Source organism: Sphingomonas sp. Root241 (assembly GCF_001428865.1).
Taxonomy (GTDB): Bacteria; Pseudomonadota; Alphaproteobacteria; order Sphingomonadales; family Sphingomonadaceae; genus Sphingomonas.
On sequence record NZ_LMIV01000003.1, the window covers coordinates 1 to 57,671 of the forward strand.

Consider the following 57,671-nt stretch of genomic DNA (forward strand, 5'->3'; position numbering starts at 1 on the left):
CAGCCGGGTATGGCGGATGGGCCGGTAGCTCAGGTGGTTAGAGCGCACGCCTGATAAGCGTGAGGTCGTAGGTTCAACTCCTACTCGGCCCACCAATCCGCAGCCGGGAAGACGAATTAGCGTAGCTATTCGCATCTCCGGCAAGGACGGCCAGCGCTGCGAAGCGCGCCACAAGGCGCAGCTTTGCTGCGACTGACGGCGCAGCGGACGGTCCGCAAAAGGTGCGCGGCAGTGTGACCTTGGTGTGACCTTTGCTTGGGGTACGGGGCCTTAGCTCAGCTGGGAGAGCGGTTGCTTTGCAAGCATCAGGTCATCGGTTCGATCCCGATAGGCTCCACCAACGCGACGCATTGAAGACGATTTAGCCTAAGCTAAATCGCATCAATGCTAGCGCGGCCAGCGCTGCTAAGCAGCGCCACAAGGCGCAGCTTTGCTGCGACTGACGGCGCAGCGTGCGCAACCAACCTAGCCAAATATCCAGATGATGAAGCACCGAGATCTGCGGCCAGTCCGCAGTATAGCGGTCCTTACGGACCGTGCTTTTTTGACATTGTGAATGGGTTTTTCAAATCGATGCCGTGACGGCATGGGTTTTCGGCGGCAACGCTGGGAACCGATGCCGGAACATGGGTGTCGTCACCAAGTTTGACCGCTCTGGTGGCGCGCCCGAATACAGCTGAGATTTAAATCATCCGCATCAAGAGGGCGCAATCGTTCGCGATTGCGCCTGGTAAAACCACGCTACACTGCTCTGCCGAGTTTCGTGTGGGCCGCAAGGTCCATCCAGTGTTGTCGTTGGTGGTGTGGACTNATCGTTCGCGATTGCGCCTGGTAAAACCACGCTACACTGCTCTGCCGAGTTTCGTGTGGGCCGCAAGGTCCATCCAGTGTTGTCGTTGGTGGTGTGGACTCTCAAGCGTGAGGTAAGGGCAATTCGTGGATGCCTTGGCATGTACAGGCGATGAAGGACGTGGCACGCTGCGATAAGCGTCGGGGAGCTGTGAGCAAGCAYTGATCCGACGATTTCCGAATGGGGAAACCCACCTTATCCGATTACTTCGAGTGTGAGTGATCACARTCGGAGTAATGGGAGAAAGGTATCACTTAGCTGAATAAAATAGGCTTCGTGAAGCGAACCCGGCGAACTGAAACATCTCAGTACCCGGAGGAAAAGACATCAACCGAGATTCCGTTAGTAGTGGCGAGCGAACGCGGACCAGGCCAGTGCCCTCAATTCAACTAGCAGAAGCTTCTGGAAAGGAGCGCCATAGCGGGTGACAGCCCCGTATGCGAAAGTGATGTTGAGGGACTCGAGTAGGGCGGGACACGTGTAATCCTGTCTGAACATAGGGGGACCACCCTCTAAGCCTAAATACTCGTACATGACCGATAGCGAACTAGTACCGTGAGGGAAAGGTGAAAAGCACCCCGATGAGGGGAGTGAAACAGTACCTGAAACGGATTGCCTACAAGCAGTTGGAGCCTCTTTAAGGGGTGACAGCGTACCTCTTGCATAATGGGTCTGTGACTTAATGTACCAAGCAAGCTTAAGCCGATAGGTGTAGGCGCAGCGAAAGCGAGTCTGAATAGGGCGACTTAGTTTGGTGTATTAGACCCGAAACCCGGCGATCTAGGCATGACCAGGATGAAGGTGAGGTAACACTCACTGGAGGTCCGAACCGATTAACGTTGAAAAGTTACCGGATGAGTTGTGTTTAGGGGTGAAAGGCCAATCAAGCCGGGAAATAGCTGGTTCTCCGCGAAAACTATTGAGGTAGTGCCTCGCACGAATACCATAGGGGGTAGAGCACTGGATGGGCTAGGGGGTCGCGAGATCTACCAAACCTAACCAAACTCCGAATACCTATGAGTACTATGCGGGAGACAGACGGCGGGTGCTAAGGTCCGTCGTCAAAAGGGAAACAGCCCTGACCTACAGCTAAGGTCCCCAAGTCGTGTCTAAGTGGGAAAGCATGTGGGAATCCCAAAACAACCAGGAGGTTGGCTTAGAAGCAGCCATCCTTTAAAGAAAGCGTAACAGCTCACTGGTCTAAACAAGGGTTCCTGCGGCGAAGATGTAACGGGGCTCAAGACACGCACCGAAGCTTAGGGTGTGATCGTTTACGATCACGCGGTAGCGGAGCGTTCCGTAAGCCGTTGAAGCGATCTGGTAATGGGTCGTGGAGGTATCGGAAGTGCGAATGCAGACATGAGTAGCGATAAAGAGGGTGAGATGCCCTCTCGCCGAAAGACCAAGGGTTCCTGCGCAAGGCTAATCCGCGCAGGGTGAGCCGGCCCCTAAGACGAGCCCGAAGGGGGTAGTCGATGGGAACCACGTTAATATTCGTGGGCCTGGTGGTGTGTGACGGATCCCGTATATTGTACGTCCTTATCGGATTGGACGTGCTTTGAAGGGGTCCCGGGAAATAGCCCCACCGTATAGACCGTACCCGAAACCGACACAGGTGGTCAGGTAGAGTATACCAAGGCGCTTGAGAGAAGTGTCCTGAAGGAACTCGGCAAATTGCCTCCGTACCTTCGGAAGAAGGAGGCCCTCACTGAGCGCAAGCTTTTTGAGGGGGCACAGGCCAGGGGGTAGCGACTGTTTAGCAAAAACACAGGGCTCTGCTAAGTCGGCTTCAAGACGACGTATAGGGTCTGACGCCTGCCCGGTGCCTGAAGGTTAAGTGGAGGGGTGCAAGCTCCGAAATGAAGCCCAGGTAAACGGCGGCCGTAACTATAACGGTCCTAAGGTAGCGAAATTCCTTGTCGGGTAAGTTCCGACCTGCACGAATGGCGTAACGACTTCCCCACTGTCTCCAGGACATGCTCAGCGAAATTGAATTCTCCGTGAAGATGCGGAGTACCCGCGGTTAGACGGAAAGACCCCGTGCACCTTTACTGCAGCTTCAGAGTGGCATTAGGAAAGAACTGTGTAGAATAGGTGGGAGGCTTTGAAGCATGGGCGCCAGCCCGTGTGGAGCCACAATGTGAAATACCACCCTGTTGTTTTCTGATGTCTAACCACGCACCGTCATCCGGTGCTGGGACCCTCTGTGGCGGGTAGTTTGACTGGGGCGGTCGCCTCCTAAAGAGTAACGGAGGCGCGCGAAGGTTGGCTCAGGACGGTTGGAAACCGTCTGTTAGAGTGCAATGGCATAAGCCAGCCTGACTGCGAGACTGACAAGTCGAGCAGAGACGAAAGTCGGTCATAGTGATCCGGTGGTCCCTCGTGGAAGGGCCATCGCTCAACGGATAAAAGGTACGCCGGGGATAACAGGCTGATAACCCCCAAGAGCTCATATCGACGGGGTTGTTTGGCACCTCGATGTCGGCTCATCACATCCTGGGGCTGGAGCAGGTCCCAAGGGTTTGGCTGTTCGCCAATTAAAGTGGTACGTGAGCTGGGTTCAGAACGTCGCGAGACAGTTTGGTCCCTATCTGCCGTGGGCGTCGAAATTTGAGAGGAGTTGACCCTAGTACGAGAGGACCGGGTTGAACATACCTCTGGTGTACCAGTCGTTCTGCCAAGAGCGCAGCTGGGTAGCTATGTATGGACGGGATAACCGCTGAAAGCATCTAAGCGGGAAGCCTCCCTCGAGATAAGATTTCTTAGGACGGTCGGAGACCACGACCTTGATAGACTGGATGTGGAAGTGCGGTAACGCATGGAGCTAACCAGTACTAATTGTCCTATTCGCGCTTGAGAGTTCCACCATCAATGACAATCCTGGGTAACANAGACTGGATGTGGAAGTGCGGTAACGCATGGAGCTAACCAGTACTAATTGTCCTATTCGCGCTTGAGAGTTCCACCATCAATGACAATCCTGGGTAACATGCCCGGCGTTGCAAATGGTCGGATGATCCAGTCGCAGCTTTATTCTACCCCATGTGCACGGTATCGATTTGAACCCCAAGATTTGCGCCCAAAGGATAGTCTCCGGCTATCCGTCGCACGGGCTCCATTGCCTGGTGGCTATGGCGTCTGTGAACCACCCGATCCCATCCCGAACTCGGCCGTGAAACCAGACAGCGCCGATGGTAGCGCCGATGGTACTATCGCTCAAGCGATGGAAGAGTAGGTCGTCGCCAGGCATTGCAGCCCGTGCGAAACGCAAATCACAAAGGTCCCCACAGGAAAAACCCATTCACTTTACTTTGTTGGCCTCAGGCGCCGGCAGCCGCATCCGCGGCTTTGGCTATCGCGCCAATAAGGCGCGGCGGCCGGTCGGCCTTGCGGAGGCTTCGCCTCCGTCCCTGATCCCAACACCTTGGTGGCGCGGGATGGAGCAGCCCGGTAGCTCGTCAGGCTCATAACCTGAAGGTCGCAGGTTCAAATCCTGCTCCCGCAACCAACACACCAAGCCCGCACGGCACCAGCCGCGCGGGCTTTTCGCGTCGCGCCGCGCCCGCCGGCCAACCACACGCTAGACCACGCAAAACCAGCCCGGTCACCCGACGCCGTTGACGTACCGGGTGCTCATCAAGGTGACCGGTTGCTTGGCAACGGAACGGTCCTCGCGGCCCTGTTGTTCTGTTGCGCAGGCGGAGGTTGAGGATGCGGATATCGACGGCGCTTCTACCGCAGCAGGATATTTCCGAATCTGAACTCGAAGTTGGTATCCGCCGGCTGATCGCGGAGGCCGCTTGGTCGAGCGCGACGGCGGCGCTCACCAGCGGCGTGATCCTCACGGCGTTCGCGCTCTATCTGGGTGCGTCGAACCTGATGGTCGGCGTGCTCGCCAGCGCGCCGTTTCTCGGGCAACTCCTGCAAGCGCCTGCGATCCTGCTGGTCGAACGGTTGCGCACGCGAAAGGCGATAGCGGTCGTTTCCAGCGTGATCGGCCGGTCGATGCTGATAGTGATGGCGCTCGCGGTGTTCCTGCCCGCCAATCTGGCGATCTTCGCGGTCGCACTCGCGCAGTTCGTGCTGTGCGGCATGGGGGCGATCGGAGGCTGTGCGTGGAATGCGTGGATGCGCGATCTGGCACCGCAGGAGCGGCTCGGCTGGGTCTTCGCGCGGCGCGCGAGCTGGACCACGGCGATCAGCCTCGCGGCGGGACTCGCGGCGGCGCTCCTGCTCGACAGGACAGCGGCGGGATCGGATGCACGGGCCTGGGCCTTTGCCGGCCTCTATCTGGCCGGTTGCGTTGCGGGGCTGATAAGTGCCGGCGTCGTCGCCAGACTGCCCGAGCCGGCGATGCCGGACCGCCCGGCGGAGGATTTGCGATTGCTGGCGCTGCTGCGCGAGCCCTTCGCCGACCGCAATTTCCGCCAGCTCGTCCATTTCCTGTCCGCCTGGCAATTCGCGATCAATCTCGCCACGCCTTTCTTTACGGTCTTTATCGTCCGCCAGCTCGGCTTCGACATGATCTTCGTCATGGTCTTGAGCGTGGTCAGCCAGATCGCCAATCTGATCGCGATCCGGTTTTGGGGGCAGCTCAGCGACCGGTTCGCCCATAAATCGGTGCTGGCGGTTGCCGCACCCACCTATATCTTCTGCATCGTCGCGATGGTCGGCGCATCGCAGATCGAAGCGCGCGACGATTGCGTGGCCTATCTGGTCGTCCTCCACATATTGATGGGCGCCGCGGTCGCCGGTGTGGCGCTCGCCACGACCAATATCGCATTGAAGCTGAGCCCGAAGGGCGGGGCCACGGCATATGTCGCGACCAGCGCCCTCGCCAGTTCGTTCGCCGCCGGTGCCGCTCCGATCCTCGGCGGACTCTTTGCCGACTTCTTCGCGCAACGGCAGTTCGAACTGCTGTTGCGATGGACCAGCCCGAAGGGGGTGGTGCTGCTGTCTCCGCTGCAGCTTTCGCATTGGGACTTCTATTTCCTGATCGCAGGCGCGATCGGAATCTATGCGCTGCATCGCCTTTCGCTGGTCGAGGAGCAGGGGCACATCGAGCGCCGCGAGATGGTGCAGCAACTCGTGGGCGAGACTCGCCGCGTGGCGCGCAATCTGGGCACGGTCTCAGGCTTGCGCGGGATCACCGAGCTGCCCGTGGCGCTCCTCCGCGATGCCCGGCTGCTGGCACGCCACCGGCGGCGGCAGGCACGGGCAACCTGACGACGCGTTGCCTAGAACCGCGTTCCTGCCCTTATGCCGATCGTCCGCGGCGTGATCGGGACGATGTAGGGCCGCTGATCGCACGCGCCGCATTGCTGGAAGCGCGAGATCTGGCCGCGTTCGTCCCAGATATTCTGCGCGAACAGCTCGAAGTTCATGCGCGCGAGTTCGAAACCGATAGCGAGGTTGCCGGTCGTGTAAGGCTCCAGCCGACCCAGCGCCGCGGCTTTGGCGACGCGGATGTCCGACGATGCCGAGCTCTGGTGCGCGATCAGGCCCTGCACATAGCCGCGGCCCGACCCTATGGGCACCGAATAGCGCGCATTGCCGCTGATCTTGAAGCGCGGCGTGATCGGCAGCCGCGTCCCCTCGGGCGCCAGCACATCGCTGCCGTCGCCGATGCAGATCTGCGTCGCGCACAGATCCTCGCGGGTCTTGGCGTCGGTGTACGACCCCGCGACGGTGAGACTCAATCCGCCCAGCAGGAGATTGGCGTCCATTTCCGCCCCGTAGATGCGCGCATCCGGGCCGTTCTGGATGATCGTGAAGCTGTTCTCGCCGAGGAACGAGAACTGGAAGTCCTTCCAGTTCTGTCGATAGATCGCGCCGTTGAAGCGCAGCATGCCGTCGGCCAGCGTCGTCTTCCAGCCCAGCTCGTAATTGGTGAGCACGTCGGTGGCATAGGGGGTGACGTCGCCGCGGCGGTTGATCCCGCCGGGCCGGAAGCCGCTCGAGGCGACGGCGTAGAACATCAGCGCGTCGCTGGGCTTCCACGTCAGGTTGAAACGATAGGTGACGCCCTGGCCGCTCGTCTTCTTGGGGCGCAGCTCGCCGGCCACATAGGTCGCCAGATTGGTGCATGGTCCGCCTGCGACCGCCGGCGGCAGCAGCGTGTTGGTGGGACCGCCGTCGAGATAGGCATCGCGCAGCGTCCGTCCGTCGGCGAGGAAACAGCCGGCGACACCGGTGCGTGAGCTTCCCGCGGCATTGAACGGTGAACCGGTGAAGGGCCGCCCGTCGCCGGGATCGACGCCCGGATTCCTGCCGAAGCCGAAGAAGCCGATCAGCGAATTGTCGTAGATATAGGCGCGCCCGCCCGCGGTGAAGGTCAGCTTGGGCGAGAGGTCGAAGCTCGCCTCGCCGAACATCGCATAATCCTTGTCGACGCGGTGCTGCTGGGTCAGCCACAAAGTCCCCGGCGAACCGTTGACCGAGACGTCGGCGCCGAGGTTCGGGATCTGATAGTCCTGATGGATCAGGTTCGACTGGCGCTGGTAGAACATGCCCGCGACGATCCGGAAGCGATCCGAGGACGGCGAGGCGACGCGCAGCTCCTGGCTGGTCTTCTTGAAGTGATCCGAACCGACCACGACCTGGCGCGGATCGATCGTGTTGCCGGCATTGTCCTGATAATAGAAATAGCCCGCCAGCCCGCCGACCGAGGCGTAGAGATTGTCATAAGCTTCGGAATAATCGGTATAATCGTTCGACGCATAGGTCTTGCGGTCGAGATAGGCACCGGCATAGGTGACGTCCCAATTGCCGATCCTGCCCTCGATCGTCAGCGCGCCCTGGATGAAGCGGTCGCGGCGATATTCGGGGTAGAAATGCTGCACCTCGAGATCGCCGACGCTCGGATCGAACCCGTAGGTGCCGTGGCTGCGCATCTCCTGGTAGAGCACGGTCGGGGTGACGGTCCAGGTGTCGTCGAGATCGACCTTGAGCGCGGCGCGCCCGCCCCATGTCTCGGTGTCGTTATAGTCCTTCTCGACGAATTCGTCATTGTCGACGGTGATCCCGCCGGGTGTCGGCAGGAAGCTGCGCGTGCCGGGGACATTGTCGATATAGCCGGCGTCGCGCTGGTAGAAGCCGACGACGCGCAGCGCCGCCCAATCCGAGAAGGGCGTATTGATCATGCCCTCGATCTTGCCGCCCTGGCCGCCATGCGCGACGGTGTTGACCTCGGCATCGACGCGGCCCTCGAACGCGGTAGTGCTCGGCTTGTTGGTGATGATCCGGATCGTGCCCGCCTGGCTCGACGCACCGTACAGCGTGCCCTGCGGACCCGCGAGGCTCTCGATGCGTGCGATATCATAGATATGGACGTCGAGCGTGCCGCCGATCGTCGTCACCGGCTGCTCGTCGAGATAGCTGCCCACCGAAGGCAGCGAGCCCGAATGGTTGCCGTCGCCGCCCGATGCGACGCCGCGCATATAGACGGTGGTCACCCCGGGCTGCGAGGTCTGGAACGCCACCGACGGCAGCAATTGCGTATATTCGTTGAAGTTCGAGATGTTGAGCTGATCGAGCTTGCGCGTGCCGATCGCCTGGATGCTGATCGGGACCGACTGGATATTCTCGTCGCGCTTCTGCGCAGTGACGACGATCTCGTCGCGATCGGAGGGCAGATCGCTGGTGCTTTGCGCATCCTGCTCTTGGGCAAAGGCCGGGAGGGTCAGGAAAGTCGAGGCGAGCAACCCCGAAATCACGGCACGGCGCACGGATACGATCATTGCGGTCCCCAGCGTAACATCAATGTAAGTAAGAGACTGTGCTGCGTCGCAGCAGCCGTCAATCTGCCGTACGGATGGGAATGCGCGATCTTTCGATGACCGTGATGTTTCTGCAACGTTACAAGTTTGCCGGCACGTCCGGATAAAGTTCGACCAAGTCGCCGAGAGCGGCAGTGAGCGGGCCCAGATGCGGCGCGAACGGGCGCCAGGCGCGGTCGCCGCCGGTGAAGATCGGCTGGCGCACCTGTTCGGAGCTCGCGGTGCGCACGGCGCGCTCGGTCTCGTGGAAAGCGAGGCATGCCGGCTCGAAGGCGACGCCGCAGGCATCCAGCAGCCGGCCGATTTCAGCCTCGGTATCCGCCACCAGCGCCTCATGGATCACGCGGTGCACGCGGCCCGGCTGGACCCCGTCGAGATGCGCCATCAGCCGCGCATAATCGCGATAATAGCGCCCCATGTCGTCGAGCGCGTAGCTGAACGCCTGGCCGCGCGCGAAATGCTGCTTGAAGTTGGAGAAGCAGCAGGCGCGCGGCTCGCGGCGCGTATCGATGATCGTGGCGTTGGGCAGGATCAGCCGGATCAGCACGACATGCGCCCAGTTGTTCGGAAGCTTGTCGACGAACAGCGGACGATCGGTGCGGCGCTGGACCGCGGTGCGGTGCAGATATTCTTCGCCGAGTTCGCGCGCGCGCTCGGCAGTCAGTTCGGTCAAGCCGTGCGGATAGTTCGGGATGCGCCGGGCGAGGGCAGGGAGATCGGGAAGTTCGGTGGTGCCCTCGATCTGGCTATGGCTCGCGAGGATCTGCTCGACCAAAGTCGAGCCCGCGCGCGGCATGCCGAGGATGAAGACCGGATCGCGCGCGTCGCTGCCCCAGCCCGCGCGATCGGCGAAGAATTCCGGCGTCGCGAGTGCGATGCAATCGTCGACGAAACGCTCGGTCTCGGCGGCGTCGTAGACGAGTTGCGTTCGGCGCAGCGCATTGCCCGCGGCATAATGCGCGAAGGCGCGGTCGGCTTCGCGCCGGTCCTCATATGCCTTGCCCAGCGCGAAATCCAGGTGGAAGCGGTCTTCGTCGCCGATCCCGACTTCGGCCTGCGCGGCCTTCATCGCCGCGATATCGGCATCGTCGAAGCGCACCGTCTTGAGATTGGCGAGGCTCCACCATGCCTCGCCCAGCGTCGGCGACAGCGCGAGCGCCTTGCGATACGCCGCGACGCCTTCCGCCTGACGGCCCAGGGTCTTGAGCATATGGCCGTAGCTCATCCACAATTTGGGCTGTGCGGGCGCTTCGGCGAGCACGCGTTCGTAGAGGGTGATCGCTTCTTCGAACGCGCCGAGCCGACCGAGCGTGGCGGCCTTGAGATTGGCGTGGCCGGGATGGTCGGGCTCGGCCTCGATCAGCCGGTCGAGCTCCTCCAGCGCCTCGCTCGCGCGATTCTGGCGATAGAGGACGAGCGCGAGATTGGCGCGCGCCGCAGTGAATGCGGGGGCGATCTCGACTGCGCGGCGTAGCAGATTCTCGGCATCCTTGAGCCGTCCGATCCTGCCGGCCAGCTCGGCGAGCATGCGGATCGCGCGCGCGTCGAACGGATCGCGCTTCAGATAGTCCTTCAGGCCACGCTCGGCGTCGGGAAGACGATTGTCGTGCAGCGCGAGCGCGGCAGCCATCAGATCGGAGGGAAAGCGCGTCGCGAGCATCGCGCGAAGATGACCACGCGGCCGTCCCGCGATCAAGCGTTCCCGCGCTTTTCCCGCTGGACGCGCTCCGCCATCGCGGTGACAACGAGTGCGTGAGCGATACCGCATCCTCGCCGCGACGCGTGCTCGGCTTCTGGCCGGCGCTGGCGTTGGTCGTGGGGAATGTGATCGGATCGGGCATCTATCTGCTGCCCGCGACGCTCGCGCCGCTCGGCGCCAATGCGCTGATCGGCTGGGGCGTGACGATCGTGGGCGCGATGGCGCTGGCGTTCGTCTTCGCCCGGCTCGCGGCGAAATTGCCCTGCGCGGGCGGGCCCTATGCCTTTGCCGACGCGGCGTTCGGGCCGGTGGTGGGGTTCGCGGTGGCGTGGAGCTACTGGATCCTCATCTGGGCAGGGAATGGCGCGCTGGCGATCGCGGTGGTGAGTGCGCTGAGCGTGCCGTTCCCGGCGCTGGCGGGCGGCGCGCCCGCTTTCGTGACGGCGCTGGTGCTGATCTGGGCGCTCGTCGCGGTCAATATCCGCGGCGTGGCGCTCGCCGGGCGGCTCCAGTTGGTGACTGCAGTGCTCAAGCTCGCGCCGCTCGCGGCGATCATCGTCCTCGCTGTGTGGCTGCTGGTGCGCGACGGCCAGTCGGCGATCGCGGCCAACCCGCCGGTGCCGATCGGCGCCGGTGCGATCGCGGGTGCGGTTGCGCTGACCTTCTGGGGCTTCCTCGGGGTCGAATCGGCGACGGTACCCGCCGACAAGGTGAAGAATGCGGCGCGGATCGTGCCGCTGGTGACGATGCTCGGCACCGCGCTGGCGGGGGCAATCTATGTCCTCGTCGCCGGGGCGATCGCACTCATGATGCCCGCGGACGTGATCGCTGCGTCGCCCGCGCCGCTCGCGGCGTTCCTCGGCCGGTCATGGGGCGCGGGTGCGCTGCTCATCGTCGCGGTCTTCGCCGCGATCAGCGCGCTCGGGACGCTCAACGGCTTCATCCTGCTGCAGGGCGAGATGCCCTGGGCGATGGCGCGCGGCGGCGTCTTTCCCGCCTGGTTCGGCAAGGAGAGCCGCCGCGGCACCCCCGCACGCGCGCATCTCGTTTCGGGCGTGCTGGTGACGATCGTGATGGCGCTCAATTACACCGGATCGACCGGGGCGCTGTTCGCCGAGATCGCAACGATCAGTCTCGCCGCAGGAATGCTCGCTTACTTCGTCAGCGCGCTGGCGGCGCTCAAGCTGCTTGCCGGCGATCGGTTGGCGGCGCTGGCGGCGATCGCCGCCGCCGGCTTCGTGCTGTGGATGGTCTACGGTCTCGGCCTGCGCGCGAACCTGTGGGGCCTGGGGCTGCTCGCGCTCGGCCTGCCGGTGTTCCTGTGGGTGCGGATTAGGCGCTAAATTCATCGTCACCCCCGCGAAAGCGGGGACCCATCTCGTGCACGCGCCATTTGATACAACAGCTGTGTTGCTCGCTGCGCCTCCCGGAGATGGATCCCCGCTTTCGCGGGGATGACGGAGGTGTCAGATCGGCAGCAACCGCCTGACGAGCGAGCGATCGCGCAGGATTTCGTGCGCGGCGTTATGCCCGGGCGCACCGGTGACGCCGCCGCCGGGGTGCGTGCCCGAACCGCACATATAGAGCCCCTGGATCGGCGCGCGATAATCGCCATGACCGAGCACCGGGCGGGCCGCCCAGAGCTGGTCGAGCCCCATCGCGCCGTGGAAGATGTCCCCGCCGATCAGCCCGAACTTGCGCTCGAGATCGAGCGGCGAATGAATCTGGCGGGCGATCACGCTCGCCTTGAAATTGGGGGCGTGATCATTGACCGTGTCGATGATCAGGTCGGCGACTTCCTCGCGCGCATCGTCCCAGCTGCGGCCGCCGGGCAATTCGGGGGCGAATTGCTGGCAGAACAGGCTGGCGATGTGCATGCCTTCGGGCGCGAGGCTGTCGTCGACGGTGGTCGGCAGCTTCATCTCGACGATCGGCTTCTTCGACCAGCCGTGCGCCTTCGCGTCGTCATAGGCCTGGTCCATATAGTCCATGCCCGGGGCGATGATGATGCCCGCGGTATGGTGCTCGGCCTTTTCCTTGCCGCGCAGCACGGTGAAGTCGGGCAGCTCGGAAAGCGCGACGTTCATCCGGAAGGTGCCCGATCGGGTCTTGAAGCTCTTCATGCGCTTGTTGAAATCGGCGGGCAGGTCGCTCCCATCGAGCATCTGCCGGAAGAGCAAGGCAGGCCCGACATTGGCGGCGACGATCGGTGCGGCGATCTCCTCGCCGCTCTCCAGCCGCACCCCCGCTGCCTTGCCGCCGTCGGTGAGCACCCGCGCGACCGGTGCCTCGAGGCTGATCTCGACCCCGGCGTCTTCGCAAGCCCGCGCCATCGCCTGCGTGATCGCGCCCATCCCGCCCACCGAATGTCCCCAGGCGCCGAGCTTGCCGTTCACTTCGCCGAAGACGTGGTGGAGCAGGACATAGGCCGAGCCGGGGGTGGAGACGCCGGCGTAATTGCCGACCACCGCGTCGAAGGCGAAGGCGGTCTTGACGTGATCGTCCTCATACCAGCCGTCGAGGAAATCGCGCGCCGATTTGGTGAAGACGTCGAGCAAGTCGCGCTGTGCCTCGATTCCCATCTTTGACAAGGGCCAGCCCTGCGCGGCGCCGGCGAGCAATGCGCGCAGCCCGCCGCCGGCATTGGGCGGAGCCTTGAGCGCGAGATCGCGCAGCACCTGTGCGACCTTTTCCAGCGCCGCGTCATAGGCCGGATAGGCGTCCGCGTCCTTTTGCGAGAAACGCGCGAACTCGGCCTGGGTGCGCTGCGTGCCGCCGCCGAGCTTGAGATAGGTGTCTTCGAACGGGAAGAAGTTGCTGATCGTCCGCTCGATGATGCGATAGCCGCGATCGTGCAGCTTCATGTCGGCGATCACCTTGGGGCGGAGCAGGCTGACGGTGTAGCTCGCGGTCGAGTTGCGGAAGCCTGGATGGAATTCCTCGGTCACCGCCGCGCCCCCGACGACATGGCGCCGCTCGAGCACGCGGACCTGCAGCCCGGCACGCGCGAGATAGAAGGCGCAGACGAGGCCGTTATGTCCACCGCCGATGACGATCGCGTCGTATTTCTTCATGGCTATCCCCCGAGAATTCAGACGGTGTGCGGCCGCCGCGACCAGCCCGGTGCCGGCGCGCGGTGCAGCCGGGCCTCGGGGATGATCGCGCGGACCTTGGCCGCGAAGCTGCGCAGGCAGACCTCGCTCGCGCCGATCGGCCCGGCGGTGTAGCTGCTCGACGCCATGCCTTGCTGGACGCGCTCGATCAGCCAGGTGTCCTCGGCGTTGACGACGCGGTTGATCCGCCAGTTGGCGTAGCGGACGAGCTTCATTTCGCGGCGATCGTCCGGCAGTGCGAACGCCATCTCGCGCAGCACGCAGCTGGTCGGCGAGGTCGGCAGCCATTGCATGAAGTCGATCTGGTCGGCGTAGATGTCGAACGCCATGTTCGGCCAGAGCTTGTAATAGAGCCAGCGCCGCTGATTGGCCTCGGGCAAATGGTCGACGCGCGGCAGATGGCGCTGGTAGAATGCCTCCCACGGATTGGCCGAGGGGCGGTCGACCAGGTCGCCCGACATCTTGTCGACCCAGCCCGATGCCTCGATCGCGTAGCTCTTTCCGAACAGCCGGGTCAGGCCGTCATGCGCCACGGGAATGTGGAGATTGTCCGAATAATTGTCGCCGACATTCTTCCAATTGACCGCGCGGTCGCGCGTCCGGACGTCGCCGATCCGGCGCATATCCTCGAAGCGGTAGGGCGCGATCTCGGCATCGTACGGTGCCATCATCTCCGCGACCGAGGGGCCGTCGTCATCCTCCAGCCGCACGAACACGAAGCCGCGCCAGGTCGACACGTCGACCGGCACGAGCCCGCTCGCGTCCATGTCGAGCGCCGGATAGTCGCGGCGCATCGGCACGCCTGACAGCTGTCCGTCGAGCTCGTAGGTCCAGGCATGATAGGGGCAGACGAGCTTCTTCGTGCAGCCGGAATCGCCCTCGACGATCCGCATCGCGCGGTGGCGACACACGTTGTGGAACGCACGGATCGCGCCGTCGCGGCCGCGTAGCGCGACGACATTCTCGCCGAGATAGGAGATGGTCCGCCAGTCGCCGGGTTCGGCAAGGTCGCTCTCGTGGCACAGGATCTGCCACGAAGGGCGCAGGATGCGCGCGGTCTCGAGCTCGAGGAACTCCGGATCGGTATAGATCCAGCCGGGCAGCGACCAGTCGGCGTCGGGGTCGACGGTGGGAAGAGAGGCGAGGGTCGCCATGGCCGGCTCCGCGATTGCTTGTTGCACGATCGTATAATAAGCTCGCGCGATGAGCAAGCCCGCCTTCACCCGCGCCGAACCCGATGCGCGGCGTCTGTCGCTGATCGAGGCGACGGCGCGCGTGCTGGCGCGCGACGGGGCCGCCGGCGCTTCGGTACGGGCGATCGCGCTGGAGGCGGGCGTGTCGCCGGGACTGGTCGCGCATCATTTCGGCGGCGTCGATGCGCTGATCGCAGCGACCTACGGCCATATCGGCGAGCAAGTATCGGCCGCGCTCGATGCCGCGGTCGCTGCGGCAGGCGACAACCCGCGGGCGCGGCTGAGCGCCTATGTCGCGGCGAGTTTCGCAGCCCCGATCGCCGATCGCGCACTGCTGGCTACCTGGACGGCATTCTGGGGGCTGGTGATCGCGCGCAGCGACGTCGCGGCGCTGCACGATGCGCAATATGCGGGATATCGCGGCGAGCTGGAGGCGCTGCTCGCCGCTTGCGGGCTGGCTCCGGCGGCGACACGGCGCGCGGCCATCACGATCACGGCGCTGGTCGATGGACTATGGCTGGAACTGTGCCTGTCGCCCGACGTGCTCGATGCGGGCGAGGCGCGAGCGATTGCCGAGGGGCAGATCGCGGCGCTGCTGAAGTAAACTTATCCTCCCCGTGCCGGGGAGGATCAGGCTATTTCGATAGATCGGTGAACAGCGAGCGGTAATAGACGATCGCCGGCGCGATCGCGGCCACCGGCGTGCGTTCGTTGAGCCCGTGGCTGAAGCTGTCCGATTCCTTGATGAAGACCGGGCTCGCGCCGTAGCTCGGCACGCCGACCGAGCGATACCACATCGAATCGCTGGCACCCGACGACATGCTCGGGAAGACCGGCACGCCCGGATAGGCCTTGCCCAGTGCCTTCTCGACGGCGTGCACGAAATCCGGCCGCAGCGGCGAAGCGTCGGTCGCGACCGAGCCTTCGGTGACGTCCTTCCACTGGATCGCCGGATCATCCGCGACGCGCGCCAGCTCGGCCATGATGTCGGCGGGCTTGTGGCCGGGGAAGATGCGGCAGTTGATGTTCGCCGTAGCGCGCTGCGGCAACGCGTTGAGCGCGTGGCCGCCCGAGACCATCGTCGGGACGCAGGTCGTGCCGATCTTGCCGATCGTGGCGTAGTTGGCGCGCAGCGTGGCGACCGCCTTTTCGTCGGCCGGGTTGGTGGCGAAGGCCTTCATCGCGGCACCGGTCTCGGGTTTCTCGTACCGCGCGGCGGCATTGAAATAGGCGCGGCTGAGGTCGTTGATCTCGGGCTGGAAGCGATACGCGCCGATCTTCACCAGCGCGTCGGAAAGCTCGGCGATGGCATTGACCGGGCGCGGCTCGGACGAGTGGCCGCCGGGATTGGTGACGGTCAGCTCGAAATCGGCATAGGTCTTCTCGGCGCCCTGCCAGGTCATGTAGATCGGCTTGCCGGTCTTCTCGTCGAGCACGCCGCCGCCGCCGTCGATATTGATCACCAGCTCGGCGTTCCTGAGCTTCTCGGCGATGATCGCCGAGGTCTTCATCGTGGTTTCCTCGTCGCCCGAGAATTGCAGGATGATGTCGCGCCTTGGCTTGTAGCCCTGCTTCTTCATCTCGATCAGCGTCGCCATCGCGATCGCCGCATCGAGCTTCATGTCGGTGGCACCGCGGCCGTAGAGATAGCCGTTCTCGACCACCGGAGTGAACGGATCGCGCTGCCAGTCGGACGGCTTGGCCTCGACCACGTCGATATGCCCCGAGATCACCAGCGGCTTGGCCCCGGCGTTGGTTCCAGGCCAGCGCGCGATCAGATAAGCGGTATCTTCGACCGGAGTGACGGTCACTTCATTCGCCGCGAAGCCGCCTGCGACGAGCTGCTCCTTGAGCCATGCCGCGAGTTGCGGCGTCTGGTTGCCGGGCCCCTGCACGCTGCGAAAGGCGATCGCGCGCTTCGCGATGTCGAGCGCGTGCGCTTCGGTATCGCTGGCCTGGGCGGAAGCGATGCCGGGGAGCAGGGCGAGGGCGCAGGCGGCGGAACGGAGCAGCTTCATGGCAGTGTCCCGCAAGGAGATGGGCGCAAAGCATAGGCACCTGTGTCGATCGGGCGCAAGCGCTCGTGACATATTGCCAGCGCTAGGCGCGATCTCTGCTCCGATGTCCGATTTTTGGACAGGTCGACGGCGCTATCCCGTTGAATGCAAAGGGAACGCCGCGATTATCCACAGATTATCGCGACAAAGGTGCGAGGCCGGCACAAGCGGGTTGAGCGGCGCAATGTTGCTGTCATGATCGCCCCCTAGCGAGACATCAGCGTCGGGATTCGCCTCGACACTCTGTTCTCCATCCCGTCGCCCGACGGCCGCGACCGCGGCCAATCGAAGGACCCGCCATGCCCGCTCCCGCGTTCATCAACGAGATCCATTACGACAATGCCGGCGCCGACAGCGGCGAGTTCATCGAGATCGCGGGCATTGCGGGCACCGATCTCACCGGCTGGAAGATCGTCCTCTACAACGGCGCGAACGGCGCCAGCTACAACCCGGTCATGACGCTCAGCGGCGTCATCGCAAACCAGCAGAACGGCTTCGGCACGATCTCCGTCGCCTATCCGACCGACGGCATCCAGAACGGTTCGCCCGATGCCGTCGCCCTGGTCGATGCGAGCAACAACGTCGTCCAGTTCCTCAGCTACGAAGGCAGCTTCACTGCCACCAACGGCCCCGCCGCGGGCCTGACCAGCGTCAATGTCGGCGTGTCCGAGAACGGCGCGCAGAGCGGCACTTCGATCGGGCTGGTCGGCAGCGGCGCGACCTATGAGGATTTCCACTGGGCGCTGATCAACGGCAGCACCGCGGGCGGCGTCAATGCCGGCCAGAGCTTCAACGGCGTGGTGCCGCCCCAGCCGGGCACGCTCAGCATCGCCGACGCTACGACGGTCGAGGGCAATAGCGGCACGCACGAAATCGTCTTTACCGTGACCCGCGCCGACGGCAGCGCAGGCGCGGTCTCCGCCACCTGGACAGTCGCTTTCGGCAGCGCCGATGCCGCGGACTTCGGCGCGGGCTTCACTGCCACCGGCACGGTCAGCTTCGCCGACGGCGCCACCACCGCAGAGATCCGCCTGCCGGTGCAGGGCGACACCGCATTCGAATCGAACGACGGCTTCACCGTGAGGCTGAGCGCACCCCAGGGCGGCGTGGCGCTGGGCGACGCCGTCGCGGCCGGCACGATCACCAACGACGCCGCCGCGCCTCCCGCCCCGCCGGCGAACGTGTTCATCAACGAGATCCATTACGACAATGCCGGCACCGATGCCGGCGAAGCGATCGAGATCGCCGGGGCCGCGGGCACAGATCTCACCGGCTACAAATTGGTCTTCTACAACGGCAGCAACACCCCCGGCGCCGCTCCGGTCTACGATACGCTCGCTCTCTCGGGCGTGATCGACGACGAATCGAACGGCTTCGGCGCGCTCGGATTCCTCCGAGCCGGCATCCAGAACGGTGCGGCGGACGGCGTCGCACTGATCGCTCCCGACGGCAGCGTGGTCCAATTGCTGTCCTACGAAGGCAGCTTCACCGCAGCTGCGGGCACTCCCGCCGCCGGCACGACCAGCACCGATATCGGCGTGACCGAGGAGCCGGCCCCCGCCGCCGGCCTATCGCTCCAGCTCAAGGGCAGCGGCTCGAGCGCCGCCGATTTCGCCTGGGCCGATGCTTCGGACGACAGCTTCGGCTCGCTCAACGCGGGTCAGTCCTTCCTTTCGGCGACCGGCACCGGCCATCTGCGCATCGGCGACGCCCGCGTCGTCGAGGGCGACAGCGGCACCACCAATCTCGTCTTCACCGTCAATCGCGCCGGCGGCACCGCGCTTGCGGCTACCGTGGACTATGCCGTCAACCTCGACGGTACCGCGACGCTCGCCGATCTCGCTCCCGGCGCGGTCCTTTCCGGCACGCTGAGCTTCGCGCCCGGCGAATTCTCGAAGCAGATCGTCGTGGCGGTCAACGGCGATCTGGTCGGCGAGCCCAATGAGACGCTGTCGGTCAGCCTCGGCGCGACCACCGGCAATGTCGTGATCGACGATGCCGCCGCGACCGGCACGATCACCAACGACGATCCGATCGCGCTCACGATCAGCCAGATCCAGGGCGCGGGTCACGTCTCGGCCTATGCCGGCCAGGTCGTGATCACCACGGGCATCGTCACGGCAGTCGATACCAACGGCTTCTATCTCCAGTCGGCGGTGGGAGACGGCGATGCCGCTACTTCCGACGCGGTCTTCGTCTTCACCAGCACCGCGCCAGGCGTCGTGATGGGCGACGGCGTGTCGGTGCGCGGTTCGGTCGCCGAGTTCCAGGGCAGCACCGCCAGCCTCAGCCTGACCGAAATCGTCGCGCCGACCGTCACGGTCGAAACGCATGGCAACGCGCTGCCCACGGCATTGCTGATCGGCACCGGCGGCATTCTGCCGCCGTCCGAGGTGATCGATGACGATGGCCTGACCAGCTACGATCCGCTCCATGACGGCGTGGACTTCTGGGAATCGCTCGAAGGCATGCGCGTCACGCTCGATACGCCGCAGGCAGTGTCGAACACTACGTCGTTCGGCGAAACCGACGTAGTCGTCTCGCACGGCAATGGCGCCAGCGGAATCAACGATCGCGGCGGCATCACCATTTCGGGCGATGGATCGGGTGTTCCCGACTATAATCCCGAGAAGATCCAGATCGACGACGACAGCGGCATCTTCGCGGGCTTCACGCCCGGCTACACGATCGGCGACCAGCTCAGCAGCGTCACCGGCGTGGTCAATTATGCGTTCGATGCATATGAAGTGCTCGTCACCGAGGCAGTGACCGTCACGCAGGACACGACACTCACTCGCGAGCAGACCGCGCTCCACGGCGACGCCAATTATCTCTCGCTGGCGACCTACAATCTCGAGAATCTCGACGCGTCGGACCAGAAGTTCGACATCCTCGCCGCCGACATCGTCTACAATCTACGCGCGCCCGACATCATCGCGGTGCAGGAGATCCAGGACGCCGACGGCGCCGGTTCGGGTTCGAACCTCTCGGGCACGGTCACTGCGCAGGGCCTGATCGATGCGATCTACGCCCAGTCGGGGCTGCATTATGCCTATATCGAGATCGCGCCGACCACCGCGGGATCGACCGGCGGCGAGCCCGGCGGCAACATTCGCAACGGCTATTTCTACAATATCGACCGCGTGTCCTATGTCGAAGGCAGCGCCCAGCTGATCGACGGCGCCGCCTATAACGGCACCCGCAAACCGCTGGTCGCGCAGTTCGCCTTTGCCGGCCAGACGATCACGACGATCGACGTGCACCTCACTTCGCGCCTCGGCAGCGATCCGCTGTGGGGCGACAACCAGCCCGCCAACGATGCCGGCGACGCCGCCCGCACCGCGCAGGCCGCGGGGGTCAAGGCATGGGTGCAGGACCATCTCGCCGACAATCCGGCGCTCAACATTGCCGTGCTCGGCGACTGGAACGGCTTCTATTTCGAGCATGCGCAGACCCAGCTCACCGATCCGGCGCAGGGCGGCGTGTTCACCAATCTCAACACATTGCTGCCCGAGCAGGAACGCTACAGCTACATGTTCGAGGGCAACGCCCAGCAGATCGACAACATCCTCGTCACCGGCGGGCTGGTCACCAACGCGCAATATGATGCGGTTCACCTGAACTCGCAGTTCGGCGGCTCGCGTGCGACCGATCACGATCCGCAGGTCTCGCTACTGTTCCTCGGCGCCGCGCCGAAGGACCTTGCGCTCAGCAACGCCAGTGTCGCCGAGAATCTGCCTGCCGGCAGCGTGGTCGGCACGGTCTCGGCCACCGATACTGCCAACGACACGCTTCATTATGCGCTAGTCGACAATGCCGGCGGGCTGTTCGCCATCGATGCGGCGACCGGCGTGATCACCACCACCGCGCCGTTCAACCATGAGGCGCTGGCGGAGTATGCGCTGATCGCCAAGGCGACCGACAGCGGCGGGCTGACCACGCAGCAGAGCTTCACCGTCGCGGTGACCGATGTCAACGAAGCGCCCGTCGCCGCGCATGACGCAGTCGCGGTCAACGAGGATGCGACCACCGCGAACCTCTGGACGACCTTGCTCGGCAATGATTCGGATCCCGATGTCGGCCAGACGCTGGCGATCAGCGCGGTCGACGCCACGGGTACCCTCGGTAGTCTCGTCTTCGACGCCGCGAGCCACACGCTGAAATATGTCGCCGATGCCGATGCGTTCGACTCGCTCGCACCGGGCGCCACCCAGGTCGATCATTTCAGCTACACCGTCACCGACGGCAACGGCCTCGCCAGCACCGCGACGGTCGATGTGACCGTCACCGGCATCGCCGACGGCATCACGCGTAACGGCACGATCTTCTCGGATACGTTGAACGGCAGCGCGGGTGAGGACAGGCTGTCGGGCGGGATCGGCAGCGACACGCTGTATGGCCTCGGCGGGCATGACTGGCTGAACGGCGGCATCGGCAACGACAAGCTCTATGGCGGCGACGGCAACGACGTGCTGTTCGGCGATCTCGGCAACGATACCCTGTGGGGCGGCAACGGCCGCGACGTGCTGTTCGGCGGCCTCGGCAACGACACGCTCTATGGCGGCGCCGACGCCGACAGCTTCCACTTCGGCCGGCTCGAAGGCAGCGCCACGATTGCCGACTTCAATATCGCCGAGGACAAGATCGTCCTCGACGACGGCGTCTCGGTCACGCGCACCAAGGTGCAGGACGTCAATCGCGACGGCGTCAAGGACCTGACCCTCACGCTGAGCTGGGGCAGCAGCGTCACGTTGCTGGGAGTCAGCGACGCGGCACAGGTCAAGTACGGCGCGCCGGACCATTATTCGGATCACCAGCCCGGACTTGGCGGCTTCCTCGACGATATTGGCGATCTCTTCGATAGCCTGTACGCTGGCCATCAGAAGTTGATCGACACGGGGTGGTTCTGACGATTTGCGACATCGCGTAACGACAAGAATCGGATTTGCGGGGGCAAGCGATGCGGATTGAGCGCCCGGTGGGGGTGCTGCGTGAGGCACTGGCGTTGTGTCGGCGGCATTTCGTCGCCGCTGCGGCGTTCAGCGCGCTGATCAACCTGCTCTACATCGTTCCCACGCTCTACATGCTGCAGGTCTATGATCGCGTGGTGCCGACGCAGGGCATGCAGACGCTCGTCTTCCTCACGCTGGTGCTTCTCTTCGCGCTGGCGACGCTGTCGCTGCTCGATCGCATCCGCACGCGGCTGCTGGTCCGCGCCGGCGTCCAGCTCGATGCGACGCTGGCGCCGCTGATCCTCGACGCGACGTTGGGCCGGCCCGAACTGCCGGTGGCGCGGCAGGCACTTCGCGAATTCGATACGATGCGCGGCACGCTCACCGGCCCGGGGATTCTCGCATTGTTCGATGCGCCTTGGGTCCCGATCTACATTCTGGTCTGCTTTCTGGTGCACCCGTGGCTCGGCGTCGTCGCCATAGTCGGATGCACGATCCTGCCGCTCATCGCCTGGGCGAATGAACGCGCGACTCGCAGCCGTCTCGATCGTGCCCAGCTGATCGCCAGCGCTTCCTACGCCAATCAGGATGCCTTGCTCGGTTCGAGCGACAGCATCCGGGCGCTTGGCATGCGCCGGGCGATGGTCGCGCGCCAGCTGCGCCAGCGTGAAGCCATGCTCGCCGCGCAGACCGAGGCGAGCTTCGCCTCGGGCAGCTATCTCACCGCCACCAAGTTCACGCGCCTCGCGCTCCAGTCGCTCGCCTTGGGGCTGGGCGCTCTGCTCGCGATCGACAACCTCATCTCGGGCGGCGCGATCTTCGCCGCTTCCTTCCTGATCGCGCGGGCGCTCGCGCCGATCGAGCAGCTGATCGGCACGTGGAAGACGCTCGTCCAGGCGCATCAGAGCTATCGCAGCCTCGGTACGCTTCTCGAAGACAGCAACATTCGGCCTGAACCGACCCGGCTGCCCCCGCCGCAGGGTGCGATCGCGCTAGAAGGCATCACCATCCTCAACGAAGCGCGTGACGGCGCGATCCTGAACAGCATCTCGCTGCGCTTTGAGCCCGGTGAAGTGGTCGCGATCGTCGGCCCCAGCGGTGCGGGCAAATCGACTCTGGTCCGCACGATCGCCGGCGCACTCCCCGCCGATCGCGGCACCATCCGGCTCGACGGTGCGGATACGCGCGATTGGGATCCCGAGCAGCTCGCCCGCCACATCGGGTATCTGCCGCAGGACGCCGCCTTGTTCGCCGGATCGGTCGCGGAGAATATCGCGCGCTTCGCCGGCGAGCTGGGCGAGGATCGCGCCACCCTCGATGCTGGGGTCGTCGCTGCCGCCGGCAAGGTCGGTGCCGATCCGCTGATCCGGCGCCTGCCGAACGGCTATGATCATCAGCTCAAGCTGGGCGGTCGCGGCGTATCGGCCGGTCAGGCGCAGCGCATCGCGCTTGCCCGAGCCGTCTATGGCGATCCGCGCATCCTGATCCTCGACGAGCCCAATGCGCATCTCGATACCGAAGGCGATGCCGCCCTGGTCGCCGCGCTGGGAACGCTCAAGGCGGAGGGCCGCACGATCCTGATCGTCTCGCACAAGCTCGGCATCCTGCCCGTGGTCGACAAGATCCTCGTCCTGCGCGACGGCCGCGTCGAGCTCTATGGTCCGCGCGACGAAGTGCTCCCCAAGATCGCGCCGCCCAATCTCCGGCGTGTCGCTCCGCCCACTGCCGCGGCGGGCGGCGCATGAACATGCCGATCCTCCTCGCGCCCTCGGGCGAAGCGCCGGCCTCCGCGTCTCCGGTCGCCGATCCGCGACGCGACATCCGCATCGGGCTGGTGATCGCCGGCCTCTTCTTCGTGATATTTCTCGGTTGGGCGATGTTCGCGCGGCTCGATGCCGCCGCTTATGCCCCGGGCACTTTGGTGGTGTCGGGCCAGCGCCAGTCGGTCCAGCACCGCGACGGCGGCGTCGTTGGCAAAATCTATGTCCGCGAGGGCCAGCGCGTCGAGCGCGGCCAGTTGCTGGTCCAGCTCGCCGCCGCCGAGGTTCAGGCGCAGGAGCGGGCGCTCGCCTCGCAGGCGATCCGATTGCTCGCCCAGCGCGCGCGGCTCGAAGCCGAACAACTCGGGCGCGGCCAGATCGCGGCGCCGAAGGAATTCGCGTCGCTCTCGCCGGAAGACCGCGAGGAAGCGGCGCTGGCGATGCGGCTGCAGCAGACCGAGCTTCAGGCACGCGCTTCGGTACTCGCGGCACAGCGCGGCGCGCTCGGTCAGCGCGTTCTCCAGTCGGGCGAGCAGGGCCGCGGCTATGGCGAGCAGGCAGTGTCTTCCTCCGAGCAGCTCCGCCTGATCGAGGAGCAGATCGCCGCGCTCAAGCCCGTCGCCGACAAGGGCTTCGTCTCGGAGACGCGGATGCGCGAGCTCGAACGTGCGCGCGCCCAGCTCCAGGGCCAACGTGGCCAATACACCGCCAGCGTCGCCCAGACCCGCGGCGCCGCGCGCGAGAACGAGATTCAGGTGCTCGAGGCGGAGCGGACTTTCCGCGAGCGTACCGCGTCCGATCTCCGCGACGTCGAAACCCGGCTGGGCGATATCCTGCCCCGCTGGACCGCCGCGCGCGACCAGCTCGAACGCACCGCGATCCGTTCCCCCGCCACCGGGGCGGTGGTCGGCCTGTCGGTGTTCACCCCGGGCGGCGTGGTCGCGCCGGGCCAGAAGCTGATGGACGTCGTCCCCGAACGCACGCCGCTATTGATCCAGGCCCGGATATCGCCCGAGGATGCCGACGATCTCCATGTCGGCCAGCGCACCCTCGTCAAATTCTCCGGGTTACACGAGCGCACCTTGCCCAATCTCGAAGGCAGGCTGACGCGGCTCTCCGCCGACAGCTTCACCGACGAGAAGAGCGGGATGAGTTATTTCACCGGCGAGATCACCGTTCCGCGCGAGCAATTGAGCCTGATCCAGGGCGTCCGCGGCGCCGATTTCGCGCTCAGGGCCGGCATGCCCGTCCAGGTGCTGATCCCGTTGCGCAGGCGCACGGCGCTCGATTATGCGCTCGAGCCGCTGATCGGCAGCTTCTGGTCCTCGTTCCGCGAGCATTGATCGTCCGCAGCAGGCACCGCCTCAGCGGATCGGGCGCACCCGGCCCATCAGCGTCGTCGCAGTGCGCACTTCGCGGGCGACCACGCCGGCGGTGAAGCGTTCGATCACGCCGCGGGTGCGCCGCATCGGGCGGGCGTCGCTGCTCCGCGCGGTCGCCACCAGCCCGCTGCCCCAATTGTCCGCCAGCGCGCGGACCCGCGCTGCCAGCATCGATCGCCGGTCCTCGCTTCCCAGCACGATCGATGGGAAGGGGAGCGGCGTGCGCGGTGAGGCGAAGGTATCGAGCAAGGTCTCGACGCTCTCGCCCTGCTCGTCGATCGGCTCGAAGAACAAGGCGCCCGCGACGCGCGAGACATAGGAAGCCGGGGACAACCGCGCCCACCACGCCGTCGCGAAGCAGCTCGCGCCCTCGGCGATCAGCAGCACCGCGCCGTCCGCGCGCGTCACCGCCGCGTCGAGCTTCGCTGCGAGCAGGTTGCGCTCCGATTGCGTACCCGCGCGATAGGGGATGTGCTCCCGCGACGGCCCGGCGAACAGGTGGCGCCACGGCGCGCCGGCAGCACCCGATATTTCGACGAGCGACAGGTTCGCGGGAAGAGATAGCGCAGGCACCATGGCGCACTCCATCAACTGTGCAAACGATCCTAATCCGATCCGGCGATTCCCGCCAGCGGATTCCCAGTCATCGGGTAGAGATTGAGCGCAAAAGCCGCTCAGGCCAGCGTATGGCTGAGCGTGATCTCGGCCTTGAGCAGCTTCGAGATCGGGCAATTGGCCTTGGCCCCGGCGGCGAGCTCGTCGAACTGATCGGGCGAGATGCCCGGCACTTCGGCCTTGAGCGTCAGGTCCGACCGCGTGACCGCGAAGCCGTCGCCCTGTTGCTCGAGCTTTACCGCGGCAGTCGTCTCGAGGCTGCCTTCGCTGAATCCTGCCCTTGCCAACGCGAAGCTCAGCGCCATGGTGAAGCATCCGGCATGCGCCGCCGCGATCAGCTCCTCGGGGTTGGTGCCCTTCTCGTCGCCGAATCGCGTATTGTAGCTGTAGGGCGTCGCCTCAAGCACGCCCGAGGGCGTGTCGAGCTGACCTTTGCCGTCCTTGCCGAAACCCTGGTAGCGAGCGGTCGCGGTACGAGTCGTCATGAATTCCCCCTCGAATGGATGATGGGACGCGGCGACAGCGTGCCGCCGCGTCCCGGATTGTCAACGGCAGCGGACTTCGTTCTTGTCGATCGCCGAGCCTGCTGCGGCGCCGGCCGCCGCGCCGAGCACCGTGCCGAGCAGCTCCGATCCGCCCGGCGCGATGATGTTGCCCAGCACGCCGCCGGCGACGCCGCCGACGATCAGCCCGGTCGTCCCGTCCGAGCGGCGGCAATAATAACGCCCGTCGCGGCCGCGATAGACGCGGTCCTGCCGCGACAGGCGGCGTTCGCGATAGCTGCGGTCGTCGCGATAATAACGGTCGGCATAATAGCCGCCGTACGAGGGATCGGGCCGGTTCCAGTCATAGCTGCGATAGCCGCCGTCATAGCTCGAAGTGCCGTAACCCGTGTCCGCACAGCCGGCGAGCGTGCCCGCGGCCAGCAATCCCAACAACATGGTGCGCATATCTACTCTCCCATGAAGATGTCTAAGGAGAGGGAATGCGCGGCGGCGGGGAAAGTTGCGCCGGTGTGCCGATCAGGAGGGCGCGGCGTCGAGCCGTTCGTTCGCGCGCGCCTCGCCTTTTACCAGGGTCGGCGCCGCCGCGCCGGCCAGCGCGGGGCGGAATGCGTCGCGCTCATTGTCGGGGATCGCCGCCGTCGGATCCGGACGAAAGGCATGGATCGCGCGATCCTCCGGGCCGGGATGCGCGTCGCCCATCAGGTCGGTGGGCACATGGCCTGCATCCCCGACGCGCCTGCCGAGCTTCATTATGCCGAATGCCGCGGCGGCGATCGCGCCCACCACCGCTCCGATCGACAGCGTGCCGAGCGCGATCGCCTTCGCATCGGGCCCGGTCTTCGCCTTGCGCTGCCGTGTCCGCGTCGTCTTCGTTTTGCGCGTATCTGCCATCTCGCTTCCCTTTCCGGTCCGCGGTTTCAACGGCGATGTCGGGGCGGTGTTCCGCTCCCTAGGCCTCGGCCTGCAGCCGCGCGATGATCTCGCGCACCCGTCCCAGCGCCTCGGGCTCGCCGTCCACCCAGAAGCGGCGTTTGTCGGCGGGATCGGGAGTCCGGGTGAGCAGGCCGAGCGTCTCGAGCCGCTCCACGTGGCGCAGCGCCGTAGTCGTCGGCACACCCGAGGCATGGCACAGCCCCGAAACCGAGACCGCACGCCGCTCGTCGGCTGCCACAACCAGATCGAGCAGCATGTCCCAGGCGGGATCGCGGAACACCGGCTTGCCGAGCACCTCGTTCCGGCGGAGGCGGATCGCGCGCATTCCCGCCGCGAACTGCGTGACCGATTTATAGGATGGCTTGTTCAGCCCCGCCGCGACCGAATCCTGGAGGAACGCGATTGCCGCATCGGCGTCCCCTCCGCGTTGTGCGGTGATCGCCTCGACCAGCTGCATCAGCCGAAGCAACTGTTCCCTGGAAAGTGCGACGCGCGCGCCCATCGCCGATGCCCCTTCGGTGGTTGCGGGAGTGGCTGTGGCGAAGGGGGCGAGGCGTGGCAAGCAAATGAGAGACTTAATGGACAGGAAACTGTGGATGGCGCTGAGGCGATGTTTCTGTCAGGTTTCCGTAGCGTCACCTGGCCAGTCCTTTAGCGGATCATGGCCCCAGTTCATCAAGGAATAACGCCAGCGCGAACCCGGAATCCGGTGTTCCTCGCGCGGTCCCTGCGCCAGATGCCGGCGCAGGAAACCCACTACCTTGCGCATATGGGCATAGTCGCCGCCGTCGAGCGCCGCTGTGGGCGTGCGCAGGATCTCGACGATCCGTCGACCCGAGGCATGACCCACGCTCTCTCCGCCGTCGCGCTTGAAGCCGACCGCGCGGCTCTCTTCGGTCTCCAGCCACGCCTCGATCTCGGCGGGTGCCATGTTCACCGCCTCGTGGAAGCGCGCATGGACCTGTGCATGATCGTCCCGTTTCGTCATGGATGGGCGAAGCGCCGAAGAATGCGAAACGTTCCCCGCTTCAATCGCCGTAGAGCGCCGCCTCGGCCGTGCGCCTCTTGGTCAGGCCGGGCAGCACCTTGCCCGCCGCCTTGTTCCATCGGCCGAATTGCTGTTGCGCGCCGGCAAAGTCGCCCGCTTTGTGGAGCCGCAGCAAGGTGCTGTTCGCCAGGTTCGTCACCCCGACATTATAGGCGAAGCTCACCATCGCATCGAACTGATTCTGGCTGGTCGGCACTCCGCCGATCGCGGCGGAAACCTTCGCTGCAAAGCTGGCGACGTCCTTCGCCAGCCGGTCGTCGCATTGCTGCTGCGTCCAGATCACGCCGGGCTTCACGTCCGCGCCCGTGGTTCCCCAACCGATCGTCCACGGATCGCCACCCGTTCCCGGATCTGGATAGGCGATGAACCTGCCGTCCGCCCGTTTCTTCGCGCAGCCCTCGAATCGCCGCACCAGCGCGGTGCACGCGGAACCTGGTGTCATCGGAACCTCCCCCGAAGTCGATGTCCATGAAGCGGATCGACTGTGCCCCACCTGCCGCAGCCTGGCCATGAACGTTGCATCCGGAGTGGTTGCACAGCAAGAGAGGGGACGCCTAAAGGCGGCGGATGGCCAAGCAGCGCGCCGATCAGATGCTCGTCGACCGGGGGCTCGCCGAGAGCCGCACCCGCGCGCAGGCCCTGATCATGGCCGGCCTGGTCTTCGCGGGCGATCGCAAGGTCGACAAATCAGGGCAGCAATTCGCCGACGACGTGGTGCTCGACGTGCGGGGCCGTGATCATCCCTGGGTTTCGCGCGGCGGGATCAAGCTGGCACACGCGCTCGACCATTTCGGGTGGGATGTCGCGCAAACGGTCGCGATCGACGTCGGCTCGTCGACCGGCGGCTTCACCGACGTCCTGCTCACCCGCGGCGCGGCGCGCGTCTATGCGGTCGACAGCGGCACCAACCAGCTCGCCTGGAAACTGCGCCAGGATCCGCGCGTGATCGTCCACGAACAGACCAGCGCGCGCGTGCTCACCGAAGCGCATATCCCGGAGCCGGTGGACATCATCGTCTGCGACGCCAGCTTCATCGGCCTCGCCAAGGTGCTCGAGACGCCCTTCCGCTTCGCCAAGCCGCACGCGCGCCTCGCGGCGCTTATCAAGCCGCAGTTCGAGGCGGGGCGCGGGGAAGTGGGCAAGGGCGGGGTGGTGCGCGATCCGGCGGTGCACGAGCGTGTTTGCCGCGAAGTGTCCGAATGGGTGGCCGGGCAGGGTTGGCGGGTGCTTGGGATCACCCAGAGTCCGATCACCGGGCCCGAAGGCAATGTCGAATTCCTGATCGGGGCCGAGCGGGGCGGCTGATCGCAGAAATCTCTGATCCTCCCCGGCACGGGGAGGGGAACCAGCCGCAGGCTGGTGGAGGGGGCTCTCCACCGGCGAAACTCTTTGAGGCACACCCCCTCCACCACCGCCTTCGGCGGCGGTCCCCCTCCCCGTGCCGGGGAGGATCGGGGATGTGAGCCAACACCTATTTCTCAAACCGCCCGTCGGTTTCCCTATCCCGCGCATAATGCCGCACCAGCGGGAAGGGCGGCAGCCACGCCTCGCGGCGGATGGTCCAGTTCTCATAGGTGGGCATGTATTGGTCCGGAGCATCGAGTGCCCCAAGATGCACTTCGATCTCGTCCTCAAAGCGCGCGAAGACCGACGAGCCGCAGCGGGGGCAGAAATGCCGGCCGCGATAATCGCGGGTCTCGCCTTCGATCGTCACTGCGTCCTGCGGGAATATCGCCGCGGCGAAGAAGAGCGCGCCGTGATGCTTGCGGCAGTCGAGACAATGGCAGAGCCCGACGCGGTAAGGCGCGCCCGATGCCGTGATCCGAACGTCGCCGCACAGGCAGCCTCCGGTAATCTGATTCATGCCATGCCTCCTGCGTCCCGGGCCGGGCACATTTACATGACGATCGCATCTTTGCGACTGCGCAGACATTGGACTAGGGGATCGTTCCGGGGACGATGCGTGTTCACGCGTCGTAAGAGGAGGAACCGGGTTGAGAGAGATCGCGTCCAGGGGGCAGTTGCGTCTCGCTTATTTTCGCTGGGCCGTGGTCACGGTCCCGCTCATGCTGTTGCTGGGGCTGGGTGCGGGCAGGCTGGCGCCGAGCGGCGACGCGAATCCCTGGTTCGCCCAACTCGCCAAGCCCGACATTATGCCGCCCGGCTGGGCATTCGCCGCCGCCTGGAGCATCCTCTACGTTCTGATGGGCCTGGCGCTGGCGATGGTGATCAACGCGCGCGGATCGCGCGGCCGCGGCCTCGCGTTGCTCGTCTTCGTCGTCCAGCTCGCGATCAACCTCGCCTGGACTCCGGTGTTCTTCGGGCTGCACAAGGTCGATACCGCGTTGCTGATGATCGGTGCATTGGTCGCACTGGCGCTGCTCACCCTCCTGCTTTTCTGGCGCATCCGGAAGGTCGCGGGGGCGCTGCTGCTGCCTTATTTCGCCTGGCTCTGCTTCGCCTTCGTGCTGCTCTGGCAGATCCACGCGCTCAATCCGAACGCCGGGTCCCTTGTACCTTCGCGCTCGGCTGACCAAATTGAGATCCGTTGAAGTTCGTTTAGGAAGCTCGAAATGCAGACCGACAACCGCCTGTTCGACGATTTCGTCAAGTTCGTGAACGGTGCGGCAGGCACCGTCGCCGGCATGGCGCGCGAGGCCGAGGGCGCGACGCGGGAACGTGCGCGCGAATGGCTCGGCGGACTCGATTTCGTGTCGCGTGAGGAATTCGACGCTGTGAAGGCGATGGCAGTCGCCGCGCGGGACGAGAATGATGCGCTCAAGGCGCGTATCGAAGCACTCGAGGCGCAGTTCGGCGGCGCGGCCAAGCCCGCCCGCGCGCCCAAGACCCCGAAGTCAGACGCTTGAACCAACCGGTTAACGACTGCTTGTCCACAGCTTTTCGACAGGGTTGCGCACCGCGCGCTTGTGCCGCGGGAGCACGATTGGCAGGATTCGCCTCAGCCAATCCCGGCATGTGGAGGTAAGGATGTTGGACGAGGCCGAATACGACCGCGACGACGCCGCGCCTATCGACATGCTCGAGAGCTATTTCGCGGCCCACAACTGGACTTTTGAGCGCGAAGACGACGAAATCGTCGCCAAGTTCAAGGGCAGCTGGACCGAATATGAGCTGCGCGCGATCTGGCGCGAGGACGACGGCGTCCTCCAGTTCCTGGCTTTCCCCGACATCCGCGTCGCCGACGAGCGCCGCGCCGCGGTCTACGAGACGATCGGGCTGGTCAACGAGCAGCTCTGGATCGGCCATTTCGAGCTCTGGTCTGCGAGTGGCATCCTGCTCTTCCGGCATGCCGCGCTGATCGACGGCGCGGGCGAGCCGACGCTGACGCTCAACCAGGCCGAATTGCTGGTCGAGAGCGCGATCGACGAGTGCGAGCGCTTCTACCCGGTGTTCCAGTTCGTATTGTGGGGCGGCAAGAGCCCCACCGAGGCGATCGCCGCCGCGCTGATCGAGACGCAGGGCGAGGCGTGAGCACACCGGAGCCGCTGCGGCTCTGGCTGGTCGGCTGCGGCAATATGGCTGGGGCGATGCTCCGCCGCTGGATCGAAAGCGGCCTGGTCGCGCCTGGGAACGTCTTCGTCGTCAATCGCCACGATCGCGAACTCCCCGCCGGCGTCCGCCAGGGCAGGGTCTTTCCCGACGAAGCCGCACCGGACTTCATCCAGCTCGGCATGAAGCCGCAGCAACTGGATGATGTCGTTTCCCTCATTCCGTCAGGGGGGGGCGTGCCCCTCATCTCGATCCTCGCCGGAGCCGAGGTCGCGACGCTGAGGGAGCGTTTCCCCGGCCACCCGATCGTCCGCGCCATGCCCAATCTTCCCGTCGCGCTCGGCAAGGGCGTCGTCGGGCTTCACGGAGACCGCATCCCGGGCGTTGGCGCGCTGATGGCGCCGCTCGGCCTCGTCGAATGGATCCACGACGAGGGCCTGTTCGAAGCCGTCACGACGCTGTCGGGCTGCGGCCCTGCCTTCGTCTATCGCTTCATCGACGCGCTCGCCGAAGCGGGCGCGGCGCTGGGTCTCGATTCCGGTCAGGCGCAGCGTCTCGCGATCGCGACGGTGGAGGGCTCGGGCCTGCTCGCCGCACAGGCCGATGTCGCGCCCGGCATTCTCGCCGATCGCGTCGCCAGCCCCGGGGGCTCGACGCGTCAGGGCCTCAACGTGCTCGACCGCGATGACGCGCTCAAAAGGCTGCTCCGCGAGACCCTCGCTGCCTCCCAGCGTCGCAACGCCGAAATGGCCGCCGAGGCGCGCCGCTGATATCCGCGAGGAAAGCATTTTCCTACAAGCGCATTTTATGCCACTACCGATGTTCGCTCTTTGATCCCGTTGAGATTGCCTCGGTTCAGCTGCGCAACATCCGTACAGGCTTATGTAATTTAATTGCCGATTCGCCGTGCAAACCGTGAAGTTCGAGCGCGCGAATCCAACACGGAACGCCGGCCTTCCCGATTTGTTGTGCTTCCGACTCACATCAACGGAGGCGGTAATGGCGACGACCACGGCCACGCGTGACAGCAAGGGACGTTTCAAGGGCAGCTCTTCGACGAAGAGCAATGAGGGCCGGTCGAGCAATCTCGGCATGGTCGCCGGCGCAGTGGCGGGCGGCGCTGCGCTCGGCATCCTCGCCATGTTCGGCCGCAAGGCCGCGGTCCAGGCACCCACCGCCCTCGCCGGCAATTGGGACGAGGCGCTTGTGGTCGAGCATCAGGCCACGCTCAAGGTGTTCGATGCGATCGAGGCGACCGACGAGCACAACACCGTCAAGCGCTCGATGCTGCTCTCGCACCTCAAGCATGCGCTGCTCAAGCATGCGGTGGAGGAAGAGAATGTCATCTACCCTGCGCTCCGTGAGATCGGCCAGCGCGATGCCGCCGATGCCCTCACCAAGGAGCATGGCTATGTGAAGCAGTATCTCTACGAGCTGGAGAACACGCCTACGGCCTCGCCCGACTGGATCGCCAAGGTCCGCGAGTTCCGCGCCGACATCGAGAAGCACATGCAGGAAGAGGAGATGCACCTCTTCCCGATGCTCCGCGCCCAGCTGTCCGAGGAAAAGAACAAGGCGCTGACGCTGACGATGAACAAGGAGGGCTTCAAGGTCGCCTGAGCGCGCTGCTCAGCGCCCCGAGACGCTGCTCCGGTCGCTTTCGGGCACCAGCCCTTCGAGCACCGCCCAGAAGCCGCCGACCGCACCTTGGCCGGCACTCGAATAGGCGGTGGACATCTTCTCGCGCAGCGCGTCGAACAATTCGCTTTCGAGCGCCGCGCCTGCAGGCGTCAGCCGCAGCAGCCGCTGCCGCCGGTCGCGCTCGCCGGTACGGGTCTCGACCATGCCGCGATCGGCGAGTTCGCCCAGCACCCGGCCGAGCGACTGCTTGGTGATCCCCAGGATCGAAAGCAGCGCACTCACCGTCAGGTCGGGCTGGCGCGCGATGAAATAGAGCGCGCGATGGTGCGCGCGCCCCAGCCCCTGCTTGGCTAGGCCCGCATCGATCGAGCGCGTCAGATTGGCATAGCCGAAATAGAGCAGCTCGATGCCGCGGCGGATCTCGGGCTCGCGGAGAAACAGCGGAGAGGCAGGAATTGGGGCAGCCATGTTGACCATTCTAGCCTCGCAGCCTAGTCGTCCGCAAGTCGATCCGGCCAGACTCGGCCGGTGCTCTCGGGAAGGGTATGATGGAAGACGCGACGATCCTGGATTTCGAGTTCGAGGCGCATGCGAATCCGGTGGCCGTGGCCGACCGCGCGGCGCTCCTTGCCAATCCCGGCTTCGGCAAGATCTTCACCGATCACATGGCGGTGATCCATTACTCCGCCGACAAAGGCTGGCACGGTGCGCGGATCGAGCCGCGCCGTCCGATCCAGCTCGATCCCGCCTGCGCCGTGCTCCATTATGCGCAGGAGATCTTCGAGGGTCTCAAGGCCTATCGCATGCCCGACGGCGGCGCGACCCTGTTCCGCGCGGACGCCAATGCCCGCCGCTTCGCCGAATCGGCGCAGCGCATGGCGATGCCGCCGCTGCCCGAGGAACTGTTCCTCGCCTCGATCCGCGAGCTGGTCAGCATCGACCGTGACTGGATCCCGGAGGGCGAGGGCGCCTCGCTTTATCTGCGCCCCTTCATGTTCGCGAGCGAGACCTTTCTCGGCGTGCGGCCTGCGCAGGAATATCTCTATCTGGTGATCGCCTCCCCGGCGGGTGCCTATTTCAAAGGCGGCGCGCCGTCGGTGACCTTGTGGGTCTCCGAACATTACACCCGCGCCGCACCCGGCGGCACCGGTGCAGCGAAGTGCGGCGGCAATTATGCCGCCAGCCTCGTCGCCCAGGCCGAAGCGATCGGCCATGCGTGCGATCAGGTCGTCTTCCTCGATGCGGCGGAGAATCGCTATGTCGAGGAATTGGGCGGCATGAACGTCTTCTTCGTGTTCGACGACGGCTCGATCCAGACCCCGCCGCTGACCGGCACGATCCTGCCCGGCATCACCCGCGAATCGCTGCTGACGCTCGCGCGCGACGCCGGCATCACGGTGCGCGAGGAGCGCTACAGCCTCGAGGAGTGGCAGGCCGATGCCGCCAGCGGGCGGCTGCGCGAGGCGTTTGCCTGCGGTACTGCCGCGGTGGTCACGCCGATCGGCCGGGTGCGCGGCCGCGGCTTCGATTTCGCCATCGGAAACGGCGGTCCGGGCATGCTCACCGAGCAACTCCGGGCGCAGCTCGTCGCGATCCAGCGCGGAACCGCGCCCGATCCGCACGGCTGGGTTGAACGGCTCCTCTGAGGCCCTATAAGCCCGCTTCCCGTTGGGGCGTCGCCAAGTGGTAAGGCACCGGTTTTTGGTACCGGCATTCGCAGGTTCGAATCCTGCCGCCCCAGCCAGGAATTATAAATCCTGCAAAAACAACTTGTTGCACCAATTTTCTTGCCCCGTGTGGGGCGGGTCTGTGGGGCAGGTTTTATGACTGGCGCAGCCGAGTAGGGAGGCGGTTCGACCAGCAGCTCTCGCACTCTCTTCAAACGATCCGGACAGAATCACGAGCGATGCGGTTTTCGACAGCTTGCCCGTACCGAGGGGGCCGGACAAAACGGGAGCTCGTTCCCTTTCCGGCCCTCCGCCGATACACTGCGGGGCTAGCGATCTGGACGAAGGAAAGTCTCATGAACTGCTTCGTCGCCCTGATCCGGGCCATCGGCCCTTCAACCCATGCGAAGATGTCGATGCGGGATTTGACCGAAGCCTGCCGGCGCGCCGGCCTTGTCGAGGCGAGAAGTTGGATCACCACCGGGAATCTCGTACTGGCAACGACGGGGACGGCGGAGGATGCGGAGGCGATGGTGGGCGAAGCGTTGAGAAGCTTCGGACTCGGCAATGAGGTTGTGATTCGCACTTCGGACGAACTCGCCGCCATTGTCGCCGCAAATCCGTTCCCGGAGGCCGTGCTCGACCGCGCGCACGAAATGGCGGTATGCTTCGTCAAGAGTGCCGGCCGCGGATTCGACGGCCTCGATCGCCATTCAGGGCGCGAACGGCTCGCCCGTGTCGGCATTGATCTGGTGGTGGACTATGCCGGGCAGATGTCGAGATCAAAGCTACTGCCTTCCGCGATCGAACGTCGTACGGGCGCCCGCCTTACCTTCCGAAACTGGAACACTCTCATCCGTCTAGCGAGGATGGCCGCTGAAGTTCGCGCCTAGTCAGGCAGCCAAAGTAGCGCACGCGCCGCCGCCGCATTGGCGGCGACGCGGAGCATGTCGTGGTTCCGGCGGAGGACCGACGATCAATAGGTCGCCCGCAGCGAAAGCCCGAAGCGACGATCGTTGAGCTGATATTGCAGCGGCGCCGCGGGCGTGCCGATGTAGAGCACGTTCATCCGGTTGTTGATGTTCACCGCGTCGATCGACACCGCGAGATGCTTGTTGAGGTCGAAGCTCAGAGACGCATCGAGCGAGGCATAAGGCCGGGCATATTGCGGAATGCCGTTCGCGCCGCTGCCCGTCGTCTGGTCGAGATAGCTCGAGCGCCAGCTCCATGCGACGCGCGCGGTGACCGGGCCCTTCTCGTACAGCCCGACGATATTATAGCTGTGCTTGGACAGTTTCTCGAGCGGCACCTGTTGCGGGATGTTCGATCCCGGGGTCGCGAAGGGATTGGAGACGCTGCTGTCGACATAGGTGTAATTAGCCTGGATGCCGAGGCCGCTCAGCAGTCCGGGCAGGAAATCGAAGAACTGCTGATAGCTGATCTCGGCCCCCTTCACTTCGCCGTCGCCCGAATTGACCGTGGTGCTCACGTCATAGGCGGTGCCGTTATAGCTTCCGACGGTGGTGCCGCTGGCGAGGAACCCCTTCACCTTCTTGTAGAACAGGCCGCCCGTGAGCGATCCGGCCGGTGCGAAATACCATTCCGCGGTCAGGTCGAAATTATCCGATTCGATCGGGCGGAGGCGCGGATTGCCCGAGCTCGCGCTCGGTCGTCCGGTGACCGGATTGACCTGGTTGGGGTTGTTGAGCGTGAGATTGGTCGAGAGCTGGTCGAAATTGGGCCGCGCCAGGCCCTTCGAATATGCGAAGCGCATCTGAAACGCGTCGCTGAAGCGCGCGCGGAGATTGAAGCTGGGCAGTGCGCGCGCGTAATTGTTGTCGATCGCGATCGGGGTCGTGGTGCCGTCCGGATTGAACTGGGTGCCGCGCGACGTCGTCTTGGTCCGCACCAGGCGGACGCCGGCGCCGCCGTCGACCCGGATGCCGCCGAGTTCGAAGGCATAATCGGCGACTGCCCAGGAAGTGAAGGTCTTCTCGGTCTGTCGGTTGAGGTCGCCGGGCGCGAAGGCGTCCTTGGTCTGCGCGCCGAGCAGCGCATAGAGCGCCTTGGTCTGCGCCCACACGCCGTCGCCCGCCGGAAAGGCCGGGTAGAGCAGGCCGCCCTTCACGGTATTGCCGTCGAACCAATTGTCCGAAGGGCCCGGCATCGAGAGCACAGGATTTTGCGACAGCGGGACGAGCGGCGTCCCCGCCGGCGCCGAGCAGCTTGGATCCGCACCCAGCGAGGTCACGCAGACGCCGTGCCACGTTCCGCGCAGGTCGATGTTGCTGTCGGCATAGCGCAGGCCGCCGCGCAGCTTGGACAGGAAGCCCCCGCCGACGTCATATTCGAGGTTATAGGCCAGAGCGAGCGTGTCGGCGTCGTTCCGCTGGAGCGAGTCCGCGATGTAGGGCGTGGTGTAATTGGCCGGATTGTTGAGCAAAGCGGGGTCGCGCACGTCCCAGCGCGGATATTTGCCGGTAAGGTCGAAATCCACGATCGTGCTGTGCGGCGTGGTGAGGCCGGTCTGCCCCGATTGGGTGTAGAGCGATAGCACATGGCCGTTGCGATCGGCATTGTAATAGGATTTCAGATACTGGCCGTCGAAATTCATCTTGATGCGATCGCTCGCCTGCCAGTCCAGGTTCAGCGTGTAGTTCTGGCTCGCGCTCCACAGCTCCTGATCGTAGCGGCCGGTCTCGAAGGTCTGGTTGCGCAGTGAACCCTTGGTCGCATAGCCCTCGTCGTTGAACTCGAAGGTCCCACCGGGCAGCGGATCGGTGCCGTAGCTCGTCACGTTGCCGGCGGCGTCGCGGACATTGGTGCGGTTGTTATAGTCGTAATAATAAGCGCCGGTGCGGTTGAACCAATATTTGGTGCCCTGATATTGCGCGGTCAGGAGCACATCGTCGCTCGCCTGCCATTGCAGCGCGGCGGCGACGCCCAGGCGCTTGCGGTCGCCGGTATCGTCATAGATCTCGAAGCCGTAGGGAACCTGCGCGTTCGCCGGCGCGCCGGTGATCGATCCGGGCGCGACGGTGTCGAACGGGCCGGCCAGAAGGCCGTCCTGGCGATACTGGCTCTTGCTGTACACGGCGTTCAGCAGCACGCCGATCTCGCCGATCCCGGTATCGAAGCGGTTGCTGTAGAGCGCCGATACCGCGCCGCCGAACTTGTCGACCCGGTCGTAGTAATTGCCGCGTATCGTGGCGCTGATCACCTGGCCCGGTGAATCGAACGGCCTGCGCGTGCGCAGGTTCACCGCGCCGCCGACACCGCCCTCGATGATGTTGGCGGGGGCGTTCTTGTAGACGTCGATGCCGGCCAGCAATTCGGGTGGGATGCCTTCGAGGTCGAAGGCGCGGCCGCCCGATGCCGAATAGACTGCGCGTCCGTCGAGGAAGTTCTGCACTTGGGTCAGGCCGCGAACGGTGACCGCGGGCTGGGTGCGATGGTCGAAATCGGTGGCGCCTTCGCCATAGCGGCGCTGGATCTGCACGCCGGGGATGCGCTGGAGCGCTTCGGTGGTGTTGGCGTCGGGAAGCTTGCCGATGTCCTGTGCCTGGACCGAATCGACCACCTGATCGGCGTCGCGCTTGATCGCCTGTGCCGAGCGGATGCTCTCGCGCACGCCGGTGACGACGATTTCGCCGGGAGCCTCGGCAGCCTCCGCCTGGCCCGCGCCTTGCGCGGCGTTCGGCTGGGCGGCCTCTTGCGCGGCCGCCGCCGTGCCGAATCCCACCGTCGCCATTGCGACGATCGAGCCGCCAACCAGGAATTTGTACGCCCGCATGCCATCCTCCTCAACTGGGTCCGACTTTGTGTCGGATCGGATAAGTCTGACTATTGCCTGACGATTCCGATTAATATGACAAGTGGGAAAATCATTAGCCGTTCTCGTTTCGCGGCGAGCTGATTCCGCGGCTTCCGTGGGCGATGAAGGAACCTGTCCCTGTCGGGCACGGACCGCGATCGGATCCAGATACGCGCGCACGTGCCCCGCGCACGAAGTTCTTGGCCTCGATTAGTCAGACAAACTTAGTTTGCCTGTTGGTGAAAGCAGCTCGCAACATCCGTAGCGCAGCCGAGCGCCAAAAAACTGTCTTCTCAAGCGATCTGAATGGATCCCTGCAGCAGACATCGGGCAGCGCGACTGGGGTGGAGGTGGACGAGTGCTGGCGGCGACTCGTGCAACGATGCTCTCATCTGCCCATGCGCCCAATGAGAACACAGGATTGTCGCGGGAGCACGCGGTCAAAGTTGAAATGGGATTGCAGGTTAAGGATTTACGATTAGCGTGGCCCTGTATCCGCCGCGCAAGGCATAATTCGAATGGTCATGACTGGCTCGCACGATCCAGTGCTCGTCGCGATCTCGATCTCGATCGCCGTCGCGGCTTCATACACTGCGCTGGATCTTGCCGGCCGTATCCGCGCGTCGGAAGGCTGGCTGCGCCGCGTCTGGCTCGTGACTGCGGCAATCGCGATGGGCGGCGGCATCTGGGCGATGCACTTCGTCGCGATGCTTGCCTTCAGCATGCCCGGAATGGAGGTCGGCTATGACGTCGAGCTGACGATCGCGTCACTGCTCGTCGCGATCGTCGTCACCGGCGCCGGATTCGTGGTGATGGGCCGCTCGCGCGGCGCGCTCGCGCCTCTGCTCGTCGCCGGCGTGTTCATGGGTCTCGGGATCGTCGCGATGCACTATATCGGCATGGCGGCGATGCAGATGCCGACTGCGCTCAGCTATGATCGTCTGTGGTTGGCGATCTCCGTGCTGATAGCAGTCGGCGCAGCGACGGCGGCGCTCTGGCTCGCTTCGCGCGAGAGCCATCATTTCGAGCGCTTCGGCGCGGCCGCCCTGATGGGCGCGGCGATTGCCGGGATGCACTTTGCCGGAATGCGCGCGGCGATATTCACCATGGTGCCGGGTTCCGGCATGACGCGCGGCACCGCGAGCGTGAACCAGTCGACGCTGGCGATCGGCGTGTCGACGGCCGCGTTCCTCATCCTGTTCCTGTCGCTGATCGCAGCGATGTTCGATCGGCGATTTGCCTTGCTCGTACAGCGTGAGGCGAACGCGCTTCGTCAGAGCGAGGAACGCTTCCGGTCGCTCTACAAGGGGACGCCGCTGCCGCTCCACGCGCTCGATCGCTTCGGGCTTATCGAGCATGTCAGCGACGCCTGGCTCGACCTCATGGGCTATGCGCGTGAGGAGGTTATCGGCCGCCCATTCATCAACTTCCTGACCGAGGCGTCGGCACGCCAGTTCCTGCAGGACTGGCCCGAACTATTGCGCCAGGGCTCGCTCGGACCATGCGAGTATCGGGCGGTCACCAGGGATGGGGCATTCCTCGACCTGGTGTCTGCCGCGAAAGTGGAGCGCGATTCTGCGGATGAGCTCCTTCACGTCGTCGGCGGCCTGACCGATGTGACCGGGCGCAGGCGCGCGGAGGAGGCGTTGCGGCAGGCTCAGAAGCTCGAGACGATGGGCCAGCTCACCGGCGGCATCGCGCACGATTTCAACAATCTGCTTGCCGTCATCCTCGGCAACCTCGAGTTGCTCCGCAAGCGCCTGCCAGAGGATCCCCAGGCCTTGCGGCTGCTGGAGAGCGCCTATCAGGGCGCGGAGCGGGGCGCTTCGCTCACGCAACGATTGCTGGCCTTCGCGCGACGGCAGGATCTGCGACCGCAACCGGTCGACATCCCGGAACTCGTCCGGGGCATGACGAACCTGCTGCAGCGTTCGCTCGGTCCGCGCGTGCAAGTCGAGACGCATTTTCCGCTCGGGCTTCCGCTCGCCCGAGTCGACGCACACCAATTGGAGATGGCGCTCCTGAACCTCGCAGTGAACGCGCGCGATGCCATGCCGGATGGCGGTGACGTGGATATCTCGGCGTCCGAAGTGCTCCTCGCAGATGGGGAGGTCGATGACTTGCATGCCGGGCGCTATGTCCGACTGACCTTTGCGGATACCGGCGCGGGCATGGACGAGGAGACGCTGGCGCGCGCGGCGGACCCGTTCTTCACGACCAAGGAGGTCGGACAGGGCACTGGGCTGGGGCTGTCGATGGTGCAAGGCCTTGCCGCGCAATCGGGCGGGTGGCTTGCGCTTCGCAGCGTCGTCGGCCAGGGCACGACCGCCGAACTCTATCTGCCGTTCGCCGAGCGCCCGGTTCGGCGGAAGCCCGAGCCTGCCCGCCCCGAGGAAGCGCCAACGAAGTTGCCGGCAATGACCATCCTGGTGGTCGACGACGATCCGCTCGTGCTGGCCAACACGGCTGCAATGCTCGAGGATCTGGGCGTCACCGTCATGATGGCGAGCTCCGGAGGCGGGGCGCTTGCGGAGGTGCAGCGTGGTGGCATCGATCTGGTCGTCGCGGACCAGCTGATGCCCCAGATGACCGGTCTCGAGCTGGCCGGGGCGATCCGGAAGGACTATCCGGAGCTGCCTCTGTTGCTCGTCACCGGTTTTGCCGATCTCGACCGTGATGCGATCAAGGACATCCATGTGCTTGCGAAGCCGTTTACGCAGGAGGCACTCGCGCGGGCCGTCCGAATGGTGAAGGTCTCGGCCTCCGTCATCCCGATCAACCAGCCACGGACCAGAGCGTCTGCTGGCGATAACGATTCCGGGATCTAGATCGCCGTTACGGCGAATGCGCGCCGAGCGCGGCGGAGAGCACGTCTACGAGAGAGCGGCCGGCAGTGCCATCGGGATCGAGGCGTGGATTATAAATGGTCACTTCGAGGCCGACCGCCTTGCCGCTGTCCAGCGCCGCCGGGAGAACGGAAATCAGATCGCCCGGCGACAGCCCGTCCGGCAGTCGGAAATCGACCGCGGGCATGACTGCGTCGTCGAGCACATCTGCATCGAGATGGATGAAGAAACCGTCGAGCCCGGCGCGGGTCAGAGGGGCGATGGCGCTGCCGGCGGCAATCTCCACGCCCAGGCGGCGTATGGTATCGAGATCATATGCCGGCATCTCGTGCGGCAAGGATTGGCTGCCGAACTTCGCCTGATCCTCCTGATCGCGAAAACCGAATGCGACGACATCCTCGGGTCGGACGATCGGCCGGCAACCTTCGAGGTCCGTAATCAGCGTCGGTCCGGATCCGGTCACGAATGCGAGGTCCATCGAAGCGCCTTCGCCACGCGGCTCGGCCTCGGGCTGGAAGAAGTCGGCATTGCCATCGATGAACAATAGGCCGAAGCGTCCGCGCCGCCGCAAGGCCAGCATCGTGCCGAGAATGATCGTGCAATCACCGCCGAGGACGATGGGGAAGTCCCCGGAATCGAGCACCGCCTCGACCGCGTCGGCGAGTTTGGGCGACCATTGCGCAAGTGCGTGGGCATTCAGCGTCAGCGTCTCCGGATCCCGCGTCGGGGTCTTTGGTGGCACGGCAAGGCATCCGGCCCGCCGCGCGCCGATACGATCTGCAAGGCCCAATTCCAGCAGACGCTCCGGTAGCGCCTCCACGCCGTCGCCGGTCAGGCCGAGCGTCGAGGGAGCCTCGATTATCGCATGGGAGCGGGGCATCACAACCTCCTGCCTATCCGCATCCAAGCTGCGACCAGCCACAAGGTTCCGGCTCGCGCACCTCCGCAGTGCGCTGAACCGCAGCATTTCCGAAGCCTGTGTGTCACAATCGCCCTCTAGGCATCGCCTCGAATCAAAGCGGGGCGATGTCCGTGAGCGGGTCAGGGATCAACGGCAGCGACAGGGAAAGGGCGCGCTGGCTGCTGCGCAACATCCTGCCGCATGAGCCGGCGCTCCGTGGCTGGCTTTCGCGGCGCGCGCTGCCGGGGCTCGATGCCGACGACATCATCCAGGAAGCCTATACCATCCTCGCCGAGCTCGAGACTGTCGATACCATATATTATCCGCGCGCCTATCTGTTCCAGGTCGCGCGCTCGGTCATCACGCGCCATGTCCGCCGCACCCGGATCGTCCCGATCCACGCTGTCGACGATCTCGAACGGTTCGATCCTCCCGACGATGCGGCCTCGCCCGAACAGCACGCGATCGACCGGGATGAGCTGCGCCAGCTCGCCCGCGCGATCGCGGCGATGCCGCTCAAGACTCGCGAGGCTTTCATTCTCCGCCGCGTCGAAGGCTTGCCACAGCGCGAGATCGCAGCGCAGATGGGCATATCGGAGAATACGGTCGAAACGCATATTTCACGAGGCATCCGATTCTTGATTGATTGGTTCGGGCGTGGCGGAAAGGCATCGCCCCAAACCTCTAGGCAGATGGAACCGGAGATTGCCGCGTTAGATGGCCGAGCGAGAAACCAGTCGAGACATTGATCAGGCGGCGTCCGAATGGACGGCGCGACTGGATCGTGGGCCGCTGACCCTGGAACAAGACGCAGCATTCCAGGCATGGCTGCAGGGTGATCCCCGCAGCAAGGGCGCGTTGCTGCGCGCGCAGGCGCTGTCGATGATGAGCGAGTCCGCGCAGGCGCTCGGGCCCGATTTCGATCCCGCTGCCTTCGAGGAGCCTAAACAGTCGCCCCCGGGCATCTCCCGCCGCAAGACGCTGATGTGGGCGGGCGGGGCGGTGGCTGCCTCCACTCTGGTGGCGCTTGGGCTCAACATCCCTCCGGCGGGGGCAGTGATCAGCACCGGGCGGGGCGAAATTCGCCTGGTGCCGCTCAAGGACGGCTCGACCGTGCTGCTGAACACCGCGAGCCGCATCCGGATCAAGGATGATGCGGAAGCACGCCGCGTCACCTTGCTCGAGGGCGAGGCCTATTTCTCGGTGGCGCGCGATCCGCGGCCCTTCACCGTCGAAGTCGATGGACGCTGGCTGCGAACGACGCAGGCGGGATTCCGCGTCCGCAAGCTCGGCGGGAGTCCCGTCGACGTGCTGGTGGATCGGGGGCAGGTCGATCTTGCGGCGTCGAACCGGGTCGATGTGGCGCTCGGCGCCAATACGCGGCTGCTCCTGTCCGACGATCCATCCCAACAGCCGCAACTGATCGCGCCGGAGATAGTCTCGCGCGAGCTTTCGTGGCGTGAGGGGAAGCTGGCTTTCGAGGGCGAAACGCTGAGCCAAGCAGCGGAAACCTTCGCGCGCTACAGCGACATCCGCATCCAGATCCGCGATCCCGAGCTCGCGCGCGAGCCGGTGACCGGGCTGTTCGCTGCCAATGATCCCGTCGGGTTCAGCCGTGCCATTGCGCGCGTATTCGATGCGACGCTCGAACAGCAAGGCGACGACGTCATCCTCACTCGAACTGCTGCGGCGCAGTAAAATTTTTCCGAACCATTAGCGGAACCATCCAGGCGAGGGCTCTCAACCGCGAACGTCGCGAACAGCGCGACACTGTGGGGGTCCGCCAATGCATTCTCGTCATATCCTCGGCTGCGGCGTTGCCGTGGTTGCGCTCGCGGTCGCCGTGCCGGCCTGTGCGCAGGAGCGCATCTTCGACATTCCGGCGCAGCCGGCGGTCCGTGCGATCCCGGAGCTCGCGCGTCAGGCGCAGGTGCAGATCGTTGCGCCGGCCCGCGACCTGCAGGGGATTTCGACGCCTGCGGTCAAAGGCCGGATGGACGTCCGCACGGCGCTTCGCCGTCTGATCGCCGGCACGCCGCTGCGGATCGACACCGACGATGGCCAGATCATCACACTGCGTTCTTCTTCCGGTGCATCGACGGGAGCCGGGCAGGTACAGCGCGCCGGTACCGGCAGCGTGCGCGGCCGCGTCTTCAACACCGCGACCGGCGAATATGTCCGCAATGCTGAGGTCCGCGTCGAGGGCACGACGATCGGTGCGTTTTCCGATGACGATGGCGACTTTCGGCTGACCGGCGTGCCCGCCGGCGAAATGACCGTCGTGGTCCGCTATACCGGTCTGGAGGAGGCACGTGCCGTCGCCAATGTCGTCGCCGGCGAGGTCGCGACGCTCGACATCCAGCTGCAGGCGCTGTCGGACACTGCCGAGCCAGCCGGCGTCAACGAGCTGGTGGTCACTGCGATCCGCTCGGGCCAGGCCAGCGCGATCATGGAGCGCCGCGCCGCGCCGAACGCCAAGAACGTCGTCGCCGCCGACAATTTCGGCGCGCTCACCATGGGTGACGTCGGCGAGTTCATGAAGAACATGCCGGGCATCTCGCTCGATTATACCGAGGTGGACGCCACCGCGGTGCGCATCGGCGGGCTCGACCCCAAATATTCGACCTTCACCACCGACGGTGCCCGCATGGCGACGGCGACCTCGAACAACAATAACGGCCGCCAGAATTCGTTCGAGCAGATGTCGATCACCGGGATCGACTCGATCGAGCTCAACAACACGCTGACCGCGAGCATGGATGCCGATTCCCCGGGCGGCAACATCAACCTGCGCAGCAAATACGCCTTCCAGCGCAAGGGCCGCTTGCTGCGCTTCCAGCTGGGCGGCGTGGGCACCTCGGATTCGGGCCTGTCCTCGGCTTATTTCCCCGACGACAAGAAGCATGCGCGAATCTATCCCTCGGCGCAGATCGGTTACGCCGACGTCTTCCTGGACGGCACGCTCGGCGTGGCGTTCAATGCGAGCTACAACGCCAATTACGTCCAGCAGGACCGCATCCAGACCGACTGGTCGTATCTCGCGAACGGCCGGGTGATACCCTATCAGGTGATGTGGCGCCCGGGCCCGAAATTCACGCACCGCGAGGCGGCCAACCTCAGCGTCGACTATAAGGCCAGCGACAAGCTCACCCTCTCGCTGCGCAGCAATTACTCGTTCTACGACGTCGAATATTTCAACCAATACACCTTCCTGATCTTCGGAACGACGACGACGTCGCGCACCACCGCGGACTCGACGCCGACCCACATCGTGGTCAATCCGAACGGCACCAACACCCGGCTGCACACCCAATATTCGCACCGTTATGCCGGCACCCCGGCATGGCTGGTCGCGCCCAAGATCGAATATAAGGACGACAGCTTCGAGGCAGTGCTGCGCGGCAGCTATTCGAGCTCCGAGTTCAACTTCCGCGACAACAGCAAGGGCTTCTTCCAGCGCACCGATAGCTGGCTGACCCGGATCGGCTTCACGATGGACCGCCCCTCGACGGATTCCAACGAATGGACGCTGACCCAGACCGCGGGCCGTCCCTGGGGCGATCCAACCAGCTTCAACCGCGACGACGATATCGGCAACAACATCCGCACGTCCGAATCCAATGCCGTGAACGAGATGTACGGCGGCAATCTCGACCTGAAGAAGAAGTTCGACGTCGCCGGCGTGCCGTTCACGCTGCTGGGCGGCGGCGGGGTGCGCCGGAACGACTGGCGCACCAATGAAGGGTCGTTCAACCAGTTCCAATATGTCGGCCCCACCGGCGACCTTACCCAGAAGGCCCCCGAAGCGGTGATCCCCTGGACGCAGAACTACCAATTCCAGATGCTCGGCTTCGACGCCGGCAACATGAACGCGCAGAACTGGCGTGCCGACAGCAACTATGCGACCTACGACATCTTCAAGGCGCACCCGGAATATTTCGTCCCCGACACGGTGGGCAATCTGAAGCGCGACCTCGACAACAACAAGCGCGTCACGGAAGACGTCTTCGCCGGCTATTTCGAGGTGCGGGCGCGCACGGGCCGGGCGCGGTTCGATCTCGGCCTGCGCTACGAGAAGACCAAGACCGGCGCGAAGGTCGCCAATATCCGCCCAGTCAAGGACGTCACTGCGGCCGGCCTCTCGGTCAGCACGGTCGAGGGGCTGCTCTACCAGTATAATGGGGGCACCTATTCGACGCGGCGCGGCGAGTATGACGACTGGTTCCTGAGCGGCGGGATCAAGTACGACTTCACCGACAATCTGGTCGGCCAGTTCGCCTACAGCCAGTCGATCCTCCGGCCGGATTACGGCAATCTCGGCGGCGTCGTCTCGGTCAATGACGACACCCAGATCGTCAGCGTGCCGAACACGCTGCTCAAGCCCGAGCATTCGACCAAATATTTCGCCGGGCTGCAATATTTCCTCGAGCCCTCCGGCGTGGTCGGCGTCTCCTATTACCGGCTCGACATCAAGGACATGCAGGTCACCGGCATCACCGTCGATCCGGAGGATGTCGGCTACAGTTCGGGCGACTATCCCGGCTACATCTTCCGCAGCGCGCAGAACGCGCCGGGGATCAGCACCAACGAAGGCGTGATCTTCGAATACGACCAGCAGTTCAGCTTCCTGCCCGGCGCGCTCAAGGGCTTCGGCATGCGCGCCTCGCTGACGATGATCGACCCCGATGGCGAGCGGGTGAACATGCCCAAAAAGGCGGCGAACTGGGGCTTCCGCTACAGCCACAGCGGGTTCGATCTCCAACTCACCGGCAACTGGCAGGACAAATACCGCACCAGCGCGCTGAGCAACACGCCCACCACCGCCAACAACGGCATCCTTTACCACGCCCCGCGCGAGCTGTGGAACCTCAGCGCCAGCTACAAGATCGACAAGAATTTCGAAGTGATGCTGGCGGGGCGCAACATCTTCAACGCGCCCGACGTGATCTATTCGAACGTCCCTGGCCGGGTGCAGCAATACACGATCTACGGATCGATGTGGAACCTCGGGATCAAGGGCACTTTCTGATGGCACTCAATATCGATCGCCGCAGTCTCATCGTCGGCGCAGGTCTCGGGCTGGGCGCGCTCGTGCTGCCCGCGGGCAGGGGCCTCGCGCAGCAGATCCTTGGCGCGAAGGGCTTCACGCACAATGTGGCGAGCGGCGAGCCCGGCCCCGACTCCATGCTGCTATGGACGCGCTACGTGCCCGCAGTGGGTGACAATGCGATCCGGCTCGACGCCGAGGTGGCGCTCGATCGGGATTTCACCCGGCCGATATCGGGCGGCAGCGTGCAAACCGGTCCGTGGCGCGACTGGACCGCGAAGATCACCGTGGACGGGCTGAAGCCGGGAACCGTCTATTGGTACCGCTTCGTCGCGCCGGACGGCAGCAAGTCGCCGGTGGGGCGCACCAAGACGCTGCCGGTGGGCGATGCCGGCCGCTTCGGGCTGGGCGTCTTCTCCTGCTCGAACCTGCCGTACGGCTGGTTCAACGCCTATGCCCACGCCGCCGCGCGATCCGATCTCGATCTTTGGCTGCATGTCGGCGACTATATCTACGAATATGGCACGCCGGCAGCGACCGACCTGCGGGTGCTGAACGAGCGCACGCTAGCGCCGGGGCACGAGATCCTCGCCATCGCAGACTACCGCATGCGTTATGCCTGTTACCGCGCGGATCCCGATCTCCAGCGCCTGCACCAGATGGCGCCGATGGTGGCGTTCTGGGACGATCATGAATCGAGCAACGACAGCTGGGAAGGCGGCGCGCAGAACCACCAGCCGGCGAAGGAAGGCGATTGGAACCTGCGCCGCGCCGCCGCGATGCAGGTCTATCGCGAATGGCTGCCGGTATCGGACGAGCCGTGGAAGGCCTATCCGATCGGCACGCTCGCGACGCTCTATCGCACCGAATCCCGTTTGCTCGGGCGCACCCGGCCGGCCGATATCGATGCCGCCTACAGAGCGAGCGATTCCGACGCCGCGCTCAAGGCGTTCCGCGACGGCATCTGGCACGATCCCTCGGCGACGATGCTCGGCTCGACCCAGGAGAGCTGGCTGGCGCATGCGTTCAAGGCCAATGCGCGCTCCACCGCCTGGCAGTTGGTCGGCATGGCGACGATCATCGGTCGCACCGTGATGCCCCAGGACGCGGTGAGCTGGCTGCGCCCCGACACGAGTGAGAAGAGCGTCGCCAGCTTCCGGAACAACGCCCGCGCCGGCAAGCTCGGCCTGCCGATGTGGATGGACCGCTGGGACGGCTATCCGGCGGCGCGTTCGCGGCTGCTCGAGGCGGCGCAGCAGGCCGACGCGAACCTCGTGATGCTCTCCGGCGACAGCCACAACGCCTGGGCGTACGCACTGGTGGAGGACGGTCGACCCGCCGGCGTCGAGTTCGCCGGCCACGCCGTCACCTCCCAGGGCATGGAGGGCAGCATGGCGGCCGATCCCGCGACGGTCGCGCAAGGCTTCATTGCCGCCAATCCCGAGCTCAAATGGGCGGACACCAGCCGGCGCGGGTACATGATGATCGAAGTCACGCCGCAGCGCGTTACCGGCGAATGGCTGTTCCTGCAGACGATCAAGGCGCGCAGCACCAGCATTGCGGGGTCGCACCGCATGCAGGTCGAGCGCGGGCGGAAGGTTTTCGCGAGCTAGGTCGGATACAACTCGTTTGGAGCTGTTCCCCGGCGAAGGCCGGGGCCCAGTTTCGATGGGCTTGAGACGGCATCCCGTCCTCGTCGGCGACTCTCGACTGGGCCCCGGCCTCCGCCGGGGAATACAAGTGCTTTAACGCAGCTGGATCAATCCCCATGGCTCAGCGAGGGGTTTGCACCTGCCTGCTTAACTGGTATGACAATCCGGAATTTCCTTGGGGCAGGCAATGGCGGATCGTCGACTTTTTCAGGGCATTACCGAGCGGATCATCGCGCTGATCGAAGATGGCAGCTTCCCGGTGGGTTCGCGGCTTCCTGGCGAGCGCGAGCTCTCGGAGCGTTTCGGCGTCAGCCGGGTCACGATCCGCGAGGCGGAGATCGCGCTGCAGGCCGCAGGCTGGGTGCGGATCAAGACCGGCTCGGGCGTCTATGTCCTCGATCGCCCCGCCAGCGCGCAATCCGCGCTGCCGACGGTCAGCGCCTTCGAGCTCACCGAGGCGCGCTCGCTGTTCGAGGCCGAGGCCGCGGCGCTCGCCGCGCCGATCATTTCCGAGGACGATCTCGACAAATTGGACGGCCTGCTCGCGATCATGGCCGACGAGTCGCTGGACGAGGATGCGATCAGCGCCGCCGACCGCGATTTCCATATGACCATCGCTTCCGCCTCCGGGAATCGCGCGATCATCCACGTCGTCGGTTCGATGTGGCAGCTGCGCACCGAATTGCCCGAAGTGCGCGAAAGCCATACCGCCGTGTGCCGGCAGGACGCGCAGGCGCGCCAGGCCGAGCATGCCGAGATCGTCGCCGCGCTGCGCGACCGAGACGTCAACGCGGCCCGGCTCGCGATGCGGCGCCATTTCAACCGGCTGCTCGAATCGATGCTGAGCGCCGCCGAGGAGCGCGCATTGCAGGAATTGCAGCAGCGATCGGCGCAGAGCCGCGAGCGTTTCCTTCTCAGCGCGAGGCTTGGCTAGCACTTCATACCAATTTTTCTATACCAATTACCGAACCAATTTGCGCCTATTGGCGGCAAAGTGGTTGACAATAAATCCATGCCAGATATTTCTCTCCGCAAGGACCAACAGGTCCAGGACTCGGGGAGGATTGCAATGAACATGAGCCGGACCGCCAAGCCGGGATCGCGTTGGCTGCCGTCGGCGGCAGGCGCCGTATCGCTGCTGATCGCAGCATCGCCGCTGGCATTGGCGCAGGCGCAGACCGCGCCGCAGGACGACGCCGCGGTCGCGGCCGACGCCACCCCGCAGGCCGGCGATGGGCAAACCACGGAAGAGGCGATTGTCGTGACCGGCGTTCGTGCGTCGATCCAGTCGTCGATCCAGGCGAAGCGGAACGAGACGATCATCTCCGATTCGCTCTCGGCGGCGGATATCGACGGGCTTCCCGCGACCAATCTGGGCGATGCGATCGCCACCATCCCCGGCGCCACCACCCACCGCGAAAAGGGCGCCGCCTCGGAGATCGCCGTCGGCGGGCTCGGGCCGTTCCTCAGCAGCATCAGCGTCAATGGGCGCGAGACGACGACCGGCAACGGCAAGCGCTCGGTCAATTTCTATCTCTTCCCCTCGGAGCTGATCAATTCGGTCGCGGTCAACAAGACCCAGCGCGCCGATCTGATCGAAGGCGGCACTTCGGGCACGATCGATTCCCGCACCTTGAAGCCACTCGACAAGGCGAAGCGCCAGATCACGCTCAGCGCGCGCGGCATCCTGACCGGTTACGATCACAAGCTCGACGATCCCTCGGGGCTCGGCGTCCGCCTGACCGGCAGCTATGTCGACCAGTTCGATCTCGGCGCGGCGGGCGAGCTCGGCGTGATCTTCGGCGTGCAATATCAGCGCAGCAATTCGCCCGAGGAACTGCTCGGCGGCGGCACCACCTGGAATGCGTGCCGCGGCGACGTGGCCTATACCGCGACCCAGACCTGCACCGCGATCACGCCGCAGACTTATGGCACCGCGGCGGTGCCGGCGAACACGCCTTATTATCTGGCGACGACCAGCCGCAACAACATCCAGTTCGATACCGGCGACGAGCGACTGGCATGGATCGGCGGGCTTCAATGGAAGTCGCCGACCGGCGTCGAAGTCAATTTCGACGTCGAGCTCTCGGACTATAATTTCAACGAGACGCGGCAGATCTTCGGCCTGTCCGAGACCACGCGCGGCATGCAGAATGTCGTGTTCGGGCCCGATCACATCCTGCAATCCTATACGGGCAACAGCTTTGGCGAAGTGACGCCGACCTACCGCATTCAGGACGAGACCTATCGCGGCGGCGGGCTCAACGTCTCGATCCCGGTGACCGAGACTTTCCGGATCAGCGCCGATGCCTCGTTGTCGCGCACCCGGCGCGAGCGGATGGATCGTTCGGTGCGGTTGCGCACCAGCGCGACCGACATCAACGGCGCCGTCGTTCCCGGCGTCACCACCGGATCCAGCGGCGGGCGGATCGGTTACAGCTTCGAGAATTTCCCGGACGGCACGCAATCGGTCCTGCTCAATCCGGCGTTCGACGTGAGCGATGCGGACAATTTCAGTGCCGCCGCGCGCGTTCGCCGCGACGATCAGACGCGCTGGCACGAGAATGAGGCGGGCCGGCTCGACATGCACTGGACGCCCGAGAGCGGCTGGCTGCGCGCGCTCGATTTCGGCGGCCGCGTCTCCGAGATGCGCTATCGCAGCGTGGAATCCGACCGCCGCGAGTATAATTTCAACGTCGCCAACACTGCCTCGGCCTTCAACGGCGCGCCCGGCACCTACAATGTGCTGCTCTCGACCATGGCTGCGGCGAACCGCGCCTGCCGGGTGGACTTCCCGCAGAGCGACTATCTCTCGGGCGATCGCGACAATGCGATCAACAATTGGGCGAGCTTCGACCCGGTCTGCCTGATGCAGAATTTCATCGGCACCGAGGATCCCGGGCTCAGCGCCGATACCCGCAGCATCGGCAACCGCAATATCGAGGAAGACACCAAGGCCGCTTATGTGATGGCGAGCTTCGGCGGCGATCTCGGCAGCCTGCCGGTCAGCGGCAATGTCGGGCTGCGCTATGTCTCGACCGACGTGCTCTCGCGCGGGTTGCGCGGCGGGTTCAACGTCGTCAACAACGGCAACGGCACGATCAGCCTCGTCTCGAACGGCCAGTTCGATCCGCTGATCGACACTTATGCCTATGACAAATGGCTACCGAGCCTGAACCTCTCCTTCGATGCGTCGGAGAAGTTCAAGGTCCGCGCGGCGGTGTCGCGTTCGATGACCAAGCCCGATCCGGCTTCGCTCGCCAATGGCCGCACCTTCGCGCTCGACGCGTCGCAGACCTCCTTCCCGGACGTGCGCTCGGCCATTTCGTCGATCACCGCCTCGGGCAATCCGCGCAGCAATCCGCTGATGTCGTGGAACTACGATCTGTCGCTCGAATATTATCTCAATCGCGATTCGGTCTTCTCGCTGCGCCTGTTCCACAAGACCTTCCAGGGCGGCTATGTGAACGTGCTGCAGGATGAGAGCTACACGATCGGCGGACAGACCTTCACAGTGCCGGTGACGGTGCTCCAGTCGAGCGAAGAGACTCACAACATCAACGGTTTCGAGGTGTCGGCGAGCTATCGCGCCTCGTTCCTGCCCAGCCCGTTCAACGGCCTCGGCTTTCGCGGCAGTTGGGCTTATGCCGACAGCGATTACGAGCAGGAGGATCTGCGGCTCGGCGATCAGGTCAACCCGGCGACGGGGCAGGCCTATGAAGGGCTGGTCGATCCGGTCGGCATCTTCGGCCTGTCGAAGCACGTCGTCACCGCGGCGCCCTATTTCCAGTCAGGCGGGTTCGAGATTTCGGCGATCTACAAATCCCGCTCGGCTTATTATCAGCAGTTCGTCGGCGATCCGTCGCAGAACCGCATGGTGCGGGACGAGGGCACGGTCGATCTCAATCTGCGCTATCGCCTGAACAGGAGCGTCGTGCTGCAGTTCCAGGGGACCAACATCACCGATACACCGCGCTATCAGGACATGCCGATCCTCGGCAGCTTCCGCGAGGCGAGCTATTATGGCCCGACCTATTTCCTCGGCGCGACGCTCCAGTTCTGACGCACGCATGCTGAAAACCGCCCTCACGCCGATGGCATTGCTCGCTTTTGTGGCGGCAATGCCGGCTGCGGCCCGTGACGTGCTGGTCCGCGACCAAGCCGGGTTCGTGGCCGCGGCGACCGCCCTCAAGCCCGGCGACACAATCGTGCTTGCGGACGGCGAGTGGCGTGACTTCGCGGTGAAGCTGGTCGGGGAGGGGACGGCGGCCAGTCCGATCACGCTGACTGCACAGCATGCCGGCAAGGTGATCCTCACCGGGCGATCGAGCCTCGCGATGGCGGGCAGCCATCTGGTGGTCTCCAACCTTGTCTTTCGAAACGGCTTCGCTTCGGGCGATGAAGTCATCGCCACGCGCGTGGGCAAGCGCTGGGCGGAAAATCTGCGGCTGACCGGCATCGTGATCGACCGCTTCAGCAATCCCGATCGCCGCTTCGAGGATCATTGGGTCGCGCTCTACGGGCGTAACATCCGCGTCGATCACTCGCATTTCGAAGGCAAGGCCAATGCCGGCGCGATGCTGGTGGTGGTGCGTGAGGGCAAAATGCCGCTCGATAACCGCGTCACGCTCGACCATAATTATTTCGGGCACCGTCCGGTGCTCGGCTCCAACGGCGGCGAGACGATCCGCATCGGGACGAGCACCGAATCGATGAGCGATTCCCACTCGATTGTCGAGGACAATGTCTTCGAGCGCTGCGACGGCGAAGTCGAGATCGTCTCGGTCAAATCGGGCGGCAACATCATCCGCCGCAATGTCTTCCTCGCCTCGCAAGGTTCGGTGGTGCTGCGCCACGGCAACGGCAACCTGGTCGAGCGCAATGTCTTCCTCGGGCAGGGGCTGCCGCATACCGGCGGGGTGCGCGTGATCAACGAGCGCCAGACGGTGCGCGACAATTATATGGAAGGGCTGGGCGGGGTCGATTTCACCAGCGCGATCACGGTGATGAACGGCGTCCCCAATTCGCCGATCAACCGCTACCTTCCGGTCAAGGACGCAGTGATCGAGCGCAACACGATCATCGATGCCGCGCGGATCACGCTCGGCGCGGGGGCAAGCGATGAACGCTCGCAGGCACCGCAGTCGACGCGCTTCGCAGGCAATCTGATCGTCAATCGCGACGGCAAGAGCCCGTTCCGCACCGAAGCCAGCCTCGCCGGCATCGCCTTTGCCGGCAATGTCGCCTCGGCTGATCCGAAGGTGAAGGGCGTTGTCGTAGAGCGCCGCGAAGTGAAGCTCGAACGGGCGTCGAACGGCCTGCTCTATCCGGTCGGCGTCACGGCCGGCGCGCCACGCGACCTGCAGGCGATCGTGCGCGAGGCGACGGGCGTCGCCTGGTATCCCAAGCCCGCCGGAACCCGCGTCGCGTTCCGCAGCGGCGCGACCGTCGAGGTCGCGACCGCCCCGGCGCTGGCCGCGGCGGTCGCCAACGCGCGGGACGGCGACGTCATCCAGCTCCAGCCGGCCGAGTATCTGCTCGCCGAGCCGCTAGTGGTGAAGCGCACGCTCACCCTCCGCGGGCACTCGGCGATATTGCGTTTTTCGGCTCCGACCTTGTTCCAGCTCGAGGACGGCGCCCGGCTCCAGCTACGCAATCTGAAGCTGAGCGGCGCGGCGGCGCCCCGCCAGCCGGGCAACGCCGTGATCCGCGCCAGCGCGAAGCCGATGCTGGTCAACTACGCCGTCGATATCGAGGATTGCGCCTTTGCCGAGATGGCGGGTGCGCCGGAGTTCGACATCATCGCGACCACCCCCGCGACGCTCGCCGAGACCATCCGCATCGTCGATACCCGCATCGCCGATGTCTCGGGTGCGGTCCTCGCCGGCCGCTCCGAAACGGGCAAGCAGGGCTTCTACAATGCCGAGCGCGTGGTCTTCGAAGGCCTCAAAATGGCACGCGTAGCCACCATCGTCGGCCTGTTCCGCGGCGGCACCGACGAAAGCACCTATGGCCCGCAATTCACGATGAACGACAGCAGTATCGCCGATAGCGGCGCGGTGCTGCTCTCCGGCGTCCAGGAAGCGACGATCACCGGCAATCGCTTCGCCCGCAGCGGCGGCGTCCGCGTGACGCACAGCGTCGGCTCGCCGCATACCGAGATCGCTCATAACAGCTTCGCGGCAACGCCGGCGCCGGTGATCGAGGAACTCCATTACACCGGCCCGGCGCGGGCACTGCTCGCCGACAACCGGGTGTCGCAATGATCCGTCGCCTGCTGCTCCTTGCCGCAGTCTCAGCCCTGACGGTCGCAACGGTCGGGCACGCGCAAGAAGCGCGACCGGCTTTGTCGGATGGCGCCGCCTTCGCCGCAATGGCGCGCGAAGGCGGCCGCTATCCGCTGTTCGCCGCCGAAGTGGCGCGGATGCGCGAGACGGTCGATGCGGCGATGAAGGACGGGATCCATGTGCCGGTGCCGAAGGATCCCGGCGGCGGCTACACGCACGAGCAGCACAAACGGAACTACATGGCGCTGTACGGCGCCGGTTTGCTCTACCGGATCACCGGCGAGCGCGCCTACGCCGATTATGCCCGCCGCCTGCTGCTCGCTTATGCCAAGCTCTATCCGACGCTCGGCGATCATCCGGCCAAGGCGAACGAGTCGGTCGGCCGGCTGTTCTGGCAGAGCCTCAACGACAGCGTCTGGCTGGTCTATTCGGTGCAGGGCTATGACGCGATCCGCGATACGCTGAGCGCGGCGGACCGCAAGACGATCGACGACGATGTCTTCCGGCGCGCCGCGGCGTTCCTGTCGACTGGCAGCCCGGAGATGTTCGATCGCATCCACAACCATGCCACCTGGGCGTGCGCGGGCGTCGGCATGACCGGCTATTTGCTGCGCGATCCGAAGCTGGTCGACATGGCGCTCAAGGGCCGCGACGGCACCGGCAAATCGGGGTTCCTGCGGCAGGTCGACGAACTCTTCTCGCCCGACGGCTATTATACCGAGGGACCCTATTACCAGCGCTACGCCCTGCTGCCCTTCGTGCTGCTCGCCCAGGCGATCGACGCGAACGATCCTGCTGAGGGCATCTTCCGTCGCCGCGACGGGGTGCTGCTCAAGGCGATCCGCACGTCGATCCAGCTGACATATGGCGGCTTTTTCTTCCCGCTCAACGACGCGATGCCCGACAAGAGCCTCAACACCGACGAGCTCTACCAGGCGGTCGCGATCGGCTATGCGGCCACGAAGGACCCGAGCTTCCTGTCGATCGCCGAAGGGCAGGGGCGCACGACGCTCACCCCCGGCGGCCTCGCCGTCGCGCGCGATCTTGCGGCCCGGAAGGCCCATCCGTTTCCCTTCGCCTCGGCATTGTTTCGCGATGGGCCGAATGGCGAGCAGGGCGCGATTGCCGTGATGCGCTCGGGGCCCGAGCCCGACGCGTCGGTGCTCGTCGCCAAGAACAGCGGGATGGGCATGGGCCATGGCCATTTCGACAAGCTCAACTGGATCTTCTACGACGCCGGCGAGCCGGTGATCACCGATTACGGCTCGGCCCGCTTCCTCAACGTCGAGGCCAAGGACGGCGGCCGCTACCTTCCCGAGAATGAGAGCTGGGCCAAGCAGACCGTCGCGCACAACACACTGGTGGCGAACGAGACCAGCCATTTCGCCGGCAAATGGCGCGACGGGCAGAAGCTCGCGCCGAAGCAGCTCTATTTCGCGAGCGATGCCAAGGCGCAGGTCAGCACCGCGGAAATGGACGGCGCGTATCCCGGCGTCCGCTTCCGCCGCACTTTGGTCGCGTTGCCGACGGGCAAAGCAAGCCCGCTGGTGCTCGACCTGCTCCGCGCCACCGGCGACAAGCCCGCGACCTGGGATCTGCCCCTTCATTATCGCGGCCAGATCACCGAGATCGGCTTCCCGCACCGCTCGAACACCGCGGAACGGCCGGTGCTCGGCAAGGCGAACGGCTATCAGCACATCTGGGTCGACGCGACCGGCACGCCTGACGGCGACGCGGCCAGCCTCACCTGGATGCTCGGCAAGCGCTTCTACACCTGGCACATGCTGCCGCCCAAAGGCGCGCAGCTGATCCTCGGTGAAAGCGGCGCCAATGATCCGCGCTTCAATCTGCGCCGCGAGCCGCTGCTGATCGCGCGCGCCACAGGCGCAGCGGACGCCATTTTCGTCGGCCTGCTCGAGCCACACGGCGCCTATGATCCCTCGGCGGAGACCGTGGTCGGCAGCCGCAGCGCCGTCGCGAAGCTGGTCCACGCGCGCAATGGCGAGGCCGATCTGGTCCGCATCGATTTCACCGGCGGACGCAGCATCGTGCTGGCGATCGCCGACAGCGTGGATACCGCCGCGAAGCACCGCGCCACGATCGACGGGCGTACCATCGATTGGACCGGCCATTTCGCGCGGTTCGATCAGGGAGCGGCGCGATGAAGAACGGCCTGCGCTGGTGGATCATCGGGCTGGTTGGGGTGGCTACGGTGATCAATTATATCGACCGGAACGCCCTCGCGGTGATGTGGCCGGCGATCGCGAAGGACATCGGCGCGGACAAGGCGGATTACGCATTGCTCGTGACGATCTTCATGATCGCCTATGCCGCGGGGCAGAGCCTGTTCGGGCGATTGTTCGACGTGATCGGCACGCGCCTGGGGTTCACCGTCTCGATCCTCGTCTGGTCGGTTTCGA

General features: G+C 65.0%; 40 protein-coding genes, 4 tRNA genes and 2 rRNA genes (1 of these 46 running past the window's edge). 30 read left to right on the plus strand and 16 right to left on the minus strand.

Translation table 11 applies throughout. The features are described from left to right. Positions 1-18 precede the first annotated feature (18 nt). From ASE13_RS15365 to ASE13_RS15390, 6 genes are all read left to right on the plus strand, one after another. Positions 19-95: transfer RNA gene (locus tag ASE13_RS15365), tRNA-Ile, on the plus strand. A gap of 169 nt (positions 96-264) precedes the next feature. Beyond that, positions 265-340, plus strand: a tRNA-Ala gene (locus ASE13_RS15370). A gap of 573 nt (positions 341-913) precedes the next feature. Beyond that, a 23S ribosomal RNA gene (locus ASE13_RS15375) occupies positions 914-3,708 on the plus strand. 263 nt (positions 3,709-3,971) lie between these two features. After that, a 5S ribosomal RNA gene (gene rrf, locus ASE13_RS15380) occupies positions 3,972-4,098 on the plus strand. Between the two features lie 183 nt (positions 4,099-4,281). After that, positions 4,282-4,358 (plus strand) — tRNA-Met (locus tag ASE13_RS15385). Positions 4,359-4,561: 203 nt separating this feature from the next. Continuing rightward, a complete protein-coding gene (locus tag ASE13_RS15390; protein ID WP_056617985.1) occupies positions 4,562-6,076 on the plus strand; it encodes an MFS transporter in 1,515 nt (504 codons plus the stop codon). Between the two features lie 11 nt (positions 6,077-6,087). On the opposite strand, the gene ASE13_RS15395 is transcribed toward ASE13_RS15390, so the two are convergent. Next, complete coding sequence (locus ASE13_RS15395) at positions 6,088-8,589, minus strand: TonB-dependent receptor (RefSeq protein WP_056617988.1); 2,502 nt, start codon at positions 8,587-8,589, stop codon at positions 6,088-6,090. 118 nt (positions 8,590-8,707) lie between these two features. Beyond that, positions 8,708-10,288: a tetratricopeptide repeat-containing sulfotransferase family protein gene (locus ASE13_RS15400; RefSeq protein ID WP_235537010.1), complete on the minus strand. Its 1,581-nt coding sequence runs from the start codon at positions 10,286-10,288 to the stop codon at positions 8,708-8,710. A gap of 92 nt (positions 10,289-10,380) precedes the next feature. On the opposite strand from ASE13_RS15400, the gene ASE13_RS15405 reads away from it, so the two are divergent. Next, a complete protein-coding gene (locus ASE13_RS15405; RefSeq protein WP_056617991.1) occupies positions 10,381-11,670 on the plus strand; it encodes an amino acid permease in 1,290 nt (429 codons plus the stop codon). A 123-nt stretch (positions 11,671-11,793) separates the two neighbouring features. On the opposite strand, the gene ASE13_RS15410 is transcribed toward ASE13_RS15405, so the two are convergent. After that, positions 11,794-13,401, minus strand: a complete 1,608-nt coding sequence (locus ASE13_RS15410) for a phytoene desaturase family protein (RefSeq protein WP_056617994.1) — start codon at positions 13,399-13,401, stop codon at positions 11,794-11,796. Between the two features lie 17 nt (positions 13,402-13,418). Next, on the minus strand, positions 13,419-14,594 hold the full coding sequence (locus ASE13_RS15415) for an aromatic ring-hydroxylating oxygenase subunit alpha (RefSeq protein WP_056618937.1): 1,176 nt from the start codon (positions 14,592-14,594) through the stop codon (positions 13,419-13,421). Positions 14,595-14,643: 49 nt separating this feature from the next. Here ASE13_RS15415 and ASE13_RS15420 point away from each other — a divergent pair, with 49 nt between their 5' ends. Next, a complete protein-coding gene (locus ASE13_RS15420) occupies positions 14,644-15,237 on the plus strand; it encodes a TetR family transcriptional regulator C-terminal domain-containing protein (protein ID WP_056617997.1) in 594 nt (197 codons plus the stop codon). A gap of 31 nt (positions 15,238-15,268) precedes the next feature. Here ASE13_RS15420 and ASE13_RS15425 read toward each other — a convergent pair whose 3' ends face one another. Beyond that, complete coding sequence (locus ASE13_RS15425) at positions 15,269-16,651, minus strand: M20/M25/M40 family metallo-hydrolase (protein ID WP_056618000.1); 1,383 nt, start codon at positions 16,649-16,651, stop codon at positions 15,269-15,271. Positions 16,652-16,989: 338 nt separating this feature from the next. Here ASE13_RS15425 and ASE13_RS15430 point away from each other — a divergent pair, with 338 nt between their 5' ends. The 3 genes from ASE13_RS15430 to ASE13_RS15440 are packed head-to-tail and all read left to right on the plus strand — an operon-like array spanning position 16,990 to position 24,745. Beyond that, the gene (locus ASE13_RS15430; protein WP_056618003.1) at positions 16,990-21,600 is read left to right on the plus strand and encodes a cadherin domain-containing protein; all 4,611 of its coding nucleotides are present in this window, start codon (positions 16,990-16,992) and stop codon (positions 21,598-21,600) included. A 50-nt stretch (positions 21,601-21,650) separates the two neighbouring features. Further along, positions 21,651-23,387, plus strand: coding sequence for a type I secretion system permease/ATPase (locus ASE13_RS15435; RefSeq protein WP_056618006.1), 1,737 nt, complete (start codon positions 21,651-21,653; stop codon positions 23,385-23,387). A 2-nt stretch (positions 23,388-23,389) separates the two neighbouring features. Then, entirely contained in the window at positions 23,390-24,745 is a 1,356-nt protein-coding gene (locus ASE13_RS15440) for an HlyD family type I secretion periplasmic adaptor subunit (protein ID WP_414885463.1), read from the plus strand. Between the two features lie 21 nt (positions 24,746-24,766). On the opposite strand, the gene ASE13_RS15445 is transcribed toward ASE13_RS15440, so the two are convergent. From ASE13_RS15445 to ASE13_RS15475, 7 genes are all read right to left on the minus strand, one after another. After that, complete coding sequence (locus ASE13_RS15445) at positions 24,767-25,357, minus strand: alpha/beta hydrolase (protein WP_162254704.1); 591 nt, start codon at positions 25,355-25,357, stop codon at positions 24,767-24,769. Positions 25,358-25,458: 101 nt separating this feature from the next. Then, positions 25,459-25,884, minus strand: coding sequence for an OsmC family protein (locus tag ASE13_RS15450; RefSeq protein ID WP_056618018.1), 426 nt, complete (start codon positions 25,882-25,884; stop codon positions 25,459-25,461). 60 nt (positions 25,885-25,944) lie between these two features. Beyond that, positions 25,945-26,349 carry a glycine zipper 2TM domain-containing protein gene (locus ASE13_RS15455; protein WP_200955751.1) on the minus strand — a complete coding sequence of 135 codons (405 nt, stop codon included), beginning with the start codon at positions 26,347-26,349 and terminating at the stop codon, positions 25,945-25,947. Positions 26,350-26,421: 72 nt separating this feature from the next. Further along, entirely contained in the window at positions 26,422-26,796 is a 375-nt protein-coding gene (locus ASE13_RS15460) for a hypothetical protein (protein ID WP_056618020.1), read from the minus strand. A 58-nt stretch (positions 26,797-26,854) separates the two neighbouring features. After that, positions 26,855-27,340, minus strand: a complete 486-nt coding sequence (locus ASE13_RS15465; RefSeq protein ID WP_082596899.1) for a MarR family transcriptional regulator — start codon at positions 27,338-27,340, stop codon at positions 26,855-26,857. A gap of 117 nt (positions 27,341-27,457) precedes the next feature. Beyond that, positions 27,458-27,826 (minus strand): DUF3140 domain-containing protein, encoded by a 369-nt coding sequence (locus ASE13_RS15470; RefSeq protein ID WP_056618026.1) that lies wholly within the window; start codon positions 27,824-27,826, stop codon positions 27,458-27,460. A gap of 40 nt (positions 27,827-27,866) precedes the next feature. Further along, entirely contained in the window at positions 27,867-28,328 is a 462-nt protein-coding gene (locus ASE13_RS15475; RefSeq protein WP_056618029.1) for a lysozyme, read from the minus strand. 125 nt (positions 28,329-28,453) lie between these two features. Between ASE13_RS15475 and ASE13_RS15480 the strand changes: the two genes are divergently transcribed. Further along, positions 28,454-29,191, plus strand: coding sequence for a TlyA family RNA methyltransferase (locus ASE13_RS15480; RefSeq protein ID WP_056618031.1), 738 nt, complete (start codon positions 28,454-28,456; stop codon positions 29,189-29,191). Between the two features lie 166 nt (positions 29,192-29,357). Here ASE13_RS15480 and ASE13_RS15485 read toward each other — a convergent pair whose 3' ends face one another. Beyond that, positions 29,358-29,750 carry a GFA family protein gene (locus ASE13_RS15485; protein WP_056618033.1) on the minus strand — a complete coding sequence of 131 codons (393 nt, stop codon included), beginning with the start codon at positions 29,748-29,750 and terminating at the stop codon, positions 29,358-29,360. 130 nt (positions 29,751-29,880) lie between these two features. Between ASE13_RS15485 and ASE13_RS15490 the strand changes: the two genes are divergently transcribed. The 5 genes from ASE13_RS15490 (at position 29,881) to ASE13_RS15510 (ending at position 33,016) form a co-directional block, all read left to right on the plus strand. Continuing rightward, positions 29,881-30,438, plus strand: coding sequence for a TspO/MBR family protein (locus tag ASE13_RS15490; protein WP_056618036.1), 558 nt, complete (start codon positions 29,881-29,883; stop codon positions 30,436-30,438). A 21-nt stretch (positions 30,439-30,459) separates the two neighbouring features. Beyond that, positions 30,460-30,753 (plus strand): accessory factor UbiK family protein, encoded by a 294-nt coding sequence (locus ASE13_RS15495; protein WP_056618039.1) that lies wholly within the window; start codon positions 30,460-30,462, stop codon positions 30,751-30,753. A gap of 121 nt (positions 30,754-30,874) precedes the next feature. Next, positions 30,875-31,378, plus strand: a complete 504-nt coding sequence (locus tag ASE13_RS15500; RefSeq protein WP_056618042.1) for a YbjN domain-containing protein — start codon at positions 30,875-30,877, stop codon at positions 31,376-31,378. Beyond that, positions 31,375-32,166 carry a pyrroline-5-carboxylate reductase family protein gene (locus ASE13_RS15505; protein ID WP_268801305.1) on the plus strand — a complete coding sequence of 264 codons (792 nt, stop codon included), beginning with the start codon at positions 31,375-31,377 and terminating at the stop codon, positions 32,164-32,166. Before ASE13_RS15500 ends, ASE13_RS15505 begins: the two co-directional genes overlap by 4 nt. Before the next feature lie 229 nt (positions 32,167-32,395). Continuing rightward, positions 32,396-33,016 carry a hemerythrin domain-containing protein gene (locus tag ASE13_RS15510; protein ID WP_056618045.1) on the plus strand — a complete coding sequence of 207 codons (621 nt, stop codon included), beginning with the start codon at positions 32,396-32,398 and terminating at the stop codon, positions 33,014-33,016. A 9-nt stretch (positions 33,017-33,025) separates the two neighbouring features. Here ASE13_RS15510 and ASE13_RS15515 read toward each other — a convergent pair whose 3' ends face one another. Then, the gene (locus ASE13_RS15515; protein ID WP_056618946.1) at positions 33,026-33,505 is read right to left on the minus strand and encodes a MarR family transcriptional regulator; all 480 of its coding nucleotides are present in this window, start codon (positions 33,503-33,505) and stop codon (positions 33,026-33,028) included. Between the two features lie 80 nt (positions 33,506-33,585). On the opposite strand from ASE13_RS15515, the gene ASE13_RS15520 reads away from it, so the two are divergent. The 3 genes from ASE13_RS15520 to ASE13_RS15530 all read left to right on the plus strand — a co-directional run bounded on the left by ASE13_RS15520 (position 33,586) and on the right by ASE13_RS15530 (position 35,597). Further along, positions 33,586-34,683 (plus strand): branched-chain amino acid aminotransferase, encoded by a 1,098-nt coding sequence (locus ASE13_RS15520; protein ID WP_056618949.1) that lies wholly within the window; start codon positions 33,586-33,588, stop codon positions 34,681-34,683. A 23-nt stretch (positions 34,684-34,706) separates the two neighbouring features. Then, positions 34,707-34,781, plus strand: a tRNA-Gln gene (locus tag ASE13_RS15525). A gap of 279 nt (positions 34,782-35,060) precedes the next feature. Further along, on the plus strand, positions 35,061-35,597 hold the full coding sequence (locus ASE13_RS15530; protein WP_056618048.1) for a DUF1697 domain-containing protein: 537 nt from the start codon (positions 35,061-35,063) through the stop codon (positions 35,595-35,597). A gap of 83 nt (positions 35,598-35,680) precedes the next feature. Here the strand turns inward: ASE13_RS15530 and ASE13_RS15535 are convergent, their stop codons facing one another. Then, positions 35,681-38,497 carry a TonB-dependent receptor gene (locus tag ASE13_RS15535; RefSeq protein WP_056618051.1) on the minus strand — a complete coding sequence of 939 codons (2,817 nt, stop codon included), beginning with the start codon at positions 38,495-38,497 and terminating at the stop codon, positions 35,681-35,683. 539 nt (positions 38,498-39,036) lie between these two features. On the opposite strand from ASE13_RS15535, the gene ASE13_RS15540 reads away from it, so the two are divergent. Continuing rightward, positions 39,037-41,346, plus strand: coding sequence for an MHYT domain-containing protein (locus tag ASE13_RS15540; RefSeq protein ID WP_056618053.1), 2,310 nt, complete (start codon positions 39,037-39,039; stop codon positions 41,344-41,346). A 7-nt stretch (positions 41,347-41,353) separates the two neighbouring features. Here the strand turns inward: ASE13_RS15540 and ASE13_RS15545 are convergent, their stop codons facing one another. After that, positions 41,354-42,331 carry an arginase family protein gene (locus ASE13_RS15545; protein ID WP_200955752.1) on the minus strand — a complete coding sequence of 326 codons (978 nt, stop codon included), beginning with the start codon at positions 42,329-42,331 and terminating at the stop codon, positions 41,354-41,356. 65 nt (positions 42,332-42,396) lie between these two features. Between ASE13_RS15545 and ASE13_RS15550 the strand changes: the two genes are divergently transcribed. The 9 genes from ASE13_RS15550 to ASE13_RS15590 all read left to right on the plus strand — a co-directional run. Beyond that, complete coding sequence (locus tag ASE13_RS15550; RefSeq protein ID WP_235537011.1) at positions 42,397-43,014, plus strand: RNA polymerase sigma factor; 618 nt, start codon at positions 42,397-42,399, stop codon at positions 43,012-43,014. Beyond that, on the plus strand, positions 42,983-43,963 hold the full coding sequence (locus tag ASE13_RS15555) for a FecR family protein (protein ID WP_056618061.1): 981 nt from the start codon (positions 42,983-42,985) through the stop codon (positions 43,961-43,963). Before ASE13_RS15550 ends, ASE13_RS15555 begins: the two co-directional genes overlap by 32 nt. Before the next feature lie 88 nt (positions 43,964-44,051). Continuing rightward, the gene (locus ASE13_RS15560) at positions 44,052-47,294 is read left to right on the plus strand and encodes a TonB-dependent receptor domain-containing protein (RefSeq protein WP_056618064.1); all 3,243 of its coding nucleotides are present in this window, start codon (positions 44,052-44,054) and stop codon (positions 47,292-47,294) included. Next, entirely contained in the window at positions 47,294-48,925 is a 1,632-nt protein-coding gene (locus ASE13_RS15565; RefSeq protein WP_056618066.1) for an alkaline phosphatase D family protein, read from the plus strand. Before ASE13_RS15560 ends, ASE13_RS15565 begins: the two co-directional genes overlap by 1 nt. A gap of 226 nt (positions 48,926-49,151) precedes the next feature. Next, positions 49,152-49,898 carry a FadR/GntR family transcriptional regulator gene (locus tag ASE13_RS15570; RefSeq protein WP_056618069.1) on the plus strand — a complete coding sequence of 249 codons (747 nt, stop codon included), beginning with the start codon at positions 49,152-49,154 and terminating at the stop codon, positions 49,896-49,898. Positions 49,899-50,033: 135 nt separating this feature from the next. Continuing rightward, a complete protein-coding gene (locus ASE13_RS15575) occupies positions 50,034-53,027 on the plus strand; it encodes a TonB-dependent receptor (protein ID WP_056618072.1) in 2,994 nt (997 codons plus the stop codon). A 7-nt stretch (positions 53,028-53,034) separates the two neighbouring features. After that, entirely contained in the window at positions 53,035-55,230 is a 2,196-nt protein-coding gene (locus ASE13_RS15580; protein ID WP_162254705.1) for a polysaccharide lyase 6 family protein, read from the plus strand. Then, positions 55,227-57,416 carry an alginate lyase family protein gene (locus ASE13_RS15585; protein WP_056618075.1) on the plus strand — a complete coding sequence of 730 codons (2,190 nt, stop codon included), beginning with the start codon at positions 55,227-55,229 and terminating at the stop codon, positions 57,414-57,416. Before ASE13_RS15580 ends, ASE13_RS15585 begins: the two co-directional genes overlap by 4 nt. Next, a protein-coding gene (locus tag ASE13_RS15590; protein WP_056618079.1) for an MFS transporter crosses the window boundary here: on the plus strand, positions 57,413-57,671 show its start. It continues 1,019 nt past the right edge of the window; the window shows 259 of its 1,278 coding nt (coding positions 1-259); the start codon lies at positions 57,413-57,415; its stop codon lies off the right edge, out of view. The genes ASE13_RS15585 and ASE13_RS15590 overlap by 4 nt, the downstream gene beginning before the upstream one ends.

Bases quoted from the DNA above. Each gene is read 5' to 3' on its own strand.
- ASE13_RS15390 (WP_056617985.1), top strand. From the start codon at position 4,562: ATGCGGATATCGACGGCGCTTCTACCGCAGCAGGATATTTCCGAATCT.
- ASE13_RS15395 (WP_056617988.1), bottom strand. From the start codon at position 8,589: ATGATCGTATCCGTGCGCCGTGCCGTGATTTCGGGGTTGCTCGCCTCG.
- ASE13_RS15400 (WP_235537010.1), bottom strand. From the start codon at position 10,288: ATGCTCGCGACGCGCTTTCCCTCCGATCTGATGGCTGCCGCGCTCGCG.
- ASE13_RS15410 (WP_056617994.1), bottom strand. From the start codon at position 13,401: ATGAAGAAATACGACGCGATCGTCATCGGCGGTGGACATAACGGCCTC.
- ASE13_RS15415 (WP_056618937.1), bottom strand. From the start codon at position 14,594: ATGGCGACCCTCGCCTCTCTTCCCACCGTCGACCCCGACGCCGACTGG.
- ASE13_RS15420 (WP_056617997.1), top strand. From the start codon at position 14,644: ATGAGCAAGCCCGCCTTCACCCGCGCCGAACCCGATGCGCGGCGTCTG.
- ASE13_RS15425 (WP_056618000.1), bottom strand. From the start codon at position 16,651: ATGAAGCTGCTCCGTTCCGCCGCCTGCGCCCTCGCCCTGCTCCCCGGC.
- ASE13_RS15430 (WP_056618003.1), top strand. From the start codon at position 16,990: ATGCCCGCTCCCGCGTTCATCAACGAGATCCATTACGACAATGCCGGC.
- ASE13_RS15435 (WP_056618006.1), top strand. From the start codon at position 21,651: ATGCGGATTGAGCGCCCGGTGGGGGTGCTGCGTGAGGCACTGGCGTTG.
- ASE13_RS15440 (WP_414885463.1), top strand. From the start codon at position 23,390: ATGCCGATCCTCCTCGCGCCCTCGGGCGAAGCGCCGGCCTCCGCGTCT.
- ASE13_RS15450 (WP_056618018.1), bottom strand. From the start codon at position 25,884: ATGACGACTCGTACCGCGACCGCTCGCTACCAGGGTTTCGGCAAGGAC.
- ASE13_RS15455 (WP_200955751.1), bottom strand. From the start codon at position 26,349: ATGCGCACCATGTTGTTGGGATTGCTGGCCGCGGGCACGCTCGCCGGC.
- ASE13_RS15460 (WP_056618020.1), bottom strand. From the start codon at position 26,796: ATGGCAGATACGCGCAAAACGAAGACGACGCGGACACGGCAGCGCAAG.
- ASE13_RS15465 (WP_082596899.1), bottom strand. From the start codon at position 27,340: ATGGGCGCGCGCGTCGCACTTTCCAGGGAACAGTTGCTTCGGCTGATG.
- ASE13_RS15470 (WP_056618026.1), bottom strand. From the start codon at position 27,826: ATGACGAAACGGGACGATCATGCACAGGTCCATGCGCGCTTCCACGAG.
- ASE13_RS15475 (WP_056618029.1), bottom strand. From the start codon at position 28,328: ATGACACCAGGTTCCGCGTGCACCGCGCTGGTGCGGCGATTCGAGGGC.
- ASE13_RS15480 (WP_056618031.1), top strand. From the start codon at position 28,454: ATGGCCAAGCAGCGCGCCGATCAGATGCTCGTCGACCGGGGGCTCGCC.
- ASE13_RS15485 (WP_056618033.1), bottom strand. From the start codon at position 29,750: ATGAATCAGATTACCGGAGGCTGCCTGTGCGGCGACGTTCGGATCACG.
- ASE13_RS15495 (WP_056618039.1), top strand. From the start codon at position 30,460: ATGCAGACCGACAACCGCCTGTTCGACGATTTCGTCAAGTTCGTGAAC.
- ASE13_RS15500 (WP_056618042.1), top strand. From the start codon at position 30,875: ATGTTGGACGAGGCCGAATACGACCGCGACGACGCCGCGCCTATCGAC.
- ASE13_RS15510 (WP_056618045.1), top strand. From the start codon at position 32,396: ATGGCGACGACCACGGCCACGCGTGACAGCAAGGGACGTTTCAAGGGC.
- ASE13_RS15515 (WP_056618946.1), bottom strand. From the start codon at position 33,505: ATGGCTGCCCCAATTCCTGCCTCTCCGCTGTTTCTCCGCGAGCCCGAG.
- ASE13_RS15520 (WP_056618949.1), top strand. From the start codon at position 33,586: ATGGAAGACGCGACGATCCTGGATTTCGAGTTCGAGGCGCATGCGAAT.
- ASE13_RS15530 (WP_056618048.1), top strand. From the start codon at position 35,061: ATGAACTGCTTCGTCGCCCTGATCCGGGCCATCGGCCCTTCAACCCAT.
- ASE13_RS15535 (WP_056618051.1), bottom strand. From the start codon at position 38,497: ATGCGGGCGTACAAATTCCTGGTTGGCGGCTCGATCGTCGCAATGGCG.
- ASE13_RS15540 (WP_056618053.1), top strand. From the start codon at position 39,037: ATGGTCATGACTGGCTCGCACGATCCAGTGCTCGTCGCGATCTCGATC.
- ASE13_RS15545 (WP_200955752.1), bottom strand. From the start codon at position 42,331: ATGCTGCGGTTCAGCGCACTGCGGAGGTGCGCGAGCCGGAACCTTGTG.
- ASE13_RS15555 (WP_056618061.1), top strand. From the start codon at position 42,983: ATGGCCGAGCGAGAAACCAGTCGAGACATTGATCAGGCGGCGTCCGAA.
- ASE13_RS15560 (WP_056618064.1), top strand. From the start codon at position 44,052: ATGCATTCTCGTCATATCCTCGGCTGCGGCGTTGCCGTGGTTGCGCTC.
- ASE13_RS15565 (WP_056618066.1), top strand. From the start codon at position 47,294: ATGGCACTCAATATCGATCGCCGCAGTCTCATCGTCGGCGCAGGTCTC.
- ASE13_RS15570 (WP_056618069.1), top strand. From the start codon at position 49,152: ATGGCGGATCGTCGACTTTTTCAGGGCATTACCGAGCGGATCATCGCG.
- ASE13_RS15575 (WP_056618072.1), top strand. From the start codon at position 50,034: ATGAACATGAGCCGGACCGCCAAGCCGGGATCGCGTTGGCTGCCGTCG.
- ASE13_RS15580 (WP_162254705.1), top strand. From the start codon at position 53,035: ATGCTGAAAACCGCCCTCACGCCGATGGCATTGCTCGCTTTTGTGGCG.
- ASE13_RS15585 (WP_056618075.1), top strand. From the start codon at position 55,227: ATGATCCGTCGCCTGCTGCTCCTTGCCGCAGTCTCAGCCCTGACGGTC.